Below are 56,878 nucleotides of genomic sequence, written 5' to 3' on the forward strand. Positions count from 1 at the left end.
GGGAGCGTCCTCTGGGAGAGCCCCATCGCGCCATATCATTGCGCGCGCCTCTCCACGGGCAAGGAGTCGCCCACGGAAGCCGGACGCTGTTGCCCGATCGATCGCGGTTTCGAGATCCTCAACGCGTCCGGGCATCACGGATCACCTCTTCGAAGACTCGACGGATGAACGCCTGGTGCTCTGGGACCTGTAGCCCCACACCGAGTCGGCGGATCTTGCCCTTGTAGGCCTTGGTGTGATTGCGCAACAACTTGAGAGGGTTGTTGCCGGAGAACGTGAAGAGCAGGTGCAATACGTCGCTCGGTCGGATGCGTCCACGAAGCTGGGCGGCGAGGATCTTCACGTGCAGCTTCGTCTCGCCCATCTCGCGCAGACGCGCGGCAACGAACATCAGCGCGTGGGGTGTCGGCAGGCCGTGCTCGCTCAGCAAGGCTGCTTCTGCCTCGTCAAGTGTCGAAGTTGAGAGGCTCGCACGACTCTTCGCCTCGCCTTTGAGGAACTCAAGCTTGTCGTCGTCCACCATGCGAACGCCGAGAAGATCGTCCCCGCGCATGGGCATATCGCGGCTGTCCTTCCACCGCAGGCGTGCGATCATGCGGTAGCCGAGCTCCCGAGCCACGTACTGGGTGCCGAGGATCTCCCCGAGTTCACCCGACCGGGTCCGCTTGCTGACCGGCAGCTTTCCGCTGAGAACTTTCGCCGCCTCGGGCTTGCCGAGCTCGCGTAGCACCGCCGCGATCTCATCCGCAGCCACGTAGTGACGGGGCACAGCGGCAGCGGCCCACGTCACGCCAGCATCAACCGCAGCCCCGTCGGGCGGCACCATCCGCACAACTTTGTGGGAGCCGACGTCTTCTCGGGTAGTGGTCACCCACGTCCTAATCCGAGCCATCCGAACAATCCTCCAAAAGTGGCTTGGTCAAACGAATCATCCGGCCTGTGGGGCACCTGATATTGCGCACGGTTAGACATCGGCAGAGATGACTGCTCATTCGAGTTCCCACCGGCGCGTCGATGGTTCCCACACGGCTTCGCCGTCGAGCCCGTCGATCACGGGATCAATGAATGCAACGACAGCGGCGATCGCATCGACGAACCGCTGTGGCAGCCCCTGCACAGTCGATCCCAGGCCACTGCGGTAAGCGGCATACGTCGTTGCTCTCAGGGTGCCCAGACCTTCGGTGGCCTGCGACAAGGGAGTCAGTGCGACGCCACGGAAAGCCGCCGTCGCCTCGACCGCCGCGCGTACCGCATTGCAGCGCACGCTCTGTGTGCCGGTGAGGATGTGAATGTCGGCGAAGTCCCGCACGCGAGTATTGGCCCGCCCCAGGTCGATTGCGGTGACCAGCTTCTCGGCCAGCACCGTCTCGATCGGGTAGCCCAGGATCCGGATCGGTGCAACATCTGGGCGCAGCGCCGGCAGCTCCACCAGGCGGGGTGCCGGGGTGACCGGGTCTCCGAAATTAATGTCGAGACGCAGCTTCACCTGGGCGGTAACAAGCTGCGCGCCCATCGTCACCCGAATGCCGGAGTAGAGCGCGTCGTCACGGATCACCGCGGTCGTGACCGTGCTGGGCAGGAACTCCACACCGTCGTCCGGATCCTCAAGCGACGCGATCTCGGCGACACGCTGGGCGACCGTTACCTCGTCAGATGCCATGTTCCTTGCCAGCGCGTCGGCATCGACGGTGGGGCGGCGGGTTCCGAAGGACGCCAGCAGCATCCMGCCCTTGAGAACGAAGTCATCCGCGTAGGGCGAGTGGGAGAGGCGTGCCAGCCACCGTTCCACGACATACATCGTCAGTAGTTCCTGCGTGCCGCGCTTCTCCCGGCGGGCACGGTTCTGCAGATCCAGATATGCACGTCCTGCCGTGCTGTCTCGCGTGGGCCGGCTCACCGGGCGCTCGCTACGTCCAGAGCAGCGCGCACCGGCCCGAACGTGCCCAGCGCCTCCGCGTACTGCAGGAGCAGCGCGGGTCGCGCTCCGGGGGAGGACAGGTAGCGGTTCAGGGCGGCGTGCGCGATGGGCTCGCCGAGCCGGCGGCGGAACCGCATCAGGTCCACTACCGTGCGCGTCGCGTCGTAGATTCGCACTGCCTCGCCCGGCCCCGCCTCGAACGACGACAGGCCGAGTTCGAACGTGGTCTCCTCGAAGCGGAACACCGTCACCGGCGGATAGTCGATCACGGGGGTGTGCGAGCGTTTCGGCACCGCGATCTGCACCGCGGGCGGCATCTCGTCGGTCAACTCGTGGAGCGCGGCCGCTGACACGCAGCACACGATCGCCCGCGGCGACCGATACGCGACCGCCAGCACATCCGGATACGACGCCGGTGGCGCGTCAGCACGGCGAAACACGCCGCGGGAGAGCTCCACGACCTGTCCTGCATCCCGCCAGGCATACAGGTCACGCGGGTGTACCCCGTGCGCCCGCGCCATCTCCGTCGTAAATGTCGACGGCAAGCTCTCACCGATCGCCTTCATGGATAAAAGCCTTGCACATGATAGGCAACTGTGTGCGTATTTTATCCGAGCGGCGTGTTGCCGCTCCAACTTGCTCGGTGCGGGGCGAGTGGTCTCGTCCGAACAGACTGGACGGATGTGTACTGAGCACCATCCCGAGCGTCCTTGTCCATCTGCATGCTTCTCCAGAGCATCCCGACGCTACGCGGCTGGTGCGCTCCGCAGCGAGGGAGTTTTGGTTCGTGGCTAGACCCCGCACCCCGATTGGCACCTACGGCGTGATCGCGCACCGAAGGCTCCCCGGCGGCCGGCACGAAGCCCGCACGCGCTACCGCGACTGGGACGGCAAGAGTCGCCACGTCCAATGCACCGCCGATACCCGGCCGGCCGCGGAACGAGAGCTCAAGAAGAAGCTCTCCGAGCGATCCCTGTTCCATCCCGGCTTCACCGGGATGAGCGCCGACAGCTCGTTCCCCGCCCTCGTGGACTACTGGCTCGAGGACATGGAAGTCGAAGACCGGCTCTCGCGCACGACCAGGCAGCTCTACGAGCGGAACATGCGCACCCTGGTGCTGCCCTTCTTTAAAGACCTGACTCTCCGAGAGATCGGCGTCTCCCGCTGCGACCACTACCTCAAGCAGCTTGCCAAGCTCAGCTACAACCGGGCACGTCAGGCACGCGTCGTACTGCGGCTCGCGCTCGGCCTGGCCGTGCGGCACGAGATCATCCCACGCAACCCGATGGACCACGTCTCCCGGCTGCGCCGCCCACCACGCATCCCTGACTCCTTCACCCCAGACGAGATCAAGAGCATCCGCGCCGCGATCCGCAAGTGGGAGCAGCGCGAGATCCTCGCCGGACCCCGACCCGACGAGCAACTCGGGCACATCGTCGAGGTGATGCTCGGCACCTCCGCCCGCATCGGCGAGGTCCTCGCAATACGCCTACAGGACCTCGACCTCAACGGCCCGATCCCGACAGTGCGGATCGCCGGCACGATCGTCAGCCGTCGCGGCGAGCCCACCCACCGGCAAGACCACCCCAAGACCGCCCGCTCAGTGCGGCGTGTCGCGCTCCCTGCTTTCGCTTTGCGCGCCGTGCGCGCGCGTCTTCAGAGGGTGTCGAGCATCGATCCGGAAGAGTTGCTGTTCGCCACGCGGGCAGGGACGCCATTCACCACGAACAACGTGCGCCGTCGCCTCCGCGACATCATGGACGAGGCCGGCATCGCTGGCGTCACCCCGCACCGCTTCCGACGCACGGTCGCTACGACGATCAACGACGCCGCCGGTATCAACCTCGCCGCCGACCTGCTCGGCCACTCTGACCCAATCATCACCCTGCAGCACTATGTGCGCCGCAACGAGACCGTCAACCCGGCTACCGCCGACTACCTCGAGGAAGCCTTTGGGCTGGCAAGTTGAACGTGGTTGCCACTGGGATGCCCTCGCCCAACGTCGACCCAGCGGGCATTGGGTCGGCGGGTCGCATCGCCCATGCCGAAGGGGCTGGGAGAGGCTCCCGATAGGATGAGGCCACTGGTACGGAAGCCCTATCCGTGCAAGAGGAGTTGGCAGAGACAGCATAGGAAGCCGATGACTGAACCTTCGATGATCGACTTCCGCGTGCATGCGATGGCCGCTGGGAGCGACGACGGCGGTCGGGTGCTGTTCCAGAGGATGCTCTCGGCGCTCATTGCAGTCGAGTACAAGACCGCGACGGACATCCGCCCCGACCCTGGGGATTGGGGCATCGACGTCATGGTGGGCAGCCTGGCAGAGTCGATCATGATCTGGCAGTCCAAATACTTCTACGACAAGATCGGCGATTCTCAGAAGCAGCAGATTCGCGAGTCCTTCGATTCGGCCATGAAGCATGCGAAGGCGAACCACTACCGCGTAGATGCCTGGATGCTCTGCGTTGCGTGTGAGCTCAGCGCGCCCGAGAAGAAATGGTGGGACAACAAAGTCCGAGAGTGGTCGAAGGCCTACCCGGACGTGCAGTTCGACCTGTGGGATGCATCTCGGCTACGTCGCAAGCTAATGTCGCCGGACGCCCGCGCCGTCTGGGAAGAGTTCTACGGCCCCAGCAAGGATGCCTCGGTGCTTCAAAATCACGCGGCCGCACTGCAAGCGGAGCCGCCCTTGCTCGCCCCGCGAGCCGGGACTCCGCGATACGACGAAGCTCTATTCGTCAAACAGATGGAAGTGGCCGGGATTGTTGAGCTTGACGCACAGCGGTACGCGTTCTTCAATGCAGACCTCCTCGTCAGGGACGTGGCGGCACGAGCCGTCCCCGCTCAACTTGCCGCGGTCGACGAGATCGATGCGACGCTCCAGGGAAGCTGGGAGCTCGCGGTAGCCGACCCTGCCACCACACCTAGCGCCAGCGACTACACGGGCTCCGCACGGAAGCTCTTCGCGTCCGTGATGCGAGAGGCTGGAGCGATCAAGGCGCCAGACGGGCTACCGTTGCGGCCCGTTCACAGTTCTGGCCTGATGCACCGGATCGTCGACGACACTCGTGCCGGATGGGTGCATGACTGGAGAGACGTTGCGCGCGAGCATGCCGAGTCCGGTAACTCCGCAACTGTCGACTCACTATCTACGGATGCCACAGAAGGAGCGGAGTCGTGAACGACTCCCTAGGCTCCCTCTTCCTCCACAGCGGGCATGGCGAGGAAACCCCGACGGCGATTACAGCCCCCGAGGATCACACTACTTTCCGACTCGCCCAACTCATCATCCTTCTCGCCGAAGTTGCGCCTGCAGATGTCAAAGGGCTCGATCTGGAGCGCATCGGCTACTACGACTTCTTCGCGGCCAATCCCTTCGCGATGATCGAAGAGGCGAACGTTCGAGACCGGGCCCGCTTGCACCGCGCTTCATTCGATGAGAGCCAACTCTCGTATGCCTCGACCGGGTCGCGTTTCGCCAACAGGCGCCAGCGTCTTCAGCACGACCTGTCCCTCCTCGTGGCATACGACCTCGTGGTGCCGCGCGGCGGTGGCTTTGGATCCACCGAACGAGGGGCAGAAATAGCTGACAGATTCAGCGCGCTCTACGCGGATCAGTACCGCGAATCGGTGCGTGTCGTGCATCAGCACCTCAAGAGGCTTTCGGAACCTCAGCTCGCGGCAAGTGCAAGAAGGTGGCTGCGCACCCCGTCGCTCGTCCTTGACCTCTACGGGGTCTCCGCCGGCGACCCGGATGGCTCCGATGCTGTCACGGGCCTCCAGAACAACCAGGGTGATCCCAATGGCCGATAAAGACCCCACGACACCGACGCCGCCCGCTGCCGAGGACCCGGCGGATTCCGCGCCTGTGCGCGGAATCCGTATCCGAAGGCTCCGCCTCCTCGGTATTACGAAACCCTACGACGTCGACTTCTTCGATGAGACGCACGCGATCCTCCGTCCCCTTGGCATCATCGCTGGCCGGACGAACACCGGGAAGACCGCGGTCCTTCGCTTCATCGACTACGCGATGGGAGCTTGGGACTACCCCAGCCACTCGGAGGTGCAGCGTCAGGTTCGGGCAGTGCTCCTCGAGATTCAGACGCCTGACGGCATCTTCACCCTGGAGCGCGCACTCGGCGGCAAGAACGTCACTCTCTATCCGTCCCCGATCGATGAGCTGAGCGAGGTCACTGGAGTTCGCCATGTTGTCGAACCCATTAGCGACCCCGACAGCATCTCCCAATGGCTGCTCGCTACCGTCGGACTTCAGGATGTGAACCTTAAGGAGGCGCCCACCAAGGACGATTCCGGAACTGATCGACTTAGCTTCCGCGACCTCATGTGGCTCTGCCTCTACTACAACGAGCGAGTTGGCAGCCAGCAGCTACTTCACACTGGCAACTACATGAAGGAACTCAAGCTTCGCCAGGTTGTAGACGCGATCTTTGGCGTGCACGACAATGACCAAGCCGACCTCGCTCGGCGAGTACGAGACGCCCAGACCGCACTTGAGTTCCAGAGACGGTCGATTGAGTCCCTGCAGGAATTCGTCGAACAGCAGGAACCCAAGGCGATCGAAGCACTTCAGATCGAAGCAGAGGACCTCGACAAGGAGTTCGCCGAGGTTACGACGGCACTCAACCAGCTTGACGCTCGAGAGAGAGCCGCATCAGACTTCGCGACGCAACTCCGACAGCGGCACGCCAATCTCACCACGGTGGCGACGGCAGCCGATGCCCTTGTCAGAGACCGTGTCTCTCTCATTGATCGATTCGCCAGCCTTCGTGCGCAATATGCGGACGACGTCCGCAAGTTGACTCTGCTTGTCGAAGCGGGAAGCGTCTTCAACGAACTCAACGTGACCATCTGTCCTGTTTGCTTCAATCCACTACCTCAGCAGGAGATCCGATCGGACGGCACCTGCAGCCTCTGCCACCAGCCGGTGAAGCCCGAGGGAGAAGAAGGTACCGATGCCTCCACGAGGGCGAGCGCCGATGCGGAACTGGCAAAACGCGAGCTGCGAGCTGCCAACCGTCGATACAAGGAACTCGACGACTACTGGCAGAGGCTGAATGAGGAATTGCCACGCCTCCGTGAGCGTGCGTTGCACGCTGCCGAAGCCGAGTCGACAGCCAGCACGGAGCTCGACAACGCTACGCGAACAGCCGTGAGCCCTTTCCTCGGGGAACGCACCGAACTCGAGCGGCGCCGACAAGCCACTCTTGTCCTGCGGAACAAGGTCACGAACGGCATGAAGCTCCATACCGGCCTTCAGGCTCGACTCACGTCCTACGACATCGCCCGCCGGAATCTCGAAACTCTTCGGAAGGAACAACGCGAGACGAAGGATCGCCCAGACCGCTCCACAGTGATCAGCTCAGTCTCCGCTCGCTATTCGACGATCCTCCATGAGATTAACTACCCCAAGGTTGACGAGCCCGGCGTGCTCCCGCCCTATCTCGACGACAAGCTTGTGCCTTACGTTCGCGGCCAGCACTTCAAGGAGGCCAGTAGCGGAGGTCAAGTCCTCGTCACACTCGCATGGATGCTTGCGGTATTCGAGACGGCCTACGAGTCGAATCATGCACACCCCGGATTCCTCATGATCGACACCCCGCAAAAGAACCTGGGTGGGCTTGCCGATGATGCAGAGTTCGCAGACATCCACCTCGTCGAGCGGTTCTACAACCACGTCGAAGCTTGGCTCGCGGCCGCAGGCCAAGGCGCCCAGATCGTCATCGTTGATAACACCCCACCGATCGCGGTCGACCCTCACATCGTCGTCCGTTACACACGCGATCCTGCGACCGCACCTTTCGGGCTGATCGACAATGAGACCGGCGCGGACCCGCAAGCCGAGCCTGAAGCCGCCTCCGAAGATTAGTCTGTTGTCCAAAAGAGGCCGCGCACCTTCCCACGTAAACCCCGCGTAAACGTCGGAGCGGCATTGCGGAAGCTGTGTTGACCGGGACCRAACCGGGACCAGAACCATGCAAACCATGCAACGCATGAGGTGAAAACAGGGCTTCTGGGGGGCAGAGAAGCCCGGAAAATCAAGGAAAAGGCCTGAACCGGGTACCTGGGGGTCAAGGGGTCGCAGGTTCAAATCCTGTCAGCCCGACCACAAGGGCTGTTGGCAGTACTGATTGCACAACAGCTAGAGAAAAGGGAAGGGCACCTGCTTCGAGCAGGCGCCCTTCCCTTTTTCATGTCGGCGGCGCTGGATTCCGGTTCAGATAGTTGGATCTGACCGATTCTGGGGCCGAGAAAACGAACGCGCGCGGCTTTCGGGCGCGTTCGATTGTCCTGGTGTTGCGGGGAGCGTGCCGGGCATGCCGCCGGCGTGTGTGGTCAGTGAGGGGAGGAGCTCAGGTACGCATCGGTGTCAGCGCGAGCACGTCATGCACAGATGAGCCCGGCGATGTCGAAGATGATGTTCGACCGCCCCTCGGGATGGTGAGGTCACCGCTACCCGTGGTCTTCGTGTACCGGTTCGCCCAGACACGGTCGCGGCGGCGGATAGTGTGCACGCGTGGGGTCGTGCGCGCTCGTTCGATCTCTTGGTCGCTCAGGAATGCGGCGATCTTGCGAAGGTTGTGATTGACGATCAGGATCGTGACGAGGATCTGCGCTGCCGTGATGCCGCGAACTCGGCGGCGGCCAGCGGTCTCGATATCCGCGTCGCCCGATGCCTTGAGCTGATCGTTCCCGGACTCGACGGTGTTGCGGGCGTGGTCGTGGAAGGTCTCCCACTCCTCGGTGCCGTAGTCGAAGGCCTGCTGGGGTGACTGCATCTCGGTGAGGTCGAACGCGGCTGAGTGCTTCTTGCAAATGGTGTCGAGGAACTCTTCTTCAAGTGTCTCGGGCTCGACCTCGGGGCGGGCCTTCTTGGCCGCGCTGAGCATCATCTCGCGGAGAGGGCAGGTGACGGTCGGGCTGGGGCCGAGGGCAGGGCAGCGCAGCATCGCCTTTCCATCGGCGACCTTCGCCTTCTCCTTGACGTGCAACTGGTACGCCTTCCGCTCTTCGATGCGCGCACGGTGCGTTCGGACGTCGATCACATCGCCCAGGCGATCCGGTGTGGCGTTCAAAAGGGGCTTCGGCGTGCTCGGGCAGTATGCATCGCCTTCGACGAATAGGGCGCCGTGCTGACCGCCCTTGACCCCGACGCGGTCGGATCGGTAGTCCGTGGACGGAGTGAAGCCGGTCTTCAACGCCGGCTTCAGGAGTCGAAACGGCTTGGCGTTGGCCCAGTACTGCTTGTCAGCGTCGGCGACACCCGGGGCAAGTTCGAGCATCGCTGCGGCCTCGAGGAGGTGTGCGGCCTCTTCTGCCACTTCCATGTTCGGGATACTGAGCGACGCCGCGACCACGAGGCTCGGGAAGCGCTTTGAACCGGGCTGTTCGGCATCGACGCGGACGGCCAGGTTCGCCACCCACCCCCAGTCATAGTCCGCCGACTTCCCACGCTCAGGCGCGGTCTGGTCGACCTCGCCCTTCTGGTTGTCGACCCGCTCAGCTCTTCCGCTCTTCACATGCCACCCCGCGAAGGCATCCACGGGCCCCGGCGAGAGTTCGCCGAAGTTGGCTCCCTGCTCAGCCTTGACCTTGCTCGCAAGGTGCTTGCGGCTGTACCCCTTGGTGGTGGGTGTGCCGATGTAGGTCTGGTCGAAGGAGACGTCCAACTGCTTCGAGGCGCGACGGACGGCTCGAGGCTGAACCATGAACGTCATGCGGATGAACAGGCGGGTGTACTCGTCCAGGCGTGCCTTGTACTTCTCCGCACGCTCTGCGTCGTGATGGCGAAGGATCTCCTGGATCTGGGTGTGAGTCTTGGCGGTGTAGAGCTCCTGCGGGTATGGGTCCATCAGCGTCTTCATCCGGTGGAACGCGCGAATCGTGTTCGTATACCAGCGCTTCGTCGTGGCGACATGGGTAGCGAAGCTCGTGGGCGTCTCAGGCAGGTCGAGGAGCTCGCTCGACTTCGTGGAGAGCCTGTGCTGCAGCACGTACGCGGCCCGACGGATGTGCAGCGGCGCCCCCTCCTGGGCAAGAAGAAGAAGCGCGGTGAGCAGCGCGCGGTAAGAGATCCTCGCGGGTCGTCCGCCCATTCCGTCGCGGTTGGCATCCTAGGCAGCCCAACGGTCGAGCTGCTCGAGGATGCCGGACTGCCTGACGCGAGTTTCGACCAACGCCACGGTCGAGTCGTCGAACTGCTGAAGGTTGCGGCCGCGGCCGAGGATCTCACGCTCGGTGATGCCGCATTCGTCGTTGTCGTCGAAGGCACGGTAGTAGTCGATGTCGATGGAGGTCATCGTGCGACCTCCGCTCCGACGAGCTGGGCAGTGAAGTCGGCGACGTCGAGCACGTTCGCGTGCTCGTAGTAGCGGACGAGGGTCGTGTAGTGCTCGAAGCCGGCGACATCTCGGAGAACGGGCAGCGGCACGTTGTTGTTGATGTGGTGCAGCAGCCATGCTGCACGAAGCGCTGCCGGAGTCGGGCGTACGGGAGCGGGGTGGTCGGTGAGGAAAGACTGGATGATGCGGGGCGGGTACTCGGCGATCCGCGGGCCACGGAACAAACGCTGGTCGGTGTCGGTGCGGCCGTCGATGCTGCGCAGCAGCACTCGAGCCCAGGCGCGACGGACGGGCACGCGTCGGCCGCGCTTCCCGACGACATCCACCAAAACGACGTCGCCGTCGCGGTGAATGTCGCAGACGCGGACCTCGACGATCTCGGCCGCGGTCAGCCCGGCACCGCCGGCCAGTCCGAGGAGCGCCTGAGCGTTCTGACGCTTCTTCACCGTTGTGAGCGAGTTCGCCCAGCTGTGCATCGACGCGATCTGCTTCGTGGTGAACGGGGAGCGGACCATCCCGTGCGGTGCTGAGATGGCGATGAGGTCGGGATCGGCGAGCTCGCGGCCGATCTTCACGAGCTGGCGGGACACGCCCCACCGGTGACCTTCAGAGCGGTTCTTGTGAACCGTCGAGAGGAATCGGTCGATGTTGCTCTGGGTGTAGACGCGAGGAATAGTCAGCTCGGTACCGGTGCGTGCCCAGGCCCACATGTGGAAGGACGGGGACATCGTCATCAGGCGCCGGGTCACATCGAACGAGTGCGGCAACATCAATGCGGCGGTCTCGACGGTGAAGGACCGTGTGGCCGCCCAGGCGCCAGCCATCGTCGCGCTATTCGGGCGGAACTTGACGATGATGGGCGCCGCCAGCTCGGGCAGCTGCGGGTGAGAGGCGAGCAGCGCTGCGGTCTCGTCGAGGATGTCGCTGAGTCGGTGGTTTGGGGTCATGACCACCCTGTACGCGGCTGCTCGAAAAAGCTCGCGTACGGCGTGTCGCATGACCCGCAACACGACTCACCGACCTAGTCCACAGAACGTGTGAGGTCCGACTTCGATGGCGGGAGCGGTGCCCGCGACGGAAGGAACCGTCGAATCCGATCCAGCGCCGCGAGGTGCTCGAGCCCGGCGGTGCGGAGAAGGTCGCGCGGCGGGGTTCCGGCCTGCAAGTGGGCAAGGAGCCAGGTGGTCCGCATCCGCGCCGGCCGAACATCCAGCTTCGTCGTGTGCCCCCGATGCAAGAAGTCGGTGACCTGCGCCGACCGCACACCAGTGCGTCCAACGCGGAAAACCCACTGGTCGTCGCCCAGTTCTCCTATCGCTGCGCGGAGTCCGGGTTGCCACGCAGGGAGCACCGGGACGAGCCGTGGTCGCCCCGACCACACCAGAATGTGGATCTCGTCTCCGCGCACGTCGATGTCCCCGGTGCGCACGGACAATAACTCCCGGGTCGCGAGGCCTGCTCCGAACCCCATCGCGAGGAGGACAGCAGCGTCCCGACGGCGGACAGTCGACCCCTGTGCGCTGGCCCAGCTCCGGAGGGCGGCGATCTCGGCTGAGGTATATGGCGGAGTGGGATCAGACCGAGGGATGGGGAATGGGACCTCTGAGGGTGGGGTCACGGCGTCGACGATGGTGAGGAGGACGGACCGATACGTGGCCCTACTGCCGCGCGTGAACGATTCCATCCCTCGGTGGACGTACTCTTCGACCACTCGACGCCGGAACATCCGTGCGACGTCGAGTTCCAGGCCCTTGGTCTGCCACGCCCACAGCACGAACGCCGTCGCGACCGGATACAGCGAACGTGGCTCTCGACCGGTCCTGCGTGCGGTCTTCGTGACTGCGGCCGTCACTACCGGCTCGAGCGTCGTCCAGTACCGCGCCGCCTTCTTCGGCGCGAAGGATCCGTTGCCCGCTTCGTTTCCATCGCCGGTATACGTCATCGTCAGGCCGCTCCTACTGCGGCAGCGGAGTTCGCGGCACCTGGTCGATGACCAACACCGTGGCGGACGTGCGGCGAGTGAATAAAACTCCTGGGACGTCTCGGTCGATGAGGAGAACCATCGGGTCGCCGACTCGGCACGTCGCGACGGCGACCAGTGCGGCGGATTCGGGATCGAGCACCGCACGGATTCCTGCGCCCACCTCTACCGTGCGGGTGACCCGACGCTCGTTCATGTCGAGGCGATAGGCGACGCCGTCATCCGTGGTCACTACGAAGACGCCGTCCATCTCGTCGAGCACCCGGTCTTGCGGCTCGTCGTCGATGTGCACGATGGCGCCTCCCTTCAGGTGCCAGCAACCCTACGAAGCCGTTGGCGGCGACTCCGCCGACTCAGCGACACTGCCGCGTGCACTCGGCGCGGTCTGACTGCCGGGGCACACCGCGCATAGGTGCATTGGGCGAGCCGTCTCGCCCATGAAAGGACCCTGTGCGCGCGTCGACCCCCGCAGAACTCCACGCTGAAGCCGAACGACTACGACGGGCCGAGGGGCCTATCGATCCCGTGGCCGACCGGTTCGCCGCGGTCGTTACCCTGGTCTTCGACGCCCAGGTCGTACCTCAGCGCCGCGCCGTGAACTGGATCAGGTCACTGCATGCGTACGAAGATCACTGGCGAGAACTCGGCCGCGCGCCGCGCGAGAACACTCGTGCCAAGGCGACCCTCACGGATGAGGAACGTCACCTCGGCGAGTGGGCTCGATACCAGCGTCGCTTCGAGGGTGGCCTCAATGCCTATCAGCGTGCTCGGCTCGACGTCTCACCCGCGTTCGAGTGGGATCCTCTGGATCGCGTGTGGAATGAAAAGTTCGAAGCATGCGAACGATTCGTCACTGTGCACCGCACGCTCCCTCGACTTCATGCGGCAGATCGAACGGAGTTCCTGCTCGCACGCTGGCTCGGCCGCCAACTGCTGAGACTGCGAAGCGGTCGGCTGGAGATGGTTCGCACTCGTCAGCTGCACCGACTCCTCCGAGAAGCGCGACGAGCTTAGCTAGGTCGCACCGTGTGGTCACTCGCCACTGGAGGACCCCTCAGGAACTCCACGACCACGCGTCGTGCCTCGCCTCCAGAAGAATTTCGTCGAGCCGGCCTGCGAGCATCTTCTCGATGGCGGTCGCTTCGCCGTCAGGGTAGGGCGTGTTCAACCACTGCGCCCAGGTCCAGCGACTCTGAGTTCCGGTCTGCAGAACGCGAAGGACTTCGGTCAACCCTTCGACCACCCTGCCGTCGCGTAGCTGGAACGCAGGGAAGAGATTGACGTCGTCATCAGTGAGCAGCATGAGGAGCCGAAGCGTGCGCCCGGCCTCCACCACCTCGGCTTCCGTCCATTCGAGGGCGCGGGCCATGCTCACCACGGTGTAGCAGGGGCCGATGATCCGAGCCCAGGGGTTCGGTTCATCTTCGGTCACTGCTCATCCTCGGGGTCTCGAGTGTGGCGCTGGCGGACGTCCTCGATGATCTCCTCGAGGCTGCGGAGTCCGTCGATGTAGTCCTGGGCATCACGAAGCGCTTGAGCAGAGGGCCTCAATCCGTCCAAGACTCCCGAGTACAGGGACTCGGCTACGCTGTTCATCCGCTGCTCCCGCGCTTTACGAGAACCGTCGTCGTCGGCAAGTCCGCGGAGGATGGCCAGGCTCGGCGTCGCCATCCTGAGGTTAGTCATGTCGAGGATCCCGAGGTTCCACTCGTGACCTTCGCGCCCGAGACTCGCCACGCGACGACCATCTGAACTCTGTCCGCCCGCCCCGACATGCAGGTGCCCATGAGCGAGGAGCTCCGGGCGCACTGCATCCCAGACCTCGCTGACCCGCGCGCGCGACGCCGCGGACGCCTCCAACGCCGCCTTCGGGAAGCCATGCGGGTTGGTGCGGAGGATCTCACGGACAGGGCGGACAGGGGTGTTGGCAGGTGACTCGTGGGTGAGCATCAGGTCGGCGGGGCCGCCGGCGATGGCCTCGGCGACACTCTGGTCACTGATTGCCTCTTGCGGCCACCAGGTCAGCCCTTCGATCCTCGACTCGCGGTCGACAGACGCGGCGCCACCCAGTGACAGCACGGAGCGCCCACCGATGGTGAGGCGCGCAGGCCGCGGGAGCAGCCACACGAGCTTAGAGACTCGCACGGCTTCGCCGGGGTACTTGTTCATGAGTGGGGTGATCTCACCCCACGGCTCATGATTCCCTCCGGTCACGTAGATGCCTGTGATGCCCGTCTCAGTGAGCGCCTCGTCGACCTCTTCCGGGGGCATCGACCAGTCGCCGAGCTGCAAGATGGTCGTCACGTCCGGCGCGAGGTGGGGGAGTGCCCTCGCCAGCATCCGGATCCAACCGACGTTGCCGTGAACATCCCCTAACACCCGGACTCGCTGGTCTGGCAACGTGATGTCGGCTGCGTGTTCCAGGGCATCCACGGGGTCTCCGATCGAGTCAGCGACGCGATACATCCTGCTCGCGCGCACGGTGACGACCAGCGTCACATGTCGGTGGCGTGCAAGGGCAGAGCCGTCGCGCGACTTGTCGATGAATCGGCGAATCGAGCAGAGATCTCGACGCCGGCGAATCGCCCGGGTCGGTTGAAGAGAGTTGCGGAGCGCAGGATTGCCGGAACCGAGGAAGGCTCGCTGAGGATCAGCGTCTGTCCTCGTTCAGCGCGGGGACCACTGAGGCTCGCGTCGCAAGGATCTAATTGGCGTTGTGGTCGCCGTGCGCAGACCTCTCCGGATAGGTCTCAGAAACGAGCGAGAAACTCGGCGGCTGCGTCGTTGAGTGGCGTCCAGGTTGCAGTTCCTACGTCGTACTGAATGACACCAACAGGAGCAACATCGGCGAACTGCTGTGCTGAAGTTGTGAGTGTCCCAGAGGTCCACAGGAGCGGGACCCGTCCGACTGCCACTCCGACTCCGAAGATCTCACGAACTTCCTCGACGGGAACAGCGCCGGCGTAGTTCTTGACGCTGACGGCGAAGCCATCGGCGATGACGTCGACTCCGCCGTCGGCTGTTTGCTGGGTCGTCTCGGCGTCATGGAGTCCGATCCATCGGAGCGCATCGGTCACCCACAGTTCCGCACCTCGAGGAGAAACGCCGTATCGCTGGGGCTTCGGCCGGTCGAAACCGGCGGCCGCTCGGCGGGCAGCATCTTCACGTTCACGTTCACGCTCCGCAGCGGCGTCCATCTCGGCGGCGACCAGCCTCTCGAGATGATCCTTGTAGGACGTGAGGATCGGACGGACGATGCGGTCGACCGCGGATTCCGCCTTCTCGTTCAGCTCGGCCCGACGATTAGCTCGCCGTTCGATCTCAACTGCGCGAGCTTCTGCGAGCGTGGGGAGCGGGGCGAGTGGGTCTCGACCGTAGTAGTACCGCTGACTCGACGCTCGAAGCGTTGCAACGAGTTCGTTCGCCCACTCACTCGCGACGATCCCGAGTTCGGGAAGCTTGAGTTCATGTGTGAGCTCATTGAAGACGGGGGCGATCTCCACGCGAGCTTCGATGACGGGTCTCAGCGCGTTAGTTGCGGTGTCAGGAAGATCCGGGAAACCGTCGAGACCCATGGTCAGCAGCAGCGGTCCACATATCCGACCAATCTCCCGATAAATCGCTGTGACCTGGTCCTGCGGGATCGGAGACCAAGGCTCCGAGACGATCTGCTCTACGACCAAGCGCACGTCTTCGGACAGCTCCCAGTGGGCATTGCCGCCGTGGCGTCCGACTTCCGTTCGGATTCGATCACGAACCGCTTCGTACGTGAGATCAGCGGCTTCCTGCTCGTGCTGGGCGTCTTCAGACCGTGTCTTCTTCGCGCTGGCGAAGTACACCGACATCAACGAGTCGCGCAGCTCTTCATCGAGGCCGGAGAGCGACGAGGACAGAACCGAGAGGACATTGACGAGGTGCTCGCGCACGGCAGCGGGGGCGTCTTCGGTCGATGCCGGCCATGCTCGGCCGGAGATCTCTCCCTCTCGGAGAAAGATCAATCGAAGCAGGTCCCACGAGATGTTCTCGATGGACGCATCGCGTCTCCGAGCAGCACGCGTTGTTGTTGTCTCTGATTCACTCATGTGCTCTCTCCCTCATCCAGCGATGCAGACGGATGCGACGTCTCGCTCACCGCGCTAGCTGCAAGGCCGCCGAAGTCCTGCCCGCCTCCGCAGCGTTTCGTCCACTACGGTTGTGCGTTGTCCCGTTCCTCGGCGTATCGCGGCGCCATCGCTTCCATCTGATCCATCACCAGTTTGATGGCTTCGGGCTGCTTGTCCGGCGGGTACTTGTATCGGACGAGCAAGCGTTTGATGGATGAGCGTAGCTTGGCGCGGACGTCATCGCGGACTGTCCAGTCTGTGCGCACATCCCGGCGCATCACAATCACAAGCTCGCGCGCGATCTCTGCGAGCCCGCCCTCGCCCTGGACATCGACGGCGGATTCGTTCGTCGCCACAGCATCGAAGAACGCCAGCTCGTCGCTACTCAAGGGCGGAGCAAAGCGAGATCCTCGTGACGCCTCGGCGGCGACGTCCTTGGCCAAAGCGACGAGCTCGGCGATGACTTCCGCGGCGGTCAGCTGCTGATTCGTGTACCGAGTCATGACCGCCGAGATCCGCTCGGAGAATGCGTGCTGCCGGATGAAGTTCCCCCGTGTTGCAGCGGTGCTGGCATCGATAAGCGACTTCCGGAGTGCCTCGATGGCAAGCTGGGGGTTTGATGCCTTCTGCGCCTCTGTGATGTACTCCGGGCCAAGATTGTCGAGCGTGAGACGGGGCAGACCCGCCGCGTCGTAGATATCGAGGACCTCGTTGGATGCCATCGCCTTCGCCACGAGTGCGCTGAGTAGGCGCTGGATGTCTTCGGGGATGGGCTCGTCACGCGCTTGACGCTCCGAAGCATCGAACTTCGCCATCCACACGCGGACTTCCTCGTAGAACGCGATCTCGTCATGCAGTTCGCTCAGCGAGGATCGTCCCGAGGCAAGCGCCCACAAACGAGACAGCGCGCCACTGGCCGCACGATAGCGAGCCTTCAACGTCTGCTTGTCCAGCGACGGATCGTTGAGCGGACTGCCGCTGTCGCGGAGGAAGTTGGTCGCAAGAGTCGCCGCGGTCATCAGCGCACGAGGACCACCGCGGCGAACGACTGCGCGCCAGTCGCACCCGTGAAGCATCTCCCTGATGTCGGACACCAGCTCGAGGGCCAGAGCAGCCGCCTCGTCGACGTTGCGACCGATGGGGCGCTTCTCCTGGTCGTCCTGCGTGTACTCCGCGAGTGCCTGGGTGAGGTTGTCCGCCAGCGGGGCATATGCGACGAGGAGTCCGTCCGCTTTACCGCGGAAGGTGCGGTTCACACGGGCGAGTGTCTGCATGAGCAGTGCACCCTTGAGTGGGCGATCCAGGTACAAGGTGTGCAACGGGGGAGCGTCAAACCCGGTGAGCATCATGTCCTTGACGATGACGAGTTCGAGTTCGTCGGCCGGGTTCTTCAACCGCTCTTTGATGGCCGCGTTCTCGGAGTCGCGGCGGACGTGGTTGCTGATGGGCGGTTGATCTGCGGCAGTCCCGGAATAGACGACCTTGATCTTTCCGCCGTCGAGCGCGTCCGAGTGCCACTCGGGGCGGAGCGCGGTTACGGCGTCGTAGAGGAGTGCGCAGATCTCGCGGGTGCCGCCGACGATGAGCGCCTTCCCGGGAGATTCGATAAACGGGAGCACCCGTTCGCGGCGTTCCTCCCAATGAGAGACAAGATCCTCTGCGAGGGTCGCAATGCGCTGCGGTGCGCCGTACACGGCGTTCACCACTGCCACGGAGGCCTCCAGCCGTGCGCGCTCGGTCTCGTCCAGTCCGACCGTGTACTCGTCGGCGGAGCGGTCGATGTCCTCCTCGGCCGCATCAGCGCTGAACCCGACCTTGATGAGTCGAGGCTCGAAGTACACCGGGACCGTCGCGCCGTCGGCGACGGCGCGGGTGAGGTCGTATATGTCGATGTAGTCGCCGAACACTGCACGCGTGTCACGCTCGGCAAATGAGATCGGTGTGCCAGTGAAGGCGATGAGTGTGGCATTCGGGAGTGCGTCGCGGAGATGTCGGGCATACCCGTCGAGATCGTCGTAGTGGCTGCGATGCGCTTCGTCGACGACGACGATGACATTGCGTCGGTCGGTCAGCAGCGGGTGCTGGGTCCCGGCCTCCTTTTCCTTGTTGCTGAGACCGAACTTCTGCAGTGTCGTGAAGTAGATCCCGCCGGTGACCCGGTCACGCAGTTCCGTGCGAAGCTGTGCGCGTTCGGTGACCTGCATCGGCTTCTCGGGCAGTAGGAGGCTGCGGTCGAACGAGTGGAACAGCTGGCCGTCGAGTTCGTTGCGGTCGGTGACGAGGACGACCGTGGGGTTCCTGAGCTTCGGGTGCCGCGCCACGAGATTCGTGTACAGCTCCATCTCCATGGACTTGCCGGAGCCTTGCGTGTGCCAGACGACGCCGGCCTTGCCGGTGGACTCGACCGCCTGAACGGTGCTGCCGACAGCCTTGGCGACGGCGAAATATTGGTGCGGCTTCGCGATCCGCTTCATGAGGCCTTCAGAGCCCTCGTCGAACGCGATGAAGCTGCGCAGCAACTGCAAGAATCGTTCCTGGTTGTATAGCCCGGTCAGCGCATCATCGAGCGGAAGCACATCCTGACCAGCCTCGATCCGAGGCTGATGGAGCCTGCCGCCATCGTCATCGACGTTCCAGGGGGCGAAGTGGTTCAGCGGGGTGAACGGTGTGCCGTACTTCGCGTCGACACCATCGCTGGTGAGGACGAACGCGCAGAAGCGAAAAGCCATGGGGAACTCGCGCAGGTAGGTATTGAGCTGGTCGCGGGCCGATGAGACCCCTATCCCCGCAGCGCCAGCACGCTTGAGCTCCACGATGCTGAGCGGCATCCCGTTCACGTACAGCACTACGTCGAAGCGGCGATGAAGGTCGCCCTGTCTGAGGGTGACCTGGTTGACCGCCAGCCAGTCGTTGTCGGCGGGGTCGGGGCCGAGAAGCCGAACCCGCACATTTCGCTCTTGCCCGTCGGGGTCGAGATAGCTCAGTGGGTACCCGCCAATGAGATACTCGTGGACCCGGTGGTTCTCCGTAATGGCGTCCTGCGACATAGGCGCCGCGATCTCCGATGCCGCTTGCTGCAGGTAGTGCAAAGGAACGGTCGGATTGAGTGCTTGCAGGGCGCCTAGCAACCGGGGGCGAATCAGAAGCTCATCCCACGTCTCACGCTCTCCGCTTCCGGGTGCGATTTGCTCGCCGCGGAGCGGATGCCAAAGCAGAGGTTCAGCGAGCGTGTCGAGTGTCGCTTGTTCCCAGGCGGATTCGGGAATCCCGGTCACGATTTATGCTCCTGACATTTTCTGGCCTGCGGCTCTGCGGATGACATCGACGAAGTTTGGCGCGTACGCCCCCCATGTCTCGGAGATCTTGTCCGCGTCGATCTTGCCCATATGGATCCCCTCGCACAGCCTGACCCACCCTTCACCCATCGCAGCGGTGAGCGCGAAGGCGATACTTGCTCCGATGGCACTGCCAGCGCCCGGGATCAGCTTGAGGAAACTGCGAGCGAGAGCTTGCCCGCTGATCTGTACTCCAAGTTGCGCGAGTGCCGAAGCGGACATCATGGTCTTCAGCTCGAGGTCGTAGATCGCGGCAATGCGACCCATCATGGTCATTTGGATCGGCGCCAGGGCCACCGCATCGGCGACGGGAATTGGAACCGCGGCGGCAGCTGCTGCAGCAGTCGCCGCTGCAGCGATGACCGGACGGGCCATCTCCCGCTTCCAGGGGAGGTTGAGTCGCTGGGCGATGCGAAAGGCATCCTTCTCGTCTTCAGGCGAAAGCGTAAGCGTCTCCGCAACGAGCTCACCGAGACCGTGCCCCGAGCCCCTTCCGTTCCTGTCGCGCGTTGAGGTGAGAATCACCCTCTGGATCGGAAGTTCGATGTGATTGCCCTCTGCATCGACCGGCTCTTCCAACCACGAGGTGAACTCCTCCACGTCCTTCGGAGGGTTGCGTTTGCCCGTGACCGGGTTCTTCGACCAGTCGACCTTTGTGAGCACCAGGATGACCGGCAGGCCCGCAGCATCGAGTTCGCGAATCATGGCGATGTCGGGCGGTGTCAGACGGTCGGCCTTCGACAGAATGCAATACCAGACCACGGAGATCTGCTCGACGGCGGGACGCTTCGCGATAATCGCGAGGTTCGCCCGGAGCGTATCGGCCGGGGACGTGGTCGAGCCGATCTCGAAGCCCTCGAGATCCCAGATGCCCAGGGAATCGTCGTGGTAGTAGTCGGCTCCACGAGTGACAGGCAGCCCCTTGCCCACCTTCGCGAGGTCGCGTCCGAAGACAGCGTTGATGAGCGACGACTTACCGACGCCGGTGCCGCCGACTACGGCGAGGTTGAACCTGCCGTACCGTGACTTAGCTGTCTCATTGGCCTCGAGGAAGGGCGTGTCGTCGACCTTCGGTGCGTCGGCGGGAAGCGGGTCTGGCGTGCCGGTCATGTCTGTTTCTACTTTCAATTTGTTGGAGGTGCTGCCGGTGCGAACTCGAACTTCAGGTTTGCGTCGGGATCGATGGCTGCGGCGATATTCGTGTAGAAGACTCGTGCCTGATCCCGCAACAGTTCCTCGTTCTTGGCGAGATACTCTGCCTGCAGCTCGTCACCGAAGACATCGTTTACCATCGCGACCTTGTCGATCTCGGGCGTCGTCCAACTGAGGACATCGGTGCTCTCTGCGGCAACCTCGATGTTCTGATTGTTGAGTCCGATGACAATGAATGCGGGGATAGATACGAGGAACGATCCATCGGGTTGCTGATCGATGGTCACTTCGCTGGCGTCGATGCCCAGCTTTGCATCGAAGCTATAGCGCAAGAATGCCGCACGTGAGTTGGGGATGCTGAGGAACAGGAACTGACCGTTCTCAGTCTTCCGCTCGCGGATTCCTTCAATGCCGAGTGTCACCAGCGCGACCTCCTGCGTGCGCGTAATCGCGTTGACCACCTGAGTGTTCTTGTCGGTCGTGGCGCCGACCCACTCCACGACTGGAGGCCGGATGATGAAGAGCGCTCCGGCTGCAAGTATTGCGCCGACGACTACCAACGTCGGCCATAGGAACAGGCTTTTTCTCATGCTGCTTCTCTCGGGCGAGCGGATCAAACACCAGCTGCGGAGGCCGCGGATTCCGCGTCCCGGACTCGAAGTGTTCCGGACATAAGCGGTGTCAAGAGTGCATCGCGGGTAGCGGCGAGCGTGCGCGTTTCTCGTTCAGCGCTCGCGACCAGCTGCCGCAGTGGGGCTGCGATGCTCTCGAATGCGGTGCGATCAGAAGCATTTAGCGACGGGATAGGGGCCCCAAGGAACTGTTCGGCGCGTACTGCTGGATAAGTGCTTCCTTCCGCGACGTTCTCGAGGTATGCGGTGAAAGCGGGGCGCTTAGTCGCCTCGTAAAGGTAGGCGTAGCCAATAGTGCGGGGCGAAAGCACGGCGAGTCCTGTTGACGCGACGAGCTCCGGTTCGTCGTCAAGCACTAGGGCATGAGAGCGACGGTTCGGTCGGACGGTGGACCAGACCGTGTCGCCAGGCGCGACGCGTCGACGCGCCCTAGTCGGCGCGTCATCCCAAGCTGAGCGGTTTGGGTAGTCCATCGAACCAACACCGACAGACGAAACGTCGATGTAACGTAGCGATCCTCCTGCGGTCGGCCTCACGGTCGAGCTGTTCACATCAGCGACGGTACCCAGATGTACATCCGGAACAGTTGACACCGACTTCTCGAAAAGACTTGCAAGGTAGCGGTCAGTCGCGTTTGCTAGAGAGATATTTGCGACGATCTTGTCGTCGAGTGCCCCCAGCACCTCGGCAATCGCCTGCTGCTCCGCCAGCGAGTCATGCACTGGCACGAGGAGCTTGCCGAAGTCTCCCTTCTTGAAGTGCGGGATCATGGTGCCGACGTGCAAGTTCTTTATGCGCTCTTGTACCAAAGGCGAGCGAAGCGCATACAAGAGATACCGTCCTGCAATGCGTGTCCGGTTTGGTCGCAGCGAAACCATGTCCTGCGCAATGACGAACGGCACGGGGTCTGGTACTAAGGCTGTCCGTCCTGGATCTCCCTTGCACACGAATATGATGTCGTCGGCTGCCGGGTGGCCTCTGAACCAGGTTCTGTACGTCACGTCGTCCACGTACCGGACGTTCTCAAACGTAGGAAATAGTAGGTCGCGCCGTATGCAGTTGGTCGCGATGAGGGGGACGCCCTCTTGTGCTGTCGGACAGCTTCGGCCACGGTTGTCAATCACCGCCGAGAGTAACTGCGGAAGGGCCAACTCGGACATCGTCATCGGAGCACCCTCCCGAGCTGTGTGCGCACCAGCTCGGCGAGGCTCGCCGATTCAGCAATGTGGGCATCCAGTTCAGTCTGCAGCCGAGTGAGCTTCTCCTCTATGGGCTCGCGGTCGCCTTCGATGTCCAAAGCTCCAACGTATCGACCCGGGGTCAAGGCGTATCCAGCATTCTTGATCTCGGCTAGCGTCGCTGAGTAAGCGAACCCCGGAACGTCGCCATATTCAGTGTGCGCAGCATCCGATTCGATGCCGCGCCAGGCGTGGAAAGTGCCCGCGATCTTTGTGATGTCATCGTCGCTGAGGGCTCGTTCCGCGCGGTCAGTCATGTGGCCGAGGTTGCGGGCGTCAATGAATAGCACTTCGCCAGCACGCTTGGCTTTGTCCTTGCTGAAGAACCAGACGCAGACGGGGATTCCGGTTGAGCGGAACAGCTGGGTGGGAAGAGCGACCATGCAGGAGATCAGGTCGGCTTCCACGATCTCGGCGCGGATCTGAGCTTCGCCGCCGCTGCTAGATGACATCGACCCGTTGGCCATGACGACGCCGGCCTGTCCGCCGGGTGCGAGTTTGGAGAGGATGTGCTGAATCCAGGCATAGTTGGCGTTGTTCGCGGGAGGGACGCCATAGCGCCAGCGGGGGTCAGATTCGTTTCGGGCCCAATCTTTTATGTTGAAGGGCGGGTTGGCCATGATGAAGTCGGCCTGGAGATCTGGATGCAGGTCCCTGGCGAAGGTGTCGCCCCAGCGTGGTCCGAGATTTCCGGTGAGGCCGTGGATGGCGAGGTTCATCTTCGCCATCCGCCAGGTGCGCTCGTTGAGTTCTTGCCCATAGACGGAGATATCGGCGCCCTCACCGTGGTGTGCTTCGAGGAACTTCTCGGCTTGGACGAACATGCCGCCGGAGCCGCACGCAGGGTCGTAGACGCGTCCGCGGGTGGGCTGGAGAAGATCGACGAGTACCCTGACGACGCCAGCAGGTGTGTAGAACTCTCCTCCGCGCTTGCCTTCGGCGGCCGCGAACTTCTCGAGGAAGTACTCGTAAACCTCGCCGAGGAGGTCGCGGGCGCGGCGTCCGGATTCGCCTGACTGCCCCTGTCCGGCGAAGCGGGCCGAGTTGAACAGGTCGATGAGTTCGCCGAGGCGGCGCTGGTCGACGTTCTCGCGGTTGAAGATGCGGGGGAGGGTGCCGGCCAGTTGCGGGTTGGCGTGCATGACAGCGTCCATCGCTTCGTCGATGAGCGCGCCGATGGGGCGTTCTGCTTCGGTGCTCTTGGCGTTCTCGGCGAGATGGCCCCAGCGGGCCGTGGCAGGGACCCAGAACACGCCGCGGCCGGTGTACTCGTCGGTGTCGTCGATGAGTGCGCTGATCTGGTCAGCGTCGTAGCCATCGGCTTCGAGCTCGGTGCGGATGGCAGTGCGGCGTTCATCGAAGGCGTCGGAGACGTACTTGAGGAACACGAGGCCGAGGATGACGTCCTTGTACTGGGAGGCGTCCATGGAGCCGCGGAGTTTGTCGGCGGCCTTCCAGAGCGTGTCCTTCAGTTCCTTCTTGGTGGATGGGGCCGCGGTCGCGGACTTGGTGGTGCGGGGCATGAATCCTCTTAGCTTTCTGCAGCCGTGACGGTGTCGCCGTCGGGGTGGCTCTTGGTCAGAGTAACGGCACCTGCGGTGATGCCGGTGATGAGAGCGGCGGTATAGGTGTCGAGTCGTGCGAGGCGCTCCTCGAGACGCGCGTGTGTAGCAGCTATCTCACCCAGAACACGGCGGAGCATGACTACGGAAGCGGGCGGAACCCGGCGGAGCCTCCATCTTTTCCACGCTCCCGGGCCCGCTGGTTGTGCCGCCATGTCTTGCGCGACGAGTTCCGGGATGAGTCCGCCAGGGTCGGCTCGCCGGATGCGAAGGATCCGAGCAGGATATGCGACGACGGACGCTCCAGCGTGGTCGACCCATGCCGCCGTAGTCGGTCCGGTGCGGAACACGACGTCGCCGGGCTGTGTGGGCTGTGAGCCGGGGTATTGCGCCGCGTAGACGAGTGGGTCGATGCCCACATTGCCGATACTGATGGGGTTATCGAGGTGCTCACTCAGGATGACGCGGAGTCCGGTTGGCCCTAGATCGTCAGGTGAGATACGCGTACCGGGGATGAGACGGGCGTGGCGTTCGCGGATGAGATCCATGAGTGAAGCCGGAGGGACTGCAGTCGGGTTCTGTTCTTCGATGACGTCGACGTCTGGGCGGTCGCTGTCGACTGCAAGCGCTGCGTTCTTGACGTGGGCGGCGAGTTCTTGTGCATTGGACGTGGTGGGTCGCGCGGGCGTGCGTGTGACGAGTGAGCCAGGTCGAACTCGCAGGGAAGACGTGCGCTGGAGCGACATGAACCGGTGAGCGCGCGCACGCGTCTGTTGCCACGTCCCCATACACGCGACGAGGTCGCTGACGAGGTCCGCTTGGCGAGTGGAGGTGAGCTTCGTGTCGGTGAGATCGGCAACTGCTGTGTATCGATCCTCCACTGGCACATCGGCTGGAATCGGTCCGAGTGCCCAGAGCGCGAGCGCTTCACGGGTGGACCCGGGAACAAGACCGGCGGGAAGACGGACGATTGCTCGTACGCGATCCGTTCGCAGCGCGTCGGCGCGAATGCCGCGCTCTCGGTGCCGGAGCGGCTCGGTGAGGATGCGTGCGGGGCCAATGATCACCGCGACGTCGTCCGCGCCCAGTTGCAGGACGGATTCATCCAGGGTCGTCAGAGCGACAACGTCGCTGTCATTCGGTTGGTGGGGGAGCCGGTCGACGTGCATGACCCCGGTCCGATGGTCGCTGTCCGAGACCCATACGCCGAGTGCCATCATCCGTCGGCGGAGACGACGCGTGTGGGTGCCCGACCCAAGACGGATCGTCGGGTCGTCGCTCGAGGCCGAGGTGAGGGGGACACCGAGCGGTGCGTCGATACCGTCGTCGATGACGGCCGTGTGCGCGGGCAGGGCTGCGACGAGCGCCGCGAGCAGATCAGCGGCTTCGGTGCTGAGAGGAGCGGCAGGGCCAGACGCGGATGCGGCAGCCGAAGACCGTTGAGTGATGACTTCTAGTGCGCCAGCTGGGGAGTACGCGGCGTCTATGATCCGATCCGCGAAGTCCGTCCAGTCGTTCTCGCCGGAAACATGACGTTCGACCTCTGTCCGGATCGACAGGTCATAGGGATCTACCTGCATCGCGGCTTCGAGTAGGGCGCTACCCGAAAGCCCTTTCAGCGGCCCGAGGTGAATTTGAAGGATGACAAGAGCCTCGAGCTCCTCGACGTGCGCGGGATCAGAGAACATCAGGCCGGCGGGCGTGGCCGCTGCGGCGGCGTCAGCGCTTGCATCGACGTTGTTGCCATGACCCGTGGCCTTCAGCCACTGAGCCACCTCCGACGCATCGAACATCAACCCCGGATGGTCCCCGCGAATCGGTTCGGGAAAGGCCTCCAGCCCTTCGCGGAAGCGACGCCGCCACATTGACACGACTGGACGCCGGACATGCGCGAGGTCCGCAATACCCTGCATCGACACGAGCAGCCGCGGTGGCGTGTCCTCGTTCTCGAGTGAGGCGATGGTGGTCATAACAATCAAGTTAGCGAAACCTTACGACATTACACTGACCGCGCTGATAAGTGGCCTTATCAGTGATCAGTGCATTCGTGGTCGGGCTTCTTCCTATCGTCAGTGCTGCGGGTCGATGAGCGGCTCGTGAGGGTCGCCAGCCAGCAACACCTCAGCAGCATTACTCACATGCCAGGAGGACAGATCATGGCAGATCGCCGCATTACTCACACCCGCAAGGACGCCCGCGGGAATATCACCGCTGTCGGATACCCGGGCCAGTACTGGTCGCCGAGGCCGATGGCCGATGCGATCCGTGACATCGAGTCCCGGGCGCACACGTACTTCGTGCAGTGGCCGGAGAAGCGGACCGAGGTTCGCGTTGTTCAGGGCGCCACGGGCAAGTACCTGCGCACCGACCGGGATTCCACCACCCGGAACAACCTCGACGACCTTCCGAACCTGTAGGGGACAGGTCCGGACGGGGCGCGACCGAGTCGATCTCGTGTCGCGGGTTCGCTGGGAAGGCGGCGGGTGGGGGCCCGCCGTCCCAGCGAACCGCTGTGGCGCTTGGTAATTCGACAGGTTGTTCCGCTGGCCCGCGGAACACCAACGCTATCCAGCGGAAGCCTCTTGGATCGCCGCCGCGAGCTCGTGGTAACCGACGACTGCGGCGGCGAGCTGCTGTGCTCGCACCCAAGTAAGAGTCGACTGCCCGGTTGCTTCGAGTACAACGCGCGAGAGCACGGCGAATCGCCAGTTCCCGATGTCGAGTTGGTTGAACTGCTCTCGCCCGGCGAGGTTCACGGCGAGAACGTAGACGTCCGCGTTGTAGGTCGACTCGACCGCGTATGTGTTCGTCATCGGGTCGAGAAGCTTTCCGCGGAGACCTGAGAACGCGAGCGTGGACGGCTGGCGCTGTGCCCACCGCTGCACCAGTGCGCTGGACTTCACCTCGATGCGGATGTCACCCCACAACACATCGAACGCATCCCATTCGACGCGCACGGGTCGCTCGACCCCAGTGGCACGCCAGACGAGGTATTCGGCCAGCCACCCACGAACATTGTTCGTCGTGACGTCGGGCAGTGCGAACCGCCAGAAGTCAGAGACCGATGCGTCAACTCCGAGTAACCGCTCGTCACCGATCAGCGGGTCCAGCGGAGGAGGCTCGACCATCGTCATGCCGTGAGCCTATCGGTCGTCGTTTTGCCGGCGACCTAAGATGATTCCTCCGTCGCTTTTGGTCGGACGGTGTGCACCGGTCGGCCGCTAGATGATCCGACCGAGACGAGTCGAGAACGCGTGATCAGATCACGCCCAAGTCGCAGGTTACATTGCGATCACACTGCAAGCGCGTCGTAGCGCTGAAAGCTCAGGGAGGGCAGCAGGGTTATCGCGGAGGTTCAGTAGAGGCCGGTGCACGCGGATGAGTGCGACTTCCGTCTGGTGGATGTCGTCGACATCGAGGGTGACCCACGAGACCTCAAGATGGTGGTTGATCCAGCCAATGATGGCGTCGGTATCAGCCGGGGAGAAGCGATAGTTCCGGGTGTTGGCCTTGCCGATGAGCGATCCGACCGGTGGCCTGTATCCAAGGACGGCGCCGATGCCCCGGAAGAAGGTGCCGTGCCCCTTCCCGCGCAGTTCGTTCCCGACGAACCTGCGACGGAGGGTACGACGGGTTGCTTGGCCAAGGTAGAGCAGATCGGTTCCTCGCGCGACCGCGGCTTCACGGTAGGGCGAGGGCAGATAGCTTGCATCCTTGATGCGTATTGCGTAGAGCCCGGTCAAGTCGGGCACCTCACCATCGATGTCTGCTGCGGAACGGAACGCATCGCGGGCAAGCAGACGGCTGGCAATAGCGCCCGGATTCGTTGCGGACCACAGCGTCGGAGCAGTGTCCTCGGTTGACGGGGGGATCGGCGAGGCCTCTACTGCTGGGGCGTGAACGTTGTTCAGCTGGATTCCCGAGGGTGTGGTTGAGAACTGTGCTGGATATCGTCGGATGCGCGCGCTTACCTGATTCGCCGGGAGTGGCGACCCGTCGCGTCGCGAGTACAGGCCGCGTCGGTTGATGTGCTCGGCAATCTCCGCCGGCGACATGGCTCGTCCGGTCGACTCGAGCGCCTCGGCGATTGCGATATGCAGCATCACGGGGGTTCCCTTCTCCACGCAGTGGTCATGGTCGCGCGCATGATGACGGTGGCACCCGGTAGCGTCGACCTTATGGGCCACCTTCCTCCGAAGACTATCGCTGAGACACTTCGCGGCATTCAGACCAATGACCTTGTCCTGCCTGCCATCCAACGTGAGTACGTGTGGAAGCCGTCGCAGGTTGTCCGGTTGTTCGATTCGGTGCTCCGCGGCTACCCGATTGGGAGTTTCCTGGCGTGGCGAATTGAGCCGGAGACGGTAGCGAAGTTCAAGTTCTACGGGTTCTTGAAGGACTACTCCCAGTTCGACAACCGCCACAACCCTGATCTTGATCTTCCCGGCCGCAGGTTCACTGCGGTTCTGGATGGGCAGCAGAGGCTCACTTCGTTGAACATCGGCTTGCGGGGGTCGTACGCCGTCCGGGAGAAGTACGCTCGACACAACACTGCGCGCGGGTATCCGACCCGGCGACTTTACTTGAACATCCTCGCTGAGGCCGCGGCCAACGACGCCGGACTTCGGTATGACTTCCGACTGCTTACAGACGAACAGGTGCGGGACTCCGCCGACGACCCCGCACACCATTGGTTCCCAGTCAGCAAGGTGTTCGACGCCGCGAACGCGATGCAGCCCATGCGTGATCTCGCGGAGATCGGTCTCGGCAATCACACCTTCGCGATTGACGTACTTGGAGAGTTGTACCACGCCGTGCATGCCAAGGAGAGCCTGCACATGTATGAGGAGACCGACCAGGACGTCGAACGTGTTCTCGACATCTTCATTCGCGTCAACTCCGGCGGCACCGTGCTTTCGTACAGCGACCTCCTGCTGTCCATCGCGACAGCGCAATGGAAGGACCGCGACGCCCGCAGCGCGATCCATGGACTCGTCGATGCACTGAACGCAACGGGGTCCGGGTTTAGCTTTTCGCAGGATGTTGTTCTCAAGGCGGGCCTGATGCTCGCCGGGATCAACGACATCGCGTTCAAGGTGAAGAACTTCACTGCCGACAACATGACCGAACTCGACCGGCAGTGGGACGACATCGGCAACTCGCTCAAGACGGCGGTGGGGCTGCTCAGTGACTTCGGGCTCTCGGACGCCACCTTGTCGGCGAAGAGCGTGGTCATCCCGGTTGCCTACTACATCCACACGCGTGGGCTCGAGGACACTTACCGCACGGCGGTTGCCCACTCCTCTGACCGCGCCCTGCTCCGGTCCTGGGTACTTCGTTCCCTCATCGTGCGTGGGATCTGGGGATCGGGTCTGGATACCCTGCTGCGGGACATCCGCACCGTGCTCGACGACCACGGGGCTTCCGGGTTCCCTGCCGCGGAGATCGAGCGAACGATGGCCCTCCGAGGTAAGTCTCTCGCAGTCACGGACGAGCTCATCGACGACGTTCTCGACCTCTCGTATGGCGGAACGCGCACGTACGCGGTCCTCGCGATGCTCTTCGACCACGTCGACACGCGCAACCAGTTCCACGTCGATCACGTCTTCCCGCGCGCGCTCCTCGATCCGAAGCGGTTGAAGGGCCAAGGCCTCACCCGCGACGTCATCGACGATCTCAACGAACGACGAGACCGCTTCGCGAACCTGCAGCTCCTCGCCGGCCCCGAGAACATCGACAAGTCCGCGACCGCACCCGACGAATGGGCAGCTCGGGCATACCCGACGCCAGAACTGATGAGCAGCTACAAGACCCTCAATGAGCTAACCGAGCTGCCGCACGATGCTAGTGAGTTCCCCCGCTTCTTCGAGGCGCGGAGAACTGCGCTGGGGGAGCGGATTCGGCGAAAGCTCTCGTCGGGTTCACAGCCGCAGCCGCAGCCGACGACGGAGCTGGTCGAGGAGTATGACGGGACCGACCTCGACGCGGCGCTCGAGGAGTGACTTCACGGATCTTGAGTAGGCGAGGGCGGTCGTAACGTCGGCGGCAGGGGCGTTGTCCCGAAATTGCACAGCGACGCACCGAATGGATCGCTTGGACCCCGATGTAGTTCGCTCCACTTCGGTATGCCGGCGCGCGCGGCTACTGCTTGCATGGCGTGTGCGGAGCGATGCAGGCGCTGACCGATCCAGAGCTCGCCGCGTTTGTGGAGAATGAGCGTCGTTGCCAGGCCACTCATACCAATAGTGTGATCGGGAAGAGTTAAGTGACGGGGTTAGGGAGTATCCGATGGTTGACAATGCCTCGGCAGTGGCGTCTCTCACGGTGTGCCGAAGGTGTGGATACGAGGCCGAACGGCAGTTCATGGCTGGTCCATTGGGGCTCCAACAGTATCGATGCGCGCAGTGTGGTCACACCTCGACGCATCCACTGAGCCGAGGTTGGCGAGCCTTTTGGTGGGTGTGTGCGATCACCACAGCCATCGGATGCGTTGTGCTGAACGTCACGTTCGCTCGCGGCTATTCCTGGATACCTGGTGGTCTCGGTCTGGTCGCATTCATCGCACTGTTCGTCGACGTCGGCGTGCGACACCGCGTCGGCCTGACTGCCCCAGCAGGGAGGTCAAGTCACGATCCAGACGGTACCGGCGAGCGCGACCTCGAGGCGTCTCCAAAGGCGCTTCTTCACCCATCCGATGTGCGTCCGGCGTACGTGGCCATACTGACATCGGTAACTGCCTGCGCCGTGCTTGCGAGTGCTATTGGTGCAGTCGTCGTCACAGGTCTGAATAACGGCTATGACGTCGATGTCGTTGTTCAGAGTGAGCAGTCGCCATCAGCGACTTTCGACGGCACGTTCGATCTCGAATCGGGGGACGCGATCTGCGGCGACGGAGCAGACTATTACGGTTGCATCGAGGCACACCGCGCCATGTATAATGCGGTGTGCACAGGCGGTGGCGGGTGGCGGTCGTACTTACCATCCGACACTCTCACTTCAAGCGCGCGCGCGACGTGCGACCAACTGCTGGGATTCGTCACATCAGGCCAAGAGCAACTGGAAGGTTGCGGTTACGGTTGCACTACTGAGGCCGAGGCGGACGGCACGTGGGGATGGACGTACCTCCATCCGGTCCCACACCAGGCGGTACAGAACAACGATGTGCAACCAGCGATTACGTACACGGACCGCTGCTGGTTTTCTTTCGGTCCGTTAGAGCTCGGGCGGTGTGAGTGACCGCCGGCTGGCGTCGCTCCGTAGTTGCGTCGCCAGCATGACGTCGGAGGGCAGACGTTACAGTCGGCGGTGAGGGAGCGGCCAGGTACTGTTGTGTTCCTCGGCAGATGATTTTCATGTGTGCTCGGCCACACACGCCGACGGGCTCGAGATTCAGGAATTCAGTTCCGACTCAATCGTTGCTTGAATTATTCCGGGAGCGGCGCCGTCGCCGTCGAACACGTCGTCCACGAGATCTTCGAACCGCTCGTCCGCAATTGGATCTGGCCAACCGAAAGCGCGGCCCGCAAGCCGGTTCAAGTCGCAGTTGATGACGGTCCACTCGCCTCTGTCGGAAATTCCGGTGTAGACAAAGTCGCCCATTTCGATATGTTCGTCATAGTTGTCGAAATGGGGGTGAACGACCAGGAACGCGTCGCCTGTCGAGGGGTACGCCGACGTGTCAGGCGCTACTAGCGTCTGCTTACTTGCTTTGCGCCCGTTGCAGTCTGGGCATGCGAGCGCCAGATTCTGGGGTGTGAACATGAATCCTGGATGGGTCTTCCGAGGCACAATATGCTCTATGTCCCATACTCGACCGTGGTCAACAATGATGATCTGACGACAATAGCAGCACGTGTTTCTTTGCTTGTCGAGATAGTGTCGTTTGATGGTCGTTTTTATATTTGAGCATTCATCGGCGCTCCAGTAGTCGGCGGGCCTCGGATCGCCAAGTTCGAATGCTTGAAAGAATGTTAGGTCGTCGTCCGCGTAGCAGACGGGTTCGAGGTAAATCATCTGGAAGCCCTCGATGCTCTTGCTACGGTAGCTTCCAGATCGGCAATGACTGCGAGAACTCCGGGCGCAGCATCTGTAGCTGATGACCATGTCTTTAAGGCGTTCATTAACTTCGAGAACTCGGGGTTTCTATAACTACCGTCCGACGCCATGCGTAGCGCTCGGACCAGCGATTGCTTGACGAATAGATTGTCGGGCCCGGCGACTCCGAACACGCGTACGAGCGCCTCGTCCAATGACCTTCCTCCTGCGAAATCGTCATCAATTTCGCGTTCGAGAGACACTATATTGCTGTAGAGTTCAGGCAAGCCGGCAATAATAAGCGGGGAGTGCGTAGCCACTAGGAAATGGCATTCCTTGTACCTGTCAAACGACGCCAGCAGGCGATTGACATAACCGGACTGCCACTCCGGGTGTAGGCTAATTTCAGGTTCGTCGATTAGGATCAAGCTTTGATCGTCAATTGCGGAGGCAATGCCGAGCATCGATGTCACAAGCGAAATTTCCCCGGAGCTCGCGTCTTTGATGTTCAGCCGCTGCCCCGTGTTGGAGCGAGTTAGAGTGACGCGCTTTGTTCGGATCATGTCCGCTCGACGAAGCAACCGTGCCGCACGGAGATGGTCGAGACGCGCCACGCCTGGATTCTGGAAGTCGGCGACGAGCGCGCCTTCGCGGCCAGTGCTCAGTTCGCCGATCAGTTCGACCGCTTGAGCGAGCTCGCGCACGAGTGGTTGGCGAGCATCCGGCCGCTCGCCGCCGAACCAGGAGTCTGGCTCCTCTTGAGCGTGCTTCGAGAAGGCGCTGTACTCAACCTGGTCAAGGTCTGCGCCGGATTTCACTAGCCCCTCGCCGAGGCTGGTCCAGCCATAGGCAACCTCAATGCGTGCTTCATAGCCGAGGTCGCTGAAGACTTCGCTGACCCTGCTTCGGTGCTGCTCGTCGGAAGCGATGCTGTCGAACAGGGCGTCAAGCGCTCTATAGAGGCCCGCTGTTGCAGAGATACGGCCTCTCGAGTCCTTCAAGCCCAAGTATCGGTATGGACTGGAGGGGTCCGGGTCTGTGCGACCATTCTGGCTGCGCGGAATCTGAAACTTGTCGAACGCGCTTGTCGTCACGGCGGCCACTCGCTTCGGGCCAGGCAAACGACTGGGGTCGACTCGGGCTCCGTCGACTTCTGCGAGCACTTTCCCCTGATTGAGAGTTGCAGTACAACGGGAGCGACCGAACTGATACTCGACCGTTGCCTCAACGCCGGATCGCGGCTTGGAGCCGCTTATCGCCTCGAACACTGCAGCGATGTCAGATAGGAGACGAGACTTCCCAACGCCGTTCCGCCCGGTGATTGCCGTGAGATGCGTCGCCCCGCTGTGTGAACCTTCCTCGATGAGGATCCGCTGCCCGGGAGCATGACCACCGCCCTGGATGACGGCATTGACGCGGAAAGAGGTGCTCATGCTCCAACCTTGCCAGATCGCCATCGTCAGGTGTCCGTCGAGCTGCTACGTCGTTTCGCTTGGTTCTTTGGTCGGGAAGCGTCCAAGAGGTCATCGTGTGTTCCCCGGTTGGTCTGCGCCTGGCGCGCAGTCAGGCGCAGGCCGACGCACCGATTCGGTCAATCGAGATCTTCGACGACGGCCACTTTCCCATCAGCGACTGCGAAGTAACCCGCTGAACTGCTCAGGCTCGTGTCGAGGGAGTAAATGGCGGGTTGGAACGGTAACGGCCAGGCAATGACTTCGATGTCTGGGGCGTCGGGGTTGTCCGGATGGTATCCGCGCTCACGGACGTAGGCGAGCGCCGGAATAGAGGAAGGCTTCCGGATGACGACATCCACAGGACCAGTGATGCGGATCTCCGTCGCCGCGGTGAGGTGCAGGTGCACGTAGGTGTACTCACGTTCGTCGGTGTTCGAGTATGCGCGAATCGCGTCAGCTGACGCGACGTAGGTCACCCGCGGAGTGCGTACGACGCTCTGTTGTTGGCCAGCGGTCTCAACGACTGCTCGGGCCAGGCTGTGCTCCACGGTGAGATCCGCTGCACACCAGAACTGTTGCGCGATATCGAGAAGATATTGGTGACGGTCGTCGCCAAGTTCGTGGTAGCCGCCGAGGACCGCACTCGCGATCACGCTTGGGTCGGCATCGAGGGTGCCGCTCGTGCGGATCCTTTCGAGAGCTCTCGATAGTTCGGGGGGATGCTGGCACGCCGCCAGACGAAGGATGGTGGAGGCACTGGATGATGTGATGCGGTCCGCAGCGTTGGTGAGCGCGGAGGCGAAGGCAGATGATGTGCTCAGCTCGCCCGGCATGGGCCATGCAGCGAGCATCTCGATGAGCAGGAGGAATCGGGGGTCGCGCTCGGGGCGTTCGAGGACGAGTTCGAGGGCGCTGACGTCACTTGTTCTTAGCGCCATAGCGAGAGCAAGCCGCTCATCGCCGCCCGCTTCGAAGTTAGAGAGGCTCTCGTCGCTGAAGTTCAGTACAGCTGTCGGATACACGGAAGCGAGTGCTATCGCTGTCCGTGGCGGGAGCGGCCGCTGCTTGTGAGCAATCAGCATGTCGGAGTGCTGTCGCGGAAAGTGCTCTGGCAACTGTCCCAGAACGTCGTCACCAAGATCACCGACGATGACGTGGCGTCGCAGCAACGCTTCAACGACGAGGACAGACCTGCGTTTCACGATCCGCTGTAATAGGTCGGGGTCCGCCGTGCGTTCCGCGAGCTCGACCAGCTCCGCGACGTACATTCGAGCGACGGACTTTGGCCGCTCCGGGACCATCTCCACCGGCATCGTGATTGGCGCGTCCGGCGCATCTCGAAGTTCCGCGATAGCAGTGACGAGCGGGTCCGCAGCATCAAGCCGTCCAGCGGCCGGCCGGAGGAGAAGCTGCTCGAGCCGGCTAACGCTGACGCCGAGCGTGCCCTTCACTTCCTTCTTCGGCGTCCCCGCGAGAACCATTTGCTTCGCGGCGATGGAGTATCGGTTCGGTGTCGACTCGTCATCCTGCGACCGAACGTGTCGCTGCACGAAGTACGCAGTCCAGGACACCTTCCGCGGAGAGGCATCGGGCAAGATCTCCGCGACGGCGGTCTCACGTTCGGCGATCCGGTTCGAGAAGAACAGGAAGTCGCGGGTGCGCTGGGGGAGCTGTCCCGCGAGGATCACTGCTTCGCGCTCGACCTTTCCAAGCGCCTTCTTCTTCGCGGCTTCGTACCGCGAGTCATGCGCGATGCTATGCAGGACGAGCTCGATGACCCGTTCGTCCACCTCAGAGACTATCTCCGCCAGCGCGCCATCCTCTGGCGCGTCGAACCAAGGGGGCAGCACATCGAATCGAGGGTCCTTCAAGATCCGCCCGATCTCCACACTTGCTCGACGCTCCAGATCGGGCCGAACCCGGTGGTCATAGACCATACGTGCTGCGTCCTCGATGGCCTGCGCGCGTTCCGCGCGAAGCCCTCGAGTTACGGCCTCGAGGATCTTGACGCTCCCGAACCGCAGCCCGAACCTGGGATCATAAGCGATCTGATCGACAAGCCTGCGCGATTTGTCATCGAAAGGTGCATCCGCGGCGTAATCGAAGTACAGGTCTTCGTCGGTCCACTCGACTTCAACCCATTTAGACCCGCTACCGTCCATCTCCGCCTCCGTTTCTCCTCGGCATCATGCCATGACCAAGTGCTGCGGGGATTGCCAGGCTAGCGACGGCCGCAAGCGAGCTAGCCGCCAACGTGGTCGCGGAGCGCGGAGGCGATGGAAGCCGCGGCGAGGGCGTAGTCGCCCTTCTTGCACACGAGCATCACCGGGGCGCTGCGTCCGGTGACGCTGACCCGTAGCCCGCTTCGTGCTGGTGCCAGTTCGACGATCCGCGCGTAGGGCATGTCCACCGTGTTCTTGCTGCCGATGAACACCATCCTGCGGGTCGTGGTGATGAGTTCGCCGACGTCGTCGGTACGCAGTCCGTCTCGGACGCGTTCGCTGGTGGAACGCCCCATCCCGCCACCGACCCGCACTCCGAACGCGCCGACGTTTGCGCCGACGCCTCTCGAGCGCGTCTCCGTGTAGAACGACTCTTTGGCGACACGACATTCGAGCGCACCAACGACCGTCTCACCCGCGGCCAGGAACGCTACCTTCGGCTTGCGCTTCTGGATGGCGGCGACGGCGCGCCGGAATCCTGCGGGGCCCTCAATATCGATCTGCATAATGCAGAGAGTACTGGGCCTGTTCCGCTCGAACGTGGGCCACCGTCGATGAGCGCGTGACGGCGGCCGTCAACCGCACCAGTGCGCGAGGCGCATTGGTGGAGAACTGTGTGCCTAGGTGAGGTACTTCTTCGGCCCGTTAAGGTCCCAGTCCTTGCCCCGAGGATTCGGGTGCCGCGGGTTCCGTTTGCCGGTCAAGGTGGCGTAGTAGTACACCCGCACGTTGATCGAGTGCAGCATCACCAAGACATCCTTCTTCGCCTGCCGCAGCGTTGGGTGCTTGAGGTCTCCCCACGCGCCTAGAACCTGGTCCACCTGAGCGGCTCGAAGGAAGTCTGCGATCTCGCTACAGTTTTCCGCTGAGAGCGCAGGGTCGAAAGCGCGCAGGTTCGTGGGCTTCGAGCTTCGCTCTGGATAGAGGTTCAACATCCACCAACTCGTGTGATGGAGCTCCACGCTCGCTTCAACCACTCGGTTCACCGTGCTGTCCGACACCTGGTCCGTCGCGTGAGACGGGTTCATGCCGATCACGACGAGCGGATTGTTTCCGGCGAGCGTGGCCGGATCGGCTGACGACCCGAGGATGAACCTGTGATCTGGTGAAGGTGACGACGGGCGCCAGTACCGCGGGGCCTGGCCTTGAGGATATGAATGGGGCACGGGCTTGATCCTTCACCTCTCCGCGCTGAGCGCGTCGTTCGATGGCGAGGTCACGTCACAGGAAAACGGAAGCACCCGCGCAGGAAAGGCTAGCGGAGCTCGCCCCGCTCGCCCGCGTCACGACAGGTTGTGCCAACAGCCCACCACAAAGCCCCGGAGAACCGCAGAACTACGCGGAACTCCGGGGCTTTTCTCATGCCCGGCCAAGCAGCCAGGAACGCACTACCGTGCGATGTCGACACGTCAACCCCCTCTCCAGCATCGGATGAACGGCATACCGTCGGCTCATCGATAGAGGAGATGCAATGAGCGATCTGCAGAACACGCACGGAACCACCGACGCCCACGAGGAGCCCGACACCGCCTCGGGTGGTGCGCCCGATGACTCGACGTCCCAGAGCACGTCCAAGAGCACCGACGAGATCCTCGAAGACGAGACCACCGACGAAGACGGCGCGCCTCTCGAGAACCCGTCGGGCGGCTGAATCGGCCACGCCCTGGAGAGCGAAGACCCCCACCCGGCGCTGAGCCGGTGGGGGTCTTCTTCGCTGTCCGCTGGTCTCTCGACCTAGGCGTTGCGCACCGTCAGCATCCGCCATCCTTCTGGCACCTTCGCCTCGAGCGATGCCATGTCGTCAGCCTCGATCTCCTGCACGCCGTCGACGCGGGTGAACGTGCCGGTCGCTTCCATCTTGGCCACGCCCTTCAGCATCCGCACCGGCGCCGAGGCGAGCTCGAAACCCGGCTTGCGGTGCTGTTCTAGCTCGACGAGCACCTCGGCGAGTGTCGTTCCGATGACGTCAGCAGTGCTGGACTCGACGGGACGGATCAGAGCGATGAGCATGAGGCCAGCCTATGGCGCGGCGGTCGCCTGGCCGGGGTACCGCTCCGCAGGGGTGTCAACTGGGCGTCGCCGCAAGCGGAGGAAGGTGCGGGATCGTGATCGGCGCCGTGGACCGGCTCGGCGGGTTGTGGAACCGCTGCAGATCGCTGAGCACCTCGTCGGCCGACATATACGAGCTCGCCAGGGGAAGATTGCGCAACCAGAGCACGTCGACCTCGACGGCATCCACCTGGTAGATGCAGGCGACGGTCTGGCGTGCGTCGTGCGGCTCGTACTTGTGGTCGACGATCAGCCACTCGGTCTCAGTCACCCTGCGGAGCTCGAACCTCGGATCGGGCATCGCGGACATCTCAACACTCCAATCAGTCGTATTCGCCATCGGCTGACAGGAGGAGCGCTCCGCGAACGGGCGATGACATCACCGCCTGATCGACGGGCGCCCTCTGCCCGCCAGAGTTCACCAGAATTATACGAACGCACCGGTATATCGCTCAAGGGGACAGTGAGCGGACGCCGTGCTCGGGCGCCTCAGGCCTCGTATGCGGTGCGTCCACCGATCACCGTGCGCAGAACACGGCCCGTGAGCAGCGACCCGCTGCCCTCCGAGAACGGATCGACGTCGAGCACGGCGAAGTCCGCCGCCTGGCCCACCACGATGCGGCCACGCCACGCACCGTCGCCGATCGACGCCGCGGCGTCACGAGTCGCATGGGCGATCGCGCGTGCGAGGGGAAGGGCGGACTGCGGATGCACCGCGGGCACATCGGGGTTCAGCGCCGATGCCCGTGTCGTGGCCACGTACAGGTTCGCGAGTGCCGCGTGCGGCGCGGTGGGAGCGTCCGTCGAGAAGGCGAGCAGCGCACCGGCATCCTCGTACTCCGGCCACGCGAAGGCCCGATCCGCTCGATCATCGCCGAGTTGGGCCGACCAGTTCGCGAAGATCGCCGGATCAGCGTGCACCGGCTGCATGGACGCCGTCACACCCAGGCGCGCCATCCGCTCGGCCGTGCCGGGAGCTGCGTACTCGAGATGCTCGATGCGATGACGACGCGGACGATCGCCGTTGACCGTGATCGCGTGCTCGATCGCATCCAGCGCGAGCGTGCTCGCCTGATCGCCGATCGCATGCAGTGCGACCTGGAGTCCCGCGGCATCCGCAGCCGCGACGACGGGGAACAGGCGTTCGGCCGGCCAGATCGGCGCCGCGTTGGAGCCATCCGCATACGGTGCGCGCATCGCGGCGGTGCACGCGTCGATCGTGCCGTCGAGCACGAGCTTGATGCCGATCACCCGGACAGCGCTCGAGGCGGTCTCGGCACGCTCGGCCGCCTCGGCGACCTGAGCCAGGTTCAGGGCGTCATCGCCGGTGTTCGCGACGAACCAGTGCGCGGCTATCCGCAACGGCAGCGCGTCGCGCCCCTCCGCCCGTTCGAGCGCCGCGAGGGCGAGCCCGTCGAACGCCATGTCGACGGCGCCGGTCACACCCGCCGCGAGATACGCCTCCACGACGCGCTGCACCGCTGCATCCCGCTGCTCGTCGGTGGTCGTGGCATCCCGGTGCGCCCACGCGTGCTGCTGCGCGGCCGTCTCGTAGAGCATCCCGGTCGGTTCGCCGTCGGCATCCCGCTCGATACGGCCGCCGATCGGGTCAGGCGTCTCGCGGGTGATCCCGAGCTCCTCGAGCGCCGCCGAGTTGACCCAGCAGGAGTGGTAGTCGTTGGCATCGAGATAGACGGGGATGTCGGCGACGACGGCGTCGATCATCGCTGCCGTCGGCGATCCGCCCGGGATCGCGTCGAAGAGCCATCCGCGCCCACGCACCGCACCGGTGGCGGTCTCACGCGCCTCTCGCACTCTGCGCTGGATCTCGTCGAGAGACCCGGCATCGGTGAGCCCGATCTGGCCCAGCGCCTCGCCCATCATCAGCAGATGGGTGTGCGCGTCGGTGAATCCGGGAAGAACGACCCGTCCGCCGAGATCGACCACATCATCGGTCGGCGGTGCGTCGGCCTCGGCTCCGACGAAGGCGAAGTCCGCGCCGTCTACGACGACGGCTTCGGCCCAGGCGGCGTCGTCGGCGGTGAAGAAACGCGCATTGCGATAGAGCGTGGCGGGCATCAGAGTGTCTCCTCGGTGGTGGCTGCGCGCTCGAGGCGTGTCGAGAGCAGGGCGATGGCGCTTGCGGGCACGGCGAGCACGAAGCTCGCGATGCCCAGCGCGACGGCGAAACCTTGGAACCCGAGCATGCCGACGAGCGCAGCGCCGATCACGGGGGTCAGTGCCGATCCGACGAGGTAGACCGCGAGCAGGGGGCCAGACCAGCGGCCGTCGGCATCGAGAGCCGCCGAGGTCGACACGAAGTACATGAAGGCGATCGCGTAGACGGTGTTCCAGGCGATGAACACCACGATGAACGCGGTCGGATCAGTGGTGAACCCCTCGACGATCTTCAGCACTCCTCCGGCCAGCAGCAGCACCGCGAGGGGCACTGCTCGGCCCAGCCGGGATCCGACGATCATCAGCAGCACAGACCCGATGAGACCGCCCGCCGTCGCGCCGCTGAGCGCGAGGCCCAGCCCCTCGGGTGTCAGACCCGTCTGCTCCGCGCCCATGATGCCGGCCATGGCCCAGAGCGAGTCCTCGCTCACCGCCCACAGCGCGAACACGACGAGAAGGCTGAATCCGGCGATCGTGACGGTTCGCGAGCGTGCGGGAGAGAGGCGCACCGCGCCTGTGGACGGCACGTCGATCGGCATCGCCTCGGCGACGGCGGCCCCGGCCCGAGGATCGATCACGGGGGCCGCAGGCAACCAGGCCGAGACGAGCAGCCCCAGGATGCTGAACAGCGCGAGAGCGCCGAAGACATCGATCGGCGCGAGCCCGATGAGAGGGATCACCGCCAGCACGATCGTGATGACGCCACGGTTCGCGAGACCGTTGAAGCCCGCGACCCTGTCAGGATTCCGGAAGGCGGCGAGTGCGGCTCCGGATGCGGCGACGGCACCGCCGGCTCCCGCCCCGCCGACCAGCAGAGCGGGAAGGATGAGCGCAGGCACCAGCGCTGCAGTGGTGAAACCGAGGGCCGCGATGGCAAGTCCGGTGCGGGCCACCATACGCCTGTGACCGCCGGCGCAGAGCGGGGCGATCGCGAGTCCCGTGACCGCGGTGAGCAGCAGGGTCGCGGTGACGAGCCAGCTCGCGGCGAGCACGTCGATGTCGAGGCCTGTCTGTGCCGCGGTGATCATGTAGGGCGACAGGTTGACGCCCAGATAGCCCGCGATTCCGATCGCGAAGGCGGCTGTGGCGGTCGGCAGCCGGAGCGGAACCCGGGTGCTGAGGTCGATGGCGGTCATGGTTCTCCCACTGAGAGGGCACGGCGATGTGCGCGAAAGTCCTGCCGATGCGCGTCGGGTGGGGCGCGGATTCAAAAACGAATGGTGTTCGTCAACGAATGGTGTTCACTATTATGCACAGGAGGGATGCCGGAGGGAAGAGATTTCTCGACGGGCCCGCCGACAGAGAGTGAGCGTGCGATGCCCCGACCCTCGAGCCCATTACTTTCACCCGAGATCATCGGGGCGGCGGGCCTCGAACTGTCGAGAGCCGGAGAGCCGTTCGGGGTGAACGCGATCGCCCGCAGGCTCGGAGTCAGGCCGTCTTCGCTCTACAACCACGTGGACGGCATGGACGGCATCATCGAGCTGATGCGCGGCCGGCTGGTCGAGGACTACCGGGTCAGGCCGGGGGAGAGCGCGTGGGACGACTTCCTCGTCGAGCTTCTGCGACAGCAACGCCAGATGTATGCCGATCACCCGCAGCTCGTGCCGCTCCTCATCGGAAAGACCATCACTCATCCGGCGGTCATCACCGCGTATGACGACCTGGCGACCGTTCTCGTCGACGGGGGCTTTCCCGAAGACGAGGTGCTCACGGTGATCGCGATCATCGATGCCTTCGCGATCGGCTTCGGCCTCGACCTGGCGTCGCCGGACGAGGTCTGGGAGCCGGGGGAGGCAACTCGCACACTCGGTCGCGTGCTCGAGGGTGCGGAGCGCGGCACCGCGCGAGCGGATCGGACGTTCGAGCTCGGTGTCGGACTGTTGGTCGACTCGCTTCGGGCTCGCCTCGACAGGTGAGTCTCGCCTCGACAGGTGAGTTCGGAGTGGTTGCCCCCTCGAGTCATCCAACCCCATTTGGATCACTCGAGAGGGCTCACCGTCCGTCCCGGACGGTAGGGGAGGCGGCGAAGATTTTCGCTGCTCTCTCGACTGATATATCCCCAGATGTTCAGCCGGTAGCCCCCGCTACTTGCAGCAGAATATCGCTTAATCGTCGTGTCCGCCATTTGGGGGACAAAGAAATCTACGAATGTTTCTTCCAGGACTGGGGCTTGCCGTGAGAACGTCCACTCATAGAGTGGTTTCATGGACAGAAAGCTCGTGCTGAACGCGCACCTCGCCATCGCCCACGGGCACCGAGTCGAGGTGACGGAGCGCATCGACGAGCTGACCGGTGAGTCCGTGGTCCTGTCTGTCAGAGACCTCGACACCGGCATCCGATATCGCCGCATCGAAGAGCCCCGGAGCGAGCTCCTCCGGTGGCTGGGTCGTGTCATCGACTGCACGGTGACGATCGGCGGCCACTCGTCGCTGACGACTCTCACCGTCGATGCCGAGGGGAGCGGATCGGGAGCGACGAGCGCTACGGCCGCCCTGCACGGCGCGGATGCGGCGGTCGACGCTGCCAAGGCCGAAGCGGACCGCTGGGGCGGTGGCGACCGCGTGCCTGAGCCGGAGCCCGAACGCTTCTGGTGAACCGCTCAGCGGAAGTCCCTCGATCGATGCGTCACTCCGGTGCGGAGGTCTTCGAATGCGTCGGCGAGGACGTTCACGACCCCCTCTGCTGAGCGCTCGAGAATGCCGCGGATGATCAGAGCAGGAGAATCCCGCGCCACCCGGTGGTACCGACCCCACACCCCGGTCGAGCAGATGACGTTGACGAGGCCGGTCTCGTCTTCGAGATTGAGGAACGTGACACCCGCTGCGGTCGCCGGGCGCTGACGGTGGGTCACGAGGCCGGCGACCTCGATGCGTCTGCCCGTCTCATGGCTCTGGAGGTCGGCAGAGGTGAGCACGCCTCGCTCGCGCAGAAGTCCGCGGAAGTGCGCCATCGGATGGTCGTCGGTCGAGACACCTGTCGCCCAGAGATCTGCGGAGAGCCGTTCATAGCTGGACTGATCGCTGAACAGCGGGGGCTGCACGGCGATCGTCGTGCCGGGAAGGAATCGCGAACGATCCTCAGCGGCTGCCCCCGACAGCCAGATCGCCTCTCTGCGCTGCAGCCCGAGGCACTCGAACGCGCCGGCGGTCGCCAGGGACTCGAGCTGCGCGGCGGTGGCATCGGTGCGCCTCACCAGATCGTTCAGATCGCGGAACGGACCGGCGGCCTCGCGCTCGGCGACGATCCTCTCTGCCAGCGGTGTGCCGATGCCGCGCACACCGCTGAGCCCCATGCGCACCGCATAGGCGCCATCCCGGCGGTGCGCCGCCGACTCGTCGGGCTTCGACCGGTCGAAGCGTGGCACTCGAGGCTGCAGAGGATCGCCGCAGGCGTCCAGCCCCGTCGGCATCCGCAGCGGTGCGCCCTCGAGGGGTTCGAGAGTCTCGGTGACGCCTGAGGCGTGCAGATCGGGTCGACGCACCTCCACGCCATGCCGACGCGCGTCTGCGGTGAGCGTCGAGGCGGAGTAGAAGCCCATCRGCTGCGACCGGAGCAGTCCGGCGAGGAACGCCGCAGGATAGTGCAGCTTGAGCCAGGAGCTCGCATAGACGAGGAGCGCGAAGGACAACGAATGCGACTCTGCGAATCCGAAGTTCGAGAACGCCTGGATCTGCGCGTAGATGCGATCCGACTGCTCGGCGGAGAGTCCGCGCCGGGTCATTCCCGCGTAGAGCTTGTCGCGCACCTTCTCGATCTTCTCGAGCCCGCGCTTGGATCCCATCGCGCGTCTGAGCAGATCGGCCTCGTCGGCGGTGCAGTCGCCGATGGCCGTCGCCATCTGGATCAGCTGCTCCTGGAAGATCGGGATGCCCAGCGTCCGCTCGAGGATCGGCTTGAGGTCATCATGCGGATACGGGATGTCGAGCACCACAGGCTCTTCTCCGCGAGCGGCTCTGGCGCGGTTCTCTTCGTCGAGCGCATCCTTGGCCATCTTGCGGCGGACGAACGGATGCACGGCGCCGCCCTGGATGGGCCCGGGGCGGATGAGCGCGATCTGGATGGCGAGGTCGTAGAAGGCGCGTGGCTGCAGGCGGGGGAGCAGGCCGATCTGTGCGCGGGATTCGACCTGGAACACCCCGATCGAATCAGCGCGGCAGAGCATGTCGTAGACGGCCGGCTCTTCTTTCGGAAGCGTCTCGAGCGTCCACCGCTCACCCGTGGCGTCGTCGATGAGATCGAAGCAGTGCTGGAGCGCTGCCAGCATCCCCAGTCCGAGGAGGTCGAACTTCACCAACCCCATCCATGCGGCGTCGTCTTTGTCCCACTGGATCACGGTGCGGTTCTCCATGCGAGCATGCTCGACGGGGACGACCTCGCCGACGGGGCGTGCAGTGAGCACCATGCCACCGGAGTGGATGCCGAGGTGTCGGGGAGCCTTCAGCAGCTCACCCGCGTAGTCGAGCACATTCGCGGGAATGTCGTGCTCGTCTGCGACCTCGAGCCCGGCGCTCCACCCGTCGACCTGCCTGGACCAGGCGTCCTGCTGCCCCGGGGAGAATCCCAGAGCCCTCGCCATGTCGCGCACGGCGTTCTTCGGACGGTACTGGATGACGTTCGCCACCTGTGCCGCACGCTCTCTTCCGTACTCGCGGTACACCCACTGGATGATCTCCTCCCGGCGATCGGAGTCGAAATCCACATCGATGTCCGGTTCTTCCTGACGGGTCGTCGCCAGGAACCGCTCGAAGGGCAGTCGGTAGAGGATCGGGTCGACGGCGGTGATGCCGAGGAGATAGCAGACGGCGCTCGCCGCGGCAGAACCACGTCCCTGACACAGGATGCCGCGACGGCGTGCCTCTGCGACGATGCCGTGCACGATGAGGAAGTAGCCGGGGAAGTCCTTCTCCTCGATCACGTCGAGCTCGCGCCCGATCCTGCGGCGACCGTCGTCATCGAGGTGCGGGTATTTCGTCGGCACGGCCTCCCATACCAGGTGACGCAGCCAGCTCATGGGGGTATGACCGTCTGGCACTTCCTGTTTCGGCAGGGCCGGTCGTGCTCGGCGGAGGGAGAAGGCCGACGCAGCGGCGAGCTCGAGCCCGTAGGAGATCGCGCCGGGGTGGCGCCGGAAGCGCGCGGACATCTCCGCACCGTTGCGCAGATGTGCTCCTCCGTGGGTCGGAAGCCAGCCGTCGAGCTCGTCCATGCTGCGCACGGCACGCACAGCGGCGACCGCCTCGGCGAGTGATGCGCGTTCGGGGGCGGCGTAGTGCACGTTGTTCGTCGCCACCACAGGCAACCGCAACCGCCGGGCGAGATCGGCGAGAGCGTCGTTGCGACGTGTGTCCTGCGGGTCGCCGTGGTCGAAGAGCTCGACGGCGACGTGATCCTGGCCGAACAGATCGACCAGACGGCGCAGCGGCGTCTGCGCGTCTCCGGCTTCGAGCCCACGGCGGACGCCGCCCTTGCGGCATCCGGTGAGGATCGTCCAGTGCCCGTCTGCGGCGGCCGCCAGCTCATCGAGGTCGTACACGGGGCGGCCCTTCTCTCCGCCGCGCAAGTGAGCAGCCGTCATGGCGCCGGAGAGACGGTGATAGCCCTCCAGGCCGTCGGCGAGCACCAGAAGATGGTCGCCGACCGGATCGGGGGTGCCCCGCTGCGGGGCGTCGAGACCGAGCGAGAGCTCGGCACCGTAGACCGTCTGGACGCTCACATCCATCAGCTCTGCGACCTCGGCGAAGCGGGCCGCTCCGTAGAAACCGTCGTGGTCGGTGAGCGCCAGCGCGGTGAGCCCCAGACGCTCGGCCTCGGCGAGCAGGTCTTCCGGTGAGGAGGCGCCGTCGAGGAACGAGTACGACGAATGCGCGTGCAGCTCGGCATAGGGGACGGCATCCTCAGGCCGGTGCACGGAGGTCGGGGGATTTCGCTTGCGCTTGGTGCTGACGGGGCCCGGGTCGGGGCGGCTGCCGGGTGGCATGCCTCCGGTCGGATAGGGCGATTCCTCGCCGCTGAGAGTGCGCTCCAGTTCGTTCCAGGACAGGGGAGGGTTGTGCCAGCCCATCAGCGGTACCTCCCCTCGGCCCACCAGCGATCTCCCGTGCAGAAGACGAGCCAGGCCCGATCATGGTCATCGATGATCTGCAGGCGATGCCCCTTCTTGCCCCCGGAGGCCTCCCACCGGCGTTCATGGATCGGCCACGGGCCCGCCCAGGCCTGCACATCGTCGCCGTCGATGCGAGCGGGTGCCGCCGAGAGCGAACCCCGGTCGTCGACGAGGACGGTCTCACCGTCGGGTGCGAGCACTCCGATGGGACGAGGGGGACGGAACACCTCGGCGGGAAGAGGATCGGGAAGGCTACCCGGCCAGGGGTGCCCGGGGTCTCTGGGGGCGACGGGGCGTTCGCCCCACGGAGTGAGCACCTGTCGATCGGCGAGCCAGCGTCCGCCGGAGAGAGCGGCGGTGACGACGCCCTCGTGGCCGAGCATCGTCTGCACGCGGGAGATGGCGTGGTGCAGGCGCTCATCCGTCCCGGACCCGAAGAGTCCGGGCTGGTGATGGGCGGCATCATCGACCGCCACGGGGACGATCCGCACCAGGGCGATCCCGCCGAACGCGCGAGCCTCATCGATCGGCTCTTTCGCTGACTCCGCCCCCAGCGCCTCGAGCTGCCAGCGCACCCGGTCGACGAGGTCAGCGGCATCGAAGCAGGTCGGATGCAGCCAGGGACGGGAGAACACCTTGCCGTCGTCGTCGATCAGGTCGATGCGGATCTCTGTGCACACCACCGAGGCTTCTCCGAGAGCGAGCATGACCGCATCGGCCGTCTGCCGCACCGCGAAGGCCACCTGATCGGCTCCGGCGAGCGGCGGTTCGAACTCGACGGAGCGCACGAGTTCGGGGTCGGGCGGTCGTGCCACCACGGCGCGGGAATCGGCACCGGCCGCGAGGGAGTGCAGGCGGGCGCCGCGCTCGCCGAAGCGATCGCGCACCTCGATCTCGTCGAGGGCGGCGAAGTCGCCGAGCGTGCGCACGCCGAGCCGGATGAGCAGACCGGTGAGCTGTTCGTCTCGCAGCACACCCACGGGGAGCGGGGCGAGGAAGTCCTTCGCGAGACCTGCAGGAACGACGGTGCACGGGGCGCTTCCTCTGGCGGCGAGCTCTGCCGTGAACGGGCCGTCGGCGATGCCGACGCGCACCTCGGGGAAGCCCGCCTCGGTGAGGACATCGATGAGGGCCCGCCCTGCTTCGGCCTCGCCGTCGTGGTAGCGGGAGATGCCCCGTGCCCGCACCGCCGCGAGTCCTGGACGCAGCAGCGCGGCGCCGGGGGCGTGCTTCTCGATGAGCTGCAGCACCGGAAGGAAGGCCCTCTCGTCGCGGGCGGTGTCGTGCGGCAGCACGCGCAGCGACGAGATGTGCCCCTGCGCGACGCGGCGGCGCTGGCCGGCGCGCACACCGTGCTCCCTCGCCGAAGCGGTGCATGCGACGACGGTGTTCGCATGCACCAGCGCCGTCGGCGGATGAGGCGGTGGCCCGCCCAGGGCGGCGCGCAACGGCCAATCGGGAAGCCACAGGACGAGGACCCGCAGCGGAGCAGCGGTCATCCGGCCACCGCCAGACGCGGGTATTCGAGCGGAGTGGCCTCGTGACCGCGGAGGCCGGGCAGCGTCGTCATCTCGGCCATGGTCTCGACGGCGGTGTGCTCGGCGGGCAGCTCTTCGACCGCGCCGTGGGCGCCGGGAAGGCGTACGCGCACGCTCGACGACAGCGGACTGTGCCGCGTCCGGGCTGACACCGTCGCCGTGGAACCTTCGATCAGTCCCCACCCCTCACCGACGCCGAGCCAGTGCTGGTCGTGCAGTCGGATGGAGCCCTCGCTCTGCGGCCAGGCGCCGGACGCTGTCGACTCGGTGATGAGCAGGGTGCTCCCGCGGTCTCGCAGGCGTGCGCTCAGTCGTGACACATCGGCATCGCGTGCTCTGCCTCCCGGCTGCACGGCGATCAGCGGAACCACCTCGGCGAGCGCAGAGGTCACGGCGAGCCAGCGGTCTCCGGGCTCGGGGACGAGGATCATTCGAGGCAGCTCGATTCCGAACGCCGCTGCGGCTTCCACGCCCAGCGTGGGCATGCCCACCACCGCACACCAGTGGCCCTTGCGCGACGCCGCCGCGAGCAGCGCGAGGACGAGACTGGGCGAGGGGGAGACGGTGTATGTCGTCCCCGTCTGCAGTCCTTCTTCAGGGAGCAGGGAGGAGAAGGCGGGTTCGAGGGGGAGCAGCGGATGCTCGCTGCGTCTGCGCTGCATGCGGCTGATCTCCCGGCGCAGCCGAAGAACCTCTCCGGCGCGGGAGTCGCCAGCCGGAGAGAGCGCGGTCACCGCATCGAGCCCGATCCCCATGAATCCATCCTCGAAGATATGTACTAATAAAGCAACTGGAGTAGATGACGATAGTTCGTACCTCCGACATCGACGGGGAGGTTATCCACACGCCGACCTCGCCGGCATCCGCCTTCTCCTAGCCTTCCGGCATGGATCTCCGCACCGTGGCCGTCGTGACGGTCCATCTGATGCTGTTCGTGGTCGCCTGCATACTCGTCACCATCGACATCCGCACACATCGACTGCCGAACCGGATCGTGCTCCCCACCCTCGCGGCGCTCATCCTCCTCGGGGTCGCCGACGCCATCACCTCCGGTGAGAGCGCGGCGATGGTCAGATCGGCATTCGGCATGCTGATCCTCGGCGGCTTCTATGCGGCGCTCCGTCTGCTCAGCCGCGAGGGAATGGGCGGAGGAGACGTCAAGCTCGCCGCCGTCATCGGCCTGATCCTCGGTTGGCACAGCTGGCAGGCGCTCGCCGTGGGAGCAGCATCCGCCTTCGTCCTCGGTGCTCTGTTCTCCGTGTCGCTGATGATGCTCCGCAGGGCGGACGGCTCGACGCGCATCGCCTTCGGGCCGTGGATGATCCTCGGCGCGATCCTCGGCATCCTCGTGCAGTGAGGCGTCTTGCAGCGTGTCGGCGCTAGGGTGAGCACATGGCACTTGCACGACTTCACGGCGGCCCGCTCGACGGGCAGATCATTCCTCTCGGCGATGCGGACGACAAGCTGATCGTCCCCTACAGCGAGACCCAGGTGGTGTACAACCGGCGCGGTGACGCGCAGAACACCGGCGACACCGACGGTCCCACCGAGATCGACTACTGGTACGACGAATCCCTCGAGGACATCAGCCCGTCGGATGACTGAGCACCACACCGCTCCGCAGTCCGGCCTCGAACCCTCCAGGGTCGTCGAGGTCGAGCGCAAGTACGACGTCGACGACGCCACCCCTCTTCCGGAGTGGGTGGGGGTTCCGGGAGTGGATGCCGTGTCGTCGGGCGAGGTGCGCGAACTCGACGCACGCTACTTCGACACTGCGGATGCCGGACTCTCCCGCTCAGGGGTGGCTCTTCGTCGTCGCACCGGCGGACCCGATGCCGGTTGGCATATCAAGGGACCGCGTGAGGGCGACGGCCGTCTGGAGATCGGCTGGCCGCTGGGTGACGACGACAGGATCCCCGAGGCGGTGACCGAGACCATCTCTCGATGGGCGACGGGCCCGCTGACGCCCCTCGCCCGGATCGAGAACACCCGAACGGCCTATCTGCTCACCGGAACCGTTGGAGTGGTCGCCGAGTTCGTCGACGATCACGTTCGCGCGACCGACCTCCGACACGACGTGCAGCGTGAATGGCGCGAGTGGGAATTCGAGCTCGGCCCCGCTGCGCCCGCCGACCCGGCGGGGAGAGCGGCCCTGTTCGAGGCCGTCGAGAGGGTGATCTTCGCCGTCGGGGGTCGCGATGCGGCATCCGGCTCCAAGCTCGCCCGTGCTCTGGGTTTCTGACTCACGGCGCAAGCCCCTTCCGCGCGTGAGCGGGGCCATGCTTGAGTGGCAGACATGACCCGCTCCGCCGTACTCCGCTCGCTGCGGACGATCGTTCCAGACACCGTCATCGAGCAGCACGAGGTGCGCGACATCTTCGCCTCGCAGCCCGACGTCGGGCGCCTCGCGCAGAGGATCATCGGAGCATCCTTCAACGGATCGGGCATCGACACCCGTCACACAGTCATCGAAGAGCTCTCCTCCACGGCGAGCACCGACGCGACGCTCTTCTTCGATCGGGAGTCCGGCCTTCTGCAGTCTCCGGGAACGGCCGCACGCAACGACGTCTACATACGCGAGGCGTCTCGTCTCTTCGTCGAGGTGGCTCGCAGCGCGCTGGACGCAGACCCCGACATCGTCGCCGCCGACGTCACGCACGTCATCACCGCATCGTGCACGGGCTTCCATGCGCCGGGCCCGGAGTACGAGATCGTGCGGGGACTGGGTCTCTCAGACAACGTGCAGCGCTATCACCTCGGATTCATGGGCTGCTACGCCTCGCTGCCTGCGCTCCGAGCGGCGAGCCAGTTCTGCGCGGCCGATCCCGATGCCGTGGTGCTCGTGGTCAGCGTCGAGCTGTGCACCGTGCACCTTCGCTCGTCGGAGGACCCGGATCTCATCGTGGCCAACTCCCTCTTCGCGGACGGCGCGGCCGCCGGCATCGTCACAGCGCGCGATCTCCCGACACCGGTTCCTGCCGTCCGCCTCGACGGCTTCCACACGGCCATCGCCGCCGAGGGCGAGAAGGACATGGCCTGGACGATCGGCGACCACGGCTTCGAGATGATCCTGTCGACCAAGGTGCCGCAGATCATCGGCGAGACCATCATCGGCGCCATCCGTCCGCTCTACGCCCGCGAGGGCGAGCTCGCGGCCGCGTTCGACGAGGGGAGGGTGGGGGAGCGCGTGGAGCACTGGGCGATCCACCCCGGCGGACGCAGCATCCTCGACCGCGTGCAGGAGCGACTGCAGCTGAGCGACGCGCAGCTGCACCCGGCTCGGGAGACGCTGCGCGAGAACGGCAACATGTCGAGTGCGACGGTGCTCTTCGTGATCAAGCGGATCCTCGATGACGGCGCCGCCGACGGGTCGCGGGTCGCGGCGATGGCCTTCGGACCGGGGCTGACGGCCGAGAGCGCATTGATGACGGTCACCACCGGCGTCTCGTGAGACACGACCTCTCGATGCGCGCCACCGAGGTGCGCGAGCTCATGGACGATCCGGATGCGGACATCGGGATGCTGGAACAGACCTACAGACGCTTCCGGCTCGTGAACGCGCTCGTCTCACGGCCGGGGCTGCTCTATCGTCGCGAGATCCGGCCGCGCGCCCGCCGTGGTCCCATCCGCATCCTGGACATCGGCGCGGGCGGCGGAGACGTGTGCCGGATGATCGCGGCGCGGTTGCGGCGAGCAGGTCTCGAAGCCGAGATCACGGCGCTCGACGCCGACGAGCGGGCGATTCGCTGGGCTGCCGATAACGACCACGGCGCCGGCATCCGATATCGCTGCGCCTTCGCCGCAGACCTCGTGGCGGAGGGAGAGCAGTACGACGTGGTCTTCTCGAATCACGTGCTGCACCACCTCACCGCGACAGAGCTCGACGGCCTGCTGCGCGACTCCGAGGCGCTCGTCGGCGGCGGTGGCGTCGTGGTGCACCGGGACATCGCCCGCACCCGATTCGCCTATGCCCTGTACGACGCCGCGACCTGGGTCCTCTCGGGAACGCTCTTCCGCGGCTCGTTCATCCGGGAGGACGGCCTCATCAGCATCCGCCGCTCGTACGCGCGGAGAGAGCTCGCCTCTCTCGTGCCGTCAGGCTGGGCTGTTCGCTTCGGCCTCCCCTCACGGCTGGAGTTGAGCTGGAAGGCCGAAGCGGCGTCATAGACGCACGAAGGCCCGACACGCGTGAGCGTGCCGGGCCTTCGACGATCTGATCTTCGGATCAGAAGTTGATCATGTGACCCGCGAGGCCGTGGAAGCCCTCCTGCAGCGCCTCCGACAGCGTCGGGTGGGTGTGCACGTTGCGGGCCAGCTCGAGAGCCGTGAGGTCCCACTTCTGGGCCAGCGTCAGCTCGGGCAGGAGCTCGGAGACGTCGGGGCCGATCATGTGGGCGCCGATGAGCTCGAGGTGCTCGGCGTCGGCGATGAGCTTCACGAAGCCGACGGGCTCGCCGAGTCCGTGCGCCTTGCCGTTCGCCATGAACGGGAACGTCGCGACCTTGATCTCGCGTCCTTCGTCCTTGGCCTGCTGCTCGGTGAGGCCGAACGAGGCGACCTGCGGCGAGCAGAACGTCGCGCGGGGCATCATGCGGTAGTCGCCGAGCGTCTGGGTCTCCGCGCCGCCGATGGTCTCGGCCGCGACGACACCCTGCGCCTCGGCCACGTGGGCGAGCTGCAGCTTGGCGGTGACGTCGCCGATCGCGTAGATGCCCTCGACGTTCGTGCGCATGTGGTCGTCGATGTCGATCGCGCCGCGCTCGGTGAGCTTGACCCCGGTGGCCTCGAGACCGAAGCCCTCGATGTTGGGGGCGAAGCCGACCGACATGAGCACCTTGTCGGCTTCGATCGAGCTCTGCTGGCCGTCCTTGCCGGTGTACGACACGGTGACGGACGAGCCGTTGTCGACGACGGACTCGACCTTGGTGGAGGTGAGGATGTCGACGCCGTAGTTCTTGTACTGCTTCGCGATCTCCTTCGACACATCGGCGTCCTCGTTGGGAAGCGCGCGGTCGAGGAATTCGATGATCGTGACCTTGACGCCGTAGTTGGTCATCACGTACGCGAATTCCATGCCGATGGCGCCGGCTCCGACGATGACGATCGACTTCGGGAGCTCGCGGCTGAGGATCTGCTCCTCGTAGGTGACGACGTTGTCGCTGAGCTGGACGCCCGGGAGCAGACGAACCTTCGAGCCGGTCGCGATGATCGCGTTGTCGAAGGTGACCTCTTCGGTCGAGCCGTCGGCCTTGGCGACCGAGATCGCCTTCGGGCCGGTGAAGGTGCCGCGACCGTCGTACTCGGTCACCTTGTTCTTCTTCATCAAGAAGTGGATGCCCTTGACGCGGCCGTCGGCGACGACACGGCTGCGGTCGAACGCCTTGCCGTAGTCGATCGTGAACTCACCCGAGATGCCGAAGAAGTCGGCCTTGTGGTTGAGCGTGTGCGCGAGCTCCGCGTTCTTCAGGAGAGCCTTGGAGGGGATGCAGCCCACGTTGAGGCAGACACCACCCCAGTACTTCTCTTCGATGATGGCGGTGGACAGACCGAGCTGAGCGCTGCGAACCGCAGCGACGTATCCGCCAGGACCTGCACCGAGGATGACGACATCGTAATGTGGCATGCCTTAAGCCTATCGCTCCGAGGGAAGGTCGGAATCGGTCGAAGCCGGGTCGCGGCGCCCGCGGACCACGAGCCAGACGACGATGCCGAGGATCACGAGCACTCCGACGATCGCGAGCACCCAGATCAGCGTCGTGGGGGCGGATGAGTCGTCGCTCTCGGGGGCGGGAGTGAGGTCGGTGCCGGTGCCGGGGCCCGCGGTCGCGACCGGAGCGGGAGCGGCCGTAGCCGTCTCCGTGGGCTCGGCGCTCGGCTGGGCGGTCGGGGCGGTCTCGGTGCTGTTCGCGACCGCGAAGTCGAACTTATTGGAGGTCGGGTGGCCGTCGCTCGAGACGACCTTCCAGGTCACGCTATAGACCCCCGCAGGGGCCTCCGTGGCGAGCTGCTGCGTCACGATCGCACCCTCGACGGTGGCATCGCCCTCGGTGACCGAGTTGCCGGAGGGGTCCGTTACGACCACCTCGGTCGCGCCGGTCTCGTCGATGAGCTTCGCGCTGAAGGTGAGCGTCAACTCGGCGGGGAGCGTGTCGACCGTGCTGTCGGCCTCGGGGGATGACGCGAGCAGACTGTCGTGGGCCGAGGCGGAGAGAGGCGCGAACAGCACGAGGAACGCGGTCAGAAGGGCGGCGGCGAGTGCGACCGGAGCTGCAGGGAGGCGGCGGGCTGTGGTTTTCACATCCTCAGCCTATGAAGTGTCCGTATGCGATGCCTGAGTGTGAAGCGAGCTCCCGCGAGCGGCATCGGATCAGTTAGTCTGGAGGACTAGGAGGGCATAGTGACAGACAGCCAGAATCGATCGGGCGGAGACGCTGCGATCCACCGTCCCGGCGAGCAGAGGCACGACGTGACGCAGACGTTCGGGCACGACTCGGACCTCTCCTTCGTGCCCTTCGGCGTGGAGCTCACCGACGTGGAGCAGGGCGCCATCGCAGCGCTTCCCTCCGGTTCCGCACTGCTTCTGGTGCGCTCCGGAGCTCTCGCGGGGGCCCGCTACCTGCTCGACACCGATGTGACGACCATCGGTCGCCACCCCGAAGCCGACATCTTCTTCGATGACGTGACCGTCTCGCGCCGCCATGCAGAGGTGACTCGCAACGGCTCGACGTTCGAGATCATCGACCAGCGCTCGCTCAACGGAACCTACGTCAACGGCGAGCGTGTCGATCGCAGCGCTCTGGTCGACGGCACCGAGCTTCGTGTCGGCAAGTTCCGATTGAACTTCTTCGCCTCTCCCGTCGATCGCGTCGCGGCGATCGACTGATGGCGGCTTCTCCCGCCCGCGAACGCTCTGCGTCCGCGGGCCTTCTGAGCATCGGTCAGGTGCTTGCTCGGCTCACACCAGAGTTTCCGGAGCTCACCTCCAGCAAGCTCCGCTTCCTGGAGGTGCAGGGGATCGTCAGCCCGTCGCGCACGGAGTCGGGCTACCGCAAGTTCTCGCAGGCCGATATAGAGCGACTGCGCCTCGGCCTCACGCTGCAGCGTGACCACTACCTCCCTCTCAGCATCATCCGAGAGCAGCTCGACGACGCTGAGGCGAACGGCGATTCAGCCGCCCTCGCTCCGCCGCCGTCGATCACGCCGACGCCTCGTCGCTACCGCCGCAGCGAGCTCCTGTCGGCAGCCGGTGCCGGCCCGCAGCTCCTCAACGATGCGATCAGCACCGGTGTCATCGTGGCGCAGGAGAGCTACCCCGAGTCGACCGTCACGCTGCTGCGCGGTCTGGTCGCGCTCGACCGCCATGGCATCGAGCCGCGCCACCTGCGGTCGCTGCGTCAGGGCGCCGAGCGCGAGGTCGCGCTGATCGAGTCCGCCATGTCGTCTCTGCTCCGTCGCACGGACGCCGCATCGCGGGCGAAGGCGAGCGACATGGCGCCCAACCTCGCCGCGAAGATCGACGAAGTGCGCTCGCTCTTCGTCAAGGACGCGCTCACCAGGTTGCTTTCGTAACGAACTGATTGCGACACACCTTCGGTGTCCCACGGATGTCATTGCCGGTGCCGGAGGGCTGCTCTAGCGTGGAGGTAACAGCTCCAGGGAGGATTTCAAATGAATGCGGATGAGCGTGCAGGCGACCCGCGGTTCGTGCCGGAACTCCTCTTCACCGACGGCCTGCCGGCCATGGACGACGAGGTCGGCTACCGCGGTGCGGTGGCGGCGCGTGCAGCAGGTATCACCTACCGTCAGCTGGACTACTGGGCACGCACCGAGCTCGTAGAGCCCACGGTGCGAGGCGCCAGCGGGTCAGGCTCGCAGCGCCTCTACGGCTTCCGCGACATCCTCGTGCTCAAGCTGGTGAAGAGCCTGCTCGACACCGGTATCTCCCTGCAGCAGATCCGTACCGCGGTCGACGAGCTCCGCCGCGCGGGCATCCGCGATCTCGCGGGCACGACCCTCATGAGCGACGGTGCGTCCGTCTACCTCTGCACGTCGAACGACGAGGTCATCGACCTGGTCAGCCGCGGTCAGGGTGTGTTCGGCATCGCCGTGGGCAAGGTGCTTCGCGAGGTCGAGTCGACCCTCGTCGAATTCGACGCGACATCACCCGACCCGGTCGACGAGCTGTCGGCGCGTCGCGCCAAGCGCTCCGCCTGAGCATCCGCGGCTCCGAGCCGCGCCCCACACGAAGAAACGGCCACCCTCGCGAGAGGATGGCCGTTCTGCTGTCTGCGGTGGATCAGGCCTGCGGGCCGGAATCCGCGACCTGGATGCGCCCGGTGCGGATGATCCGATCGAGCAGCTGGTCGAAGTCGGCAGCGAGCTCCTGAGCCGAGTCGCCGGGCCAGATGTGCAGCGGCTTGGCCGCGCCCTGGGCCTGCTGCAGCGACGTGCGCTCCGGAAGCTGCGGGGAGAGCACGAGGGGGCCGAACATGTCGCGCAGTTCCTTGATGCGGAACTGGTGCTCGATCGACTGGGGCCGCACGCGGTTGACGACGATGCCCAGCGGCTGGAGGCGAGGGGAGAGGCCCCGACGGATCTCCTCGATCGCGCGCAGCGCGCGATCGGCCGCGGCGACGGAGAAGAGGCCGGGCTCGGTGACGACCATCACACGGTCGCTCGCCGCCCAGGCCGTGCGGGTGAGGGCGTTCAGCGACGGGGCGCAGTCGACGAGGACCAGGTCGTAGTCGGCTTCGACGGAGGCCAGCGCCTCTTCGAGCTTCCACACGTCACGCACGCTCGGGTGCGGTCCGTCGAAGTTGATCGCTGACGGGCTGCCGATCAGCACGTCGATGGTTCCGGGGTGCACCTTCGCCCAGCCGCTGGAGGTGATCGCCTGACGGACGACCTTCTCCTTCGGGTTGGCCAGGACATCGGCGATGTTGAGCCGACCGGCCACCTGGATGTCCATTCCGGTGGACACATCGGACTGAGGGTCGAGGTCGACGACGAGCGTTCG

The 56,878-nt window shown here is 64.7% G+C and carries 53 protein-coding genes (2 of these 53 only partly in view); 18 read left to right on the forward strand and 35 right to left on the reverse strand.

From position 1 onward, the window contains the following. The 4 genes from AC04ME_RS06080 to AC04ME_RS06095 all read right to left on the reverse strand — a co-directional run. Nucleotides 1-39, reverse strand: the 5' end (the start) of a protein-coding gene (locus AC04ME_RS06080) for a DEAD/DEAH box helicase (RefSeq protein WP_475434078.1). The gene continues 3,360 nt to the left of window position 1, outside the view; the window shows 39 of its 3,399 coding nt (coding positions 1-39); it begins with the start codon at nt 37-39; its stop codon lies beyond the left edge, outside the window. A gap of 79 nt (nt 40-118) precedes the next feature. After that, nucleotides 119-826, reverse strand: a complete 708-nt coding sequence (locus AC04ME_RS06085; protein WP_179206775.1) for a Hachiman antiphage defense system protein HamA — start codon at nt 824-826, stop codon at nt 119-121. Between the two features lie 162 nt (nt 827-988). Continuing rightward, nucleotides 989-1,897, reverse strand: a complete 909-nt coding sequence (locus tag AC04ME_RS06090; protein ID WP_475434080.1) for a nucleotidyl transferase AbiEii/AbiGii toxin family protein — start codon at nt 1,895-1,897, stop codon at nt 989-991. Then, on the reverse strand, nt 1,894-2,484 hold the full coding sequence (locus AC04ME_RS06095) for a type IV toxin-antitoxin system AbiEi family antitoxin domain-containing protein (RefSeq protein WP_087132399.1): 591 nt from the start codon (nt 2,482-2,484) through the stop codon (nt 1,894-1,896). The genes AC04ME_RS06090 and AC04ME_RS06095 overlap by 4 nt, the downstream gene beginning before the upstream one ends. Nucleotides 2,485-2,741: 257 nt before the next feature. On the opposite strand from AC04ME_RS06095, the gene AC04ME_RS06100 reads away from it, so the two are divergent. The 4 genes from AC04ME_RS06100 to AC04ME_RS06115 all read left to right on the forward strand — a co-directional run bounded on the left by AC04ME_RS06100 (nt 2,742) and on the right by AC04ME_RS06115 (nt 7,805). Next, complete coding sequence (locus AC04ME_RS06100; RefSeq protein ID WP_475434082.1) at nt 2,742-3,887, forward strand: tyrosine-type recombinase/integrase; 1,146 nt, start codon at nt 2,742-2,744, stop codon at nt 3,885-3,887. A gap of 171 nt (nt 3,888-4,058) precedes the next feature. Next, a complete protein-coding gene (locus AC04ME_RS06105; RefSeq protein WP_087132401.1) occupies nt 4,059-5,099 on the forward strand; it encodes a hypothetical protein in 1,041 nt (346 codons plus the stop codon). Further along, nucleotides 5,096-5,731, forward strand: coding sequence for a hypothetical protein (locus AC04ME_RS06110; protein ID WP_087132402.1), 636 nt, complete (start codon nt 5,096-5,098; stop codon nt 5,729-5,731). The genes AC04ME_RS06105 and AC04ME_RS06110 overlap by 4 nt, the downstream gene beginning before the upstream one ends. Next, nucleotides 5,721-7,805 carry a hypothetical protein gene (locus AC04ME_RS06115; RefSeq protein ID WP_475434083.1) on the forward strand — a complete coding sequence of 695 codons (2,085 nt, stop codon included), beginning with the start codon at nt 5,721-5,723 and terminating at the stop codon, nt 7,803-7,805. The genes AC04ME_RS06110 and AC04ME_RS06115 overlap by 11 nt, the downstream gene beginning before the upstream one ends. 484 nt (nt 7,806-8,289) lie before the next feature. Here AC04ME_RS06115 and AC04ME_RS06120 read toward each other — a convergent pair whose 3' ends face one another. The 14 genes from AC04ME_RS06120 to AC04ME_RS06185 form a co-directional block, all read right to left on the reverse strand. After that, nucleotides 8,290-10,032 (reverse strand): hypothetical protein, encoded by a 1,743-nt coding sequence (locus tag AC04ME_RS06120; RefSeq protein ID WP_475434085.1) that lies wholly within the window; start codon nt 10,030-10,032, stop codon nt 8,290-8,292. 18 nt (nt 10,033-10,050) lie between these two features. Beyond that, nucleotides 10,051-10,236: a hypothetical protein gene (locus AC04ME_RS06125; protein ID WP_475434087.1), complete on the reverse strand. Its 186-nt coding sequence runs from the start codon at nt 10,234-10,236 to the stop codon at nt 10,051-10,053. Then, nucleotides 10,233-11,225 carry a tyrosine-type recombinase/integrase gene (locus tag AC04ME_RS06130; RefSeq protein ID WP_475434089.1) on the reverse strand — a complete coding sequence of 331 codons (993 nt, stop codon included), beginning with the start codon at nt 11,223-11,225 and terminating at the stop codon, nt 10,233-10,235. Before AC04ME_RS06130 ends, AC04ME_RS06125 begins: the two co-directional genes overlap by 4 nt. 74 nt (nt 11,226-11,299) lie before the next feature. Then, nucleotides 11,300-12,220, reverse strand: a complete 921-nt coding sequence (locus tag AC04ME_RS06135; RefSeq protein WP_475434091.1) for a hypothetical protein — start codon at nt 12,218-12,220, stop codon at nt 11,300-11,302. A 13-nt stretch (nt 12,221-12,233) separates the two neighbouring features. Then, a complete protein-coding gene (locus AC04ME_RS06140) occupies nt 12,234-12,551 on the reverse strand; it encodes a hypothetical protein (RefSeq protein ID WP_475434093.1) in 318 nt (105 codons plus the stop codon). 762 nt (nt 12,552-13,313) lie between these two features. Further along, the gene (locus AC04ME_RS06145; RefSeq protein WP_475434095.1) at nt 13,314-13,628 is read right to left on the reverse strand and encodes a hypothetical protein; all 315 of its coding nucleotides are present in this window, start codon (nt 13,626-13,628) and stop codon (nt 13,314-13,316) included. A 59-nt stretch (nt 13,629-13,687) separates the two neighbouring features. After that, nucleotides 13,688-14,725 (reverse strand): antitoxin VbhA family protein, encoded by a 1,038-nt coding sequence (locus AC04ME_RS06150; RefSeq protein ID WP_475434097.1) that lies wholly within the window; start codon nt 14,723-14,725, stop codon nt 13,688-13,690. Nucleotides 14,726-15,009: 284 nt separating this feature from the next. Further along, complete coding sequence (locus tag AC04ME_RS06155; RefSeq protein ID WP_475434099.1) at nt 15,010-16,341, reverse strand: restriction endonuclease; 1,332 nt, start codon at nt 16,339-16,341, stop codon at nt 15,010-15,012. Between the two features lie 104 nt (nt 16,342-16,445). Further along, complete coding sequence (locus AC04ME_RS06160) at nt 16,446-19,640, reverse strand: type I restriction endonuclease subunit R (protein WP_475434440.1); 3,195 nt, start codon at nt 19,638-19,640, stop codon at nt 16,446-16,448. Continuing rightward, nucleotides 19,641-20,807 (reverse strand): GTPase family protein, encoded by a 1,167-nt coding sequence (locus tag AC04ME_RS06165; protein WP_475434101.1) that lies wholly within the window; start codon nt 20,805-20,807, stop codon nt 19,641-19,643. Between the two features lie 14 nt (nt 20,808-20,821). Further along, the gene (locus AC04ME_RS06170) at nt 20,822-21,439 is read right to left on the reverse strand and encodes a hypothetical protein (protein WP_475434103.1); all 618 of its coding nucleotides are present in this window, start codon (nt 21,437-21,439) and stop codon (nt 20,822-20,824) included. A gap of 23 nt (nt 21,440-21,462) precedes the next feature. Next, nucleotides 21,463-22,647, reverse strand: a complete 1,185-nt coding sequence (locus AC04ME_RS06175) for a restriction endonuclease subunit S (protein WP_475434105.1) — start codon at nt 22,645-22,647, stop codon at nt 21,463-21,465. Then, the gene (locus AC04ME_RS06180) at nt 22,644-24,242 is read right to left on the reverse strand and encodes a class I SAM-dependent DNA methyltransferase (protein WP_475434107.1); all 1,599 of its coding nucleotides are present in this window, start codon (nt 24,240-24,242) and stop codon (nt 22,644-22,646) included. Before AC04ME_RS06180 ends, AC04ME_RS06175 begins: the two co-directional genes overlap by 4 nt. 8 nt (nt 24,243-24,250) lie before the next feature. Further along, complete coding sequence (locus tag AC04ME_RS06185) at nt 24,251-26,251, reverse strand: hypothetical protein (RefSeq protein ID WP_475434109.1); 2,001 nt, start codon at nt 26,249-26,251, stop codon at nt 24,251-24,253. A gap of 186 nt (nt 26,252-26,437) precedes the next feature. Between AC04ME_RS06185 and AC04ME_RS06190 the strand changes: the two genes are divergently transcribed. After that, the gene (locus tag AC04ME_RS06190; RefSeq protein ID WP_475434111.1) at nt 26,438-26,698 is read left to right on the forward strand and encodes a DUF3892 domain-containing protein; all 261 of its coding nucleotides are present in this window, start codon (nt 26,438-26,440) and stop codon (nt 26,696-26,698) included. Between the two features lie 147 nt (nt 26,699-26,845). Here the strand turns inward: AC04ME_RS06190 and AC04ME_RS06195 are convergent, their stop codons facing one another. Then, nucleotides 26,846-27,415, reverse strand: coding sequence for a hypothetical protein (locus AC04ME_RS06195; RefSeq protein ID WP_475434113.1), 570 nt, complete (start codon nt 27,413-27,415; stop codon nt 26,846-26,848). 147 nt (nt 27,416-27,562) lie between these two features. Continuing rightward, nucleotides 27,563-28,384, reverse strand: coding sequence for a GIY-YIG nuclease family protein (locus AC04ME_RS06200; protein ID WP_475434442.1), 822 nt, complete (start codon nt 28,382-28,384; stop codon nt 27,563-27,565). 42 nt (nt 28,385-28,426) lie between these two features. Here AC04ME_RS06200 and AC04ME_RS06205 point away from each other — a divergent pair, with 42 nt between their 5' ends. Together AC04ME_RS06205 and AC04ME_RS06210 are read left to right on the forward strand one after the other, a co-directional pair. Next, complete coding sequence (locus tag AC04ME_RS06205) at nt 28,427-30,283, forward strand: DUF262 domain-containing protein (protein ID WP_475434115.1); 1,857 nt, start codon at nt 28,427-28,429, stop codon at nt 30,281-30,283. A 490-nt stretch (nt 30,284-30,773) separates the two neighbouring features. Next, entirely contained in the window at nt 30,774-31,517 is a 744-nt protein-coding gene (locus AC04ME_RS06210; protein WP_475434117.1) for a hypothetical protein, read from the forward strand. Nucleotides 31,518-31,670: 153 nt separating this feature from the next. Here the strand turns inward: AC04ME_RS06210 and AC04ME_RS06215 are convergent, their stop codons facing one another. The 5 genes from AC04ME_RS06215 to AC04ME_RS06235 form a co-directional block, all read right to left on the reverse strand. Further along, complete coding sequence (locus AC04ME_RS06215; protein WP_475434119.1) at nt 31,671-32,294, reverse strand: HNH endonuclease; 624 nt, start codon at nt 32,292-32,294, stop codon at nt 31,671-31,673. Then, the gene (locus AC04ME_RS06220) at nt 32,291-33,748 is read right to left on the reverse strand and encodes an AAA family ATPase (protein ID WP_475434121.1); all 1,458 of its coding nucleotides are present in this window, start codon (nt 33,746-33,748) and stop codon (nt 32,291-32,293) included. Before AC04ME_RS06220 ends, AC04ME_RS06215 begins: the two co-directional genes overlap by 4 nt. Nucleotides 33,749-33,906: 158 nt before the next feature. Continuing rightward, nucleotides 33,907-35,931 (reverse strand): hypothetical protein, encoded by a 2,025-nt coding sequence (locus AC04ME_RS06225; RefSeq protein WP_475434123.1) that lies wholly within the window; start codon nt 35,929-35,931, stop codon nt 33,907-33,909. An 80-nt stretch (nt 35,932-36,011) separates the two neighbouring features. Further along, nucleotides 36,012-36,497, reverse strand: a complete 486-nt coding sequence (locus AC04ME_RS06230) for a hypothetical protein (RefSeq protein ID WP_475434125.1) — start codon at nt 36,495-36,497, stop codon at nt 36,012-36,014. A gap of 114 nt (nt 36,498-36,611) precedes the next feature. Then, the gene (locus AC04ME_RS06235) at nt 36,612-37,157 is read right to left on the reverse strand and encodes a DUF1643 domain-containing protein (protein WP_475434127.1); all 546 of its coding nucleotides are present in this window, start codon (nt 37,155-37,157) and stop codon (nt 36,612-36,614) included. A gap of 305 nt (nt 37,158-37,462) precedes the next feature. Here AC04ME_RS06235 and AC04ME_RS06240 point away from each other — a divergent pair, with 305 nt between their 5' ends. Beyond that, complete coding sequence (locus tag AC04ME_RS06240; RefSeq protein ID WP_042538505.1) at nt 37,463-37,642, forward strand: hypothetical protein; 180 nt, start codon at nt 37,463-37,465, stop codon at nt 37,640-37,642. A gap of 83 nt (nt 37,643-37,725) precedes the next feature. On the opposite strand, the gene AC04ME_RS06245 is transcribed toward AC04ME_RS06240, so the two are convergent. From AC04ME_RS06245 to AC04ME_RS06260, 4 genes are all read right to left on the reverse strand, one after another. Then, the gene (locus AC04ME_RS06245) at nt 37,726-38,001 is read right to left on the reverse strand and encodes a hypothetical protein (RefSeq protein WP_079113108.1); all 276 of its coding nucleotides are present in this window, start codon (nt 37,999-38,001) and stop codon (nt 37,726-37,728) included. A gap of 55 nt (nt 38,002-38,056) precedes the next feature. Next, nucleotides 38,057-38,341: a hypothetical protein gene (locus tag AC04ME_RS06250; RefSeq protein ID WP_231567476.1), complete on the reverse strand. Its 285-nt coding sequence runs from the start codon at nt 38,339-38,341 to the stop codon at nt 38,057-38,059. 188 nt (nt 38,342-38,529) lie between these two features. After that, nucleotides 38,530-40,119: an amidohydrolase gene (locus AC04ME_RS06255; protein WP_475434129.1), complete on the reverse strand. Its 1,590-nt coding sequence runs from the start codon at nt 40,117-40,119 to the stop codon at nt 38,530-38,532. Next, a complete protein-coding gene (locus tag AC04ME_RS06260) occupies nt 40,119-41,354 on the reverse strand; it encodes an MFS transporter (RefSeq protein ID WP_475434131.1) in 1,236 nt (411 codons plus the stop codon). Before AC04ME_RS06260 ends, AC04ME_RS06255 begins: the two co-directional genes overlap by 1 nt. 180 nt (nt 41,355-41,534) lie before the next feature. On the opposite strand from AC04ME_RS06260, the gene AC04ME_RS06265 reads away from it, so the two are divergent. Then, nucleotides 41,535-42,137, forward strand: a complete 603-nt coding sequence (locus AC04ME_RS06265) for a TetR/AcrR family transcriptional regulator C-terminal domain-containing protein (RefSeq protein WP_042538604.1) — start codon at nt 41,535-41,537, stop codon at nt 42,135-42,137. 288 nt (nt 42,138-42,425) lie between these two features. Next, nucleotides 42,426-42,815, forward strand: coding sequence for a hypothetical protein (locus tag AC04ME_RS06270; RefSeq protein ID WP_475434133.1), 390 nt, complete (start codon nt 42,426-42,428; stop codon nt 42,813-42,815). A gap of 5 nt (nt 42,816-42,820) precedes the next feature. Here AC04ME_RS06270 and AC04ME_RS06275 read toward each other — a convergent pair whose 3' ends face one another. From AC04ME_RS06275 to AC04ME_RS06285, 3 genes are read right to left on the reverse strand one after another with little or no spacing between them, the layout of a single operon-like run. After that, nucleotides 42,821-46,282 (reverse strand): error-prone DNA polymerase, encoded by a 3,462-nt coding sequence (locus AC04ME_RS06275; protein ID WP_475434135.1) that lies wholly within the window; start codon nt 46,280-46,282, stop codon nt 42,821-42,823. Next, a complete protein-coding gene (locus tag AC04ME_RS06280) occupies nt 46,282-47,823 on the reverse strand; it encodes a DNA polymerase Y family protein (protein WP_475434137.1) in 1,542 nt (513 codons plus the stop codon). The genes AC04ME_RS06275 and AC04ME_RS06280 overlap by 1 nt, the downstream gene beginning before the upstream one ends. Continuing rightward, a complete protein-coding gene (locus tag AC04ME_RS06285) occupies nt 47,820-48,617 on the reverse strand; it encodes a hypothetical protein (protein ID WP_475434139.1) in 798 nt (265 codons plus the stop codon). Before AC04ME_RS06285 ends, AC04ME_RS06280 begins: the two co-directional genes overlap by 4 nt. A 131-nt stretch (nt 48,618-48,748) precedes the next feature. On the opposite strand from AC04ME_RS06285, the gene AC04ME_RS06290 reads away from it, so the two are divergent. From AC04ME_RS06290 to AC04ME_RS06310, 5 genes are read left to right on the forward strand one after another with little or no spacing between them, the layout of a single operon-like run. Then, nucleotides 48,749-49,219 carry a prepilin peptidase gene (locus tag AC04ME_RS06290; protein WP_475434141.1) on the forward strand — a complete coding sequence of 157 codons (471 nt, stop codon included), beginning with the start codon at nt 48,749-48,751 and terminating at the stop codon, nt 49,217-49,219. A 35-nt stretch (nt 49,220-49,254) separates the two neighbouring features. Further along, nucleotides 49,255-49,467 carry a hypothetical protein gene (locus AC04ME_RS06295; RefSeq protein WP_042538484.1) on the forward strand — a complete coding sequence of 71 codons (213 nt, stop codon included), beginning with the start codon at nt 49,255-49,257 and terminating at the stop codon, nt 49,465-49,467. Next, the gene (locus tag AC04ME_RS06300) at nt 49,460-50,104 is read left to right on the forward strand and encodes a CYTH domain-containing protein (RefSeq protein ID WP_475434143.1); all 645 of its coding nucleotides are present in this window, start codon (nt 49,460-49,462) and stop codon (nt 50,102-50,104) included. Before AC04ME_RS06295 ends, AC04ME_RS06300 begins: the two co-directional genes overlap by 8 nt. Nucleotides 50,105-50,158: 54 nt before the next feature. Continuing rightward, nucleotides 50,159-51,313 (forward strand): type III polyketide synthase, encoded by a 1,155-nt coding sequence (locus AC04ME_RS06305; protein ID WP_475434145.1) that lies wholly within the window; start codon nt 50,159-50,161, stop codon nt 51,311-51,313. Then, nucleotides 51,310-52,029: a methyltransferase domain-containing protein gene (locus AC04ME_RS06310; protein WP_455905154.1), complete on the forward strand. Its 720-nt coding sequence runs from the start codon at nt 51,310-51,312 to the stop codon at nt 52,027-52,029. Before AC04ME_RS06305 ends, AC04ME_RS06310 begins: the two co-directional genes overlap by 4 nt. A gap of 58 nt (nt 52,030-52,087) precedes the next feature. Here AC04ME_RS06310 and lpdA read toward each other — a convergent pair whose 3' ends face one another. Together lpdA and AC04ME_RS06320 are read right to left on the reverse strand one after the other, a co-directional pair. Then, entirely contained in the window at nt 52,088-53,485 is a 1,398-nt protein-coding gene (lpdA, locus tag AC04ME_RS06315; protein WP_042538477.1) for a dihydrolipoyl dehydrogenase, read from the reverse strand. Between the two features lie 9 nt (nt 53,486-53,494). Continuing rightward, nucleotides 53,495-54,160, reverse strand: a complete 666-nt coding sequence (locus AC04ME_RS06320) for a copper resistance CopC family protein (RefSeq protein WP_042538475.1) — start codon at nt 54,158-54,160, stop codon at nt 53,495-53,497. A gap of 99 nt (nt 54,161-54,259) precedes the next feature. On the opposite strand from AC04ME_RS06320, the gene AC04ME_RS06325 reads away from it, so the two are divergent. The 3 genes from AC04ME_RS06325 to AC04ME_RS06335 all read left to right on the forward strand — a co-directional run bounded on the left by AC04ME_RS06325 (nt 54,260) and on the right by AC04ME_RS06335 (nt 56,076). After that, a complete protein-coding gene (locus AC04ME_RS06325) occupies nt 54,260-54,745 on the forward strand; it encodes an FHA domain-containing protein (protein ID WP_153302217.1) in 486 nt (161 codons plus the stop codon). Next, a complete protein-coding gene (ftsR, locus tag AC04ME_RS06330) occupies nt 54,745-55,431 on the forward strand; it encodes a transcriptional regulator FtsR (RefSeq protein ID WP_042538473.1) in 687 nt (228 codons plus the stop codon). Before AC04ME_RS06325 ends, ftsR begins: the two co-directional genes overlap by 1 nt. A 99-nt stretch (nt 55,432-55,530) precedes the next feature. Next, nucleotides 55,531-56,076 carry a MerR family transcriptional regulator gene (locus AC04ME_RS06335; protein ID WP_475434147.1) on the forward strand — a complete coding sequence of 182 codons (546 nt, stop codon included), beginning with the start codon at nt 55,531-55,533 and terminating at the stop codon, nt 56,074-56,076. An 82-nt stretch (nt 56,077-56,158) separates the two neighbouring features. On the opposite strand, the gene AC04ME_RS06340 is transcribed toward AC04ME_RS06335, so the two are convergent. After that, nucleotides 56,159-56,878 carry the 3' portion of a ParA family protein gene (locus AC04ME_RS06340; RefSeq protein ID WP_042538598.1) on the reverse strand. 93 nt of this gene lie beyond the right edge of the window, so the window shows 720 of its 813 coding nt (coding positions 94-813); its start codon lies off the right edge, out of view; the stop codon is at nt 56,159-56,161.

Source organism: Microbacterium sp. LjRoot205 (assembly GCF_056175745.1).

What these genes read in the sequence shown, in the direction of transcription:
- AC04ME_RS06260 (WP_475434131.1), bottom strand. Translation starts at nt 41,354, where the DNA reads ATGACCGCCATCGACCTCAGCACCCGGGTTCCGCTCCGGCTGCCGACC.
- AC04ME_RS06155 (WP_475434099.1), bottom strand. Translation starts at nt 16,341, where the DNA reads ATGAGTGAATCAGAGACAACAACAACGCGTGCTGCTCGGAGACGCGAT.
- AC04ME_RS06285 (WP_475434139.1), bottom strand. Translation starts at nt 48,617, where the DNA reads ATGGGGATCGGGCTCGATGCGGTGACCGCGCTCTCTCCGGCTGGCGAC.
- AC04ME_RS06200 (WP_475434442.1), bottom strand. Translation starts at nt 28,384, where the DNA reads ATGCTGCATATCGCAATCGCCGAGGCGCTCGAGTCGACCGGACGAGCC.
- AC04ME_RS06300 (WP_475434143.1), top strand. Translation starts at nt 49,460, where the DNA reads ATGACTGAGCACCACACCGCTCCGCAGTCCGGCCTCGAACCCTCCAGG.
- AC04ME_RS06125 (WP_475434087.1), bottom strand. Translation starts at nt 10,236, where the DNA reads ATGACCTCCATCGACATCGACTACTACCGTGCCTTCGACGACAACGAC.
- AC04ME_RS06205 (WP_475434115.1), top strand. Translation starts at nt 28,427, where the DNA reads ATGATGACGGTGGCACCCGGTAGCGTCGACCTTATGGGCCACCTTCCT.
- AC04ME_RS06280 (WP_475434137.1), bottom strand. Translation starts at nt 47,823, where the DNA reads ATGACCGCTGCTCCGCTGCGGGTCCTCGTCCTGTGGCTTCCCGATTGG.
- AC04ME_RS06190 (WP_475434111.1), top strand. Translation starts at nt 26,438, where the DNA reads ATGGCAGATCGCCGCATTACTCACACCCGCAAGGACGCCCGCGGGAAT.
- AC04ME_RS06220 (WP_475434121.1), bottom strand. Translation starts at nt 33,748, where the DNA reads ATGAGCACCTCTTTCCGCGTCAATGCCGTCATCCAGGGCGGTGGTCAT.
- AC04ME_RS06085 (WP_179206775.1), bottom strand. Translation starts at nt 826, where the DNA reads ATGGTGCCGCCCGACGGGGCTGCGGTTGATGCTGGCGTGACGTGGGCC.
- AC04ME_RS06175 (WP_475434105.1), bottom strand. Translation starts at nt 22,647, where the DNA reads ATGACGATGTCCGAGTTGGCCCTTCCGCAGTTACTCTCGGCGGTGATT.
- AC04ME_RS06120 (WP_475434085.1), bottom strand. Translation starts at nt 10,032, where the DNA reads ATGGGCGGACGACCCGCGAGGATCTCTTACCGCGCGCTGCTCACCGCG.
- AC04ME_RS06225 (WP_475434123.1), bottom strand. Translation starts at nt 35,931, where the DNA reads ATGGACGGTAGCGGGTCTAAATGGGTTGAAGTCGAGTGGACCGACGAA.
- AC04ME_RS06245 (WP_079113108.1), bottom strand. Translation starts at nt 38,001, where the DNA reads ATGCTCATCGCTCTGATCCGTCCCGTCGAGTCCAGCACTGCTGACGTC.
- AC04ME_RS06255 (WP_475434129.1), bottom strand. Translation starts at nt 40,119, where the DNA reads ATGCCCGCCACGCTCTATCGCAATGCGCGTTTCTTCACCGCCGACGAC.
- AC04ME_RS06265 (WP_042538604.1), top strand. Translation starts at nt 41,535, where the DNA reads ATGCCCCGACCCTCGAGCCCATTACTTTCACCCGAGATCATCGGGGCG.
- lpdA (WP_042538477.1), bottom strand. Translation starts at nt 53,485, where the DNA reads ATGCCACATTACGATGTCGTCATCCTCGGTGCAGGTCCTGGCGGATAC.
- AC04ME_RS06095 (WP_087132399.1), bottom strand. Translation starts at nt 2,484, where the DNA reads ATGAAGGCGATCGGTGAGAGCTTGCCGTCGACATTTACGACGGAGATG.
- AC04ME_RS06195 (WP_475434113.1), bottom strand. Translation starts at nt 27,415, where the DNA reads ATGACGATGGTCGAGCCTCCTCCGCTGGACCCGCTGATCGGTGACGAG.
- AC04ME_RS06290 (WP_475434141.1), top strand. Translation starts at nt 48,749, where the DNA reads ATGGATCTCCGCACCGTGGCCGTCGTGACGGTCCATCTGATGCTGTTC.
- AC04ME_RS06215 (WP_475434119.1), bottom strand. Translation starts at nt 32,294, where the DNA reads ATGATTTACCTCGAACCCGTCTGCTACGCGGACGACGACCTAACATTC.
- AC04ME_RS06250 (WP_231567476.1), bottom strand. Translation starts at nt 38,341, where the DNA reads ATGCCCGATCCGAGGTTCGAGCTCCGCAGGGTGACTGAGACCGAGTGG.
- ftsR (WP_042538473.1), top strand. Translation starts at nt 54,745, where the DNA reads ATGGCGGCTTCTCCCGCCCGCGAACGCTCTGCGTCCGCGGGCCTTCTG.
- AC04ME_RS06185 (WP_475434109.1), bottom strand. Translation starts at nt 26,251, where the DNA reads ATGACCACCATCGCCTCACTCGAGAACGAGGACACGCCACCGCGGCTG.
- AC04ME_RS06170 (WP_475434103.1), bottom strand. Translation starts at nt 21,439, where the DNA reads ATGAGAAAAAGCCTGTTCCTATGGCCGACGTTGGTAGTCGTCGGCGCA.
- AC04ME_RS06150 (WP_475434097.1), bottom strand. Translation starts at nt 14,725, where the DNA reads ATGTATCGCGTCGCTGACTCGATCGGAGACCCCGTGGATGCCCTGGAA.
- AC04ME_RS06230 (WP_475434125.1), bottom strand. Translation starts at nt 36,497, where the DNA reads ATGCAGATCGATATTGAGGGCCCCGCAGGATTCCGGCGCGCCGTCGCC.
- AC04ME_RS06105 (WP_087132401.1), top strand. Translation starts at nt 4,059, where the DNA reads ATGACTGAACCTTCGATGATCGACTTCCGCGTGCATGCGATGGCCGCT.
- AC04ME_RS06180 (WP_475434107.1), bottom strand. Translation starts at nt 24,242, where the DNA reads ATGCCCCGCACCACCAAGTCCGCGACCGCGGCCCCATCCACCAAGAAG.
- AC04ME_RS06115 (WP_475434083.1), top strand. Translation starts at nt 5,721, where the DNA reads ATGGCCGATAAAGACCCCACGACACCGACGCCGCCCGCTGCCGAGGAC.
- AC04ME_RS06130 (WP_475434089.1), bottom strand. Translation starts at nt 11,225, where the DNA reads ATGACCCCAAACCACCGACTCAGCGACATCCTCGACGAGACCGCAGCG.
- AC04ME_RS06270 (WP_475434133.1), top strand. Translation starts at nt 42,426, where the DNA reads ATGGACAGAAAGCTCGTGCTGAACGCGCACCTCGCCATCGCCCACGGG.
- AC04ME_RS06135 (WP_475434091.1), bottom strand. Translation starts at nt 12,220, where the DNA reads ATGACGTATACCGGCGATGGAAACGAAGCGGGCAACGGATCCTTCGCG.
- AC04ME_RS06145 (WP_475434095.1), bottom strand. Translation starts at nt 13,628, where the DNA reads ATGGCCCGCGCCCTCGAATGGACGGAAGCCGAGGTGGTGGAGGCCGGG.
- AC04ME_RS06335 (WP_475434147.1), top strand. Translation starts at nt 55,531, where the DNA reads ATGAATGCGGATGAGCGTGCAGGCGACCCGCGGTTCGTGCCGGAACTC.
- AC04ME_RS06240 (WP_042538505.1), top strand. Translation starts at nt 37,463, where the DNA reads ATGAGCGATCTGCAGAACACGCACGGAACCACCGACGCCCACGAGGAG.
- AC04ME_RS06295 (WP_042538484.1), top strand. Translation starts at nt 49,255, where the DNA reads ATGGCACTTGCACGACTTCACGGCGGCCCGCTCGACGGGCAGATCATT.
- AC04ME_RS06165 (WP_475434101.1), bottom strand. Translation starts at nt 20,807, where the DNA reads ATGACCGGCACGCCAGACCCGCTTCCCGCCGACGCACCGAAGGTCGAC.
- AC04ME_RS06305 (WP_475434145.1), top strand. Translation starts at nt 50,159, where the DNA reads ATGACCCGCTCCGCCGTACTCCGCTCGCTGCGGACGATCGTTCCAGAC.